The 57,671-nt window shown below is 69.8% G+C and carries 49 protein-coding genes and 1 riboswitch (1 of these 50 running past the window's edge); of the genes, 29 read left to right on the top strand and 20 right to left on the bottom strand.

The genetic code is table 11. The features are described from left to right. Together SSP08S_RS45375 and SSP08S_RS45370 are read left to right on the top strand one after the other, a co-directional pair. Positions 1–933, top strand: the 3' portion of a protein-coding gene (locus SSP08S_RS45375) for an acyltransferase family protein (protein WP_019074297.1). Its footprint begins 429 nt before the window's first position; 933 of the gene's 1,362 nt are visible here — the last part of the coding sequence; its start codon lies off the left edge, out of view; its stop codon occupies positions 931–933. 82 nt (positions 934–1,015) lie between these two features. Next, the gene (locus tag SSP08S_RS45370) at positions 1,016–1,720 is read left to right on the top strand and encodes a demethylmenaquinone methyltransferase (RefSeq protein ID WP_019074296.1); all 705 of its coding nucleotides are present in this window, start codon (positions 1,016–1,018) and stop codon (positions 1,718–1,720) included. A gap of 28 nt (positions 1,721–1,748) precedes the next feature. On the opposite strand, the gene SSP08S_RS45365 is transcribed toward SSP08S_RS45370, so the two are convergent. Then, positions 1,749–2,063, bottom strand: a complete 315-nt coding sequence (locus SSP08S_RS45365; RefSeq protein ID WP_019074295.1) for a PASTA domain-containing protein — start codon at positions 2,061–2,063, stop codon at positions 1,749–1,751. Between the two features lie 120 nt (positions 2,064–2,183). Further along, positions 2,184–2,717: a GNAT family N-acetyltransferase gene (locus SSP08S_RS45360; RefSeq protein ID WP_078532757.1), complete on the bottom strand. Its 534-nt coding sequence runs from the start codon at positions 2,715–2,717 to the stop codon at positions 2,184–2,186. Between the two features lie 70 nt (positions 2,718–2,787). Between SSP08S_RS45360 and SSP08S_RS45355 the strand changes: the two genes are divergently transcribed. Continuing rightward, a complete protein-coding gene (locus tag SSP08S_RS45355; protein ID WP_019074293.1) occupies positions 2,788–4,071 on the top strand; it encodes a geranylgeranyl reductase family protein in 1,284 nt (427 codons plus the stop codon). Here SSP08S_RS45355 and def read toward each other — a convergent pair whose 3' ends face one another. Next, positions 4,072–4,698 (bottom strand): peptide deformylase, encoded by a 627-nt coding sequence (def, locus tag SSP08S_RS45350; protein ID WP_019074292.1) that lies wholly within the window; start codon positions 4,696–4,698, stop codon positions 4,072–4,074. Positions 4,699–4,870: 172 nt separating this feature from the next. Then, positions 4,871–5,674, bottom strand: a complete 804-nt coding sequence (locus SSP08S_RS45345; RefSeq protein WP_019074291.1) for a C40 family peptidase — start codon at positions 5,672–5,674, stop codon at positions 4,871–4,873. Between the two features lie 745 nt (positions 5,675–6,419). Here SSP08S_RS45345 and SSP08S_RS45340 point away from each other — a divergent pair. Genes SSP08S_RS45340 through nuoN form a run of 14 tightly spaced genes read left to right on the top strand, consistent with a single transcriptional unit; the run spans position 6,420 to position 22,350 of the window. Continuing rightward, entirely contained in the window at positions 6,420–6,779 is a 360-nt protein-coding gene (locus SSP08S_RS45340; protein WP_007383963.1) for an NADH-quinone oxidoreductase subunit A, read from the top strand. 14 nt (positions 6,780–6,793) lie between these two features. Then, positions 6,794–7,348: a NuoB/complex I 20 kDa subunit family protein gene (locus SSP08S_RS45335; protein WP_007383964.1), complete on the top strand. Its 555-nt coding sequence runs from the start codon at positions 6,794–6,796 to the stop codon at positions 7,346–7,348. Then, positions 7,345–8,088, top strand: coding sequence for an NADH-quinone oxidoreductase subunit C (locus SSP08S_RS45330; protein ID WP_019074290.1), 744 nt, complete (start codon positions 7,345–7,347; stop codon positions 8,086–8,088). Before SSP08S_RS45335 ends, SSP08S_RS45330 begins: the two co-directional genes overlap by 4 nt. After that, positions 8,085–9,422 (top strand): NADH-quinone oxidoreductase subunit D, encoded by a 1,338-nt coding sequence (locus SSP08S_RS45325; protein ID WP_019074289.1) that lies wholly within the window; start codon positions 8,085–8,087, stop codon positions 9,420–9,422. The genes SSP08S_RS45330 and SSP08S_RS45325 overlap by 4 nt, the downstream gene beginning before the upstream one ends. Next, positions 9,419–10,267, top strand: coding sequence for an NADH-quinone oxidoreductase subunit NuoE (gene nuoE / locus SSP08S_RS45320; RefSeq protein WP_019074288.1), 849 nt, complete (start codon positions 9,419–9,421; stop codon positions 10,265–10,267). The genes SSP08S_RS45325 and nuoE overlap by 4 nt, the downstream gene beginning before the upstream one ends. Then, on the top strand, positions 10,267–11,613 hold the full coding sequence (gene nuoF / locus SSP08S_RS45315; RefSeq protein ID WP_019074287.1) for an NADH-quinone oxidoreductase subunit NuoF: 1,347 nt from the start codon (positions 10,267–10,269) through the stop codon (positions 11,611–11,613). Before nuoE ends, nuoF begins: the two co-directional genes overlap by 1 nt. Continuing rightward, a complete protein-coding gene (locus SSP08S_RS45310) occupies positions 11,610–14,114 on the top strand; it encodes an NADH-quinone oxidoreductase subunit G (RefSeq protein ID WP_019074286.1) in 2,505 nt (834 codons plus the stop codon). The genes nuoF and SSP08S_RS45310 overlap by 4 nt, the downstream gene beginning before the upstream one ends. Further along, positions 14,111–15,478 carry an NADH-quinone oxidoreductase subunit NuoH gene (gene nuoH, locus SSP08S_RS45305; protein ID WP_019074285.1) on the top strand — a complete coding sequence of 456 codons (1,368 nt, stop codon included), beginning with the start codon at positions 14,111–14,113 and terminating at the stop codon, positions 15,476–15,478. The genes SSP08S_RS45310 and nuoH overlap by 4 nt, the downstream gene beginning before the upstream one ends. Then, entirely contained in the window at positions 15,471–16,073 is a 603-nt protein-coding gene (gene nuoI / locus SSP08S_RS45300) for an NADH-quinone oxidoreductase subunit NuoI (RefSeq protein WP_019074284.1), read from the top strand. The genes nuoH and nuoI overlap by 8 nt, the downstream gene beginning before the upstream one ends. Next, positions 16,070–16,915 carry an NADH-quinone oxidoreductase subunit J gene (locus SSP08S_RS45295; protein ID WP_019074283.1) on the top strand — a complete coding sequence of 282 codons (846 nt, stop codon included), beginning with the start codon at positions 16,070–16,072 and terminating at the stop codon, positions 16,913–16,915. The genes nuoI and SSP08S_RS45295 overlap by 4 nt, the downstream gene beginning before the upstream one ends. Further along, a complete protein-coding gene (nuoK, locus tag SSP08S_RS45290) occupies positions 16,912–17,211 on the top strand; it encodes an NADH-quinone oxidoreductase subunit NuoK (RefSeq protein WP_019074282.1) in 300 nt (99 codons plus the stop codon). Before SSP08S_RS45295 ends, nuoK begins: the two co-directional genes overlap by 4 nt. Positions 17,212–17,225: 14 nt before the next feature. Further along, on the top strand, positions 17,226–19,121 hold the full coding sequence (nuoL, locus tag SSP08S_RS45285; protein WP_019074281.1) for an NADH-quinone oxidoreductase subunit L: 1,896 nt from the start codon (positions 17,226–17,228) through the stop codon (positions 19,119–19,121). Between the two features lie 5 nt (positions 19,122–19,126). Next, complete coding sequence (locus tag SSP08S_RS45280) at positions 19,127–20,698, top strand: NADH-quinone oxidoreductase subunit M (protein ID WP_019074280.1); 1,572 nt, start codon at positions 19,127–19,129, stop codon at positions 20,696–20,698. Then, positions 20,695–22,350 carry an NADH-quinone oxidoreductase subunit NuoN gene (nuoN, locus tag SSP08S_RS45275; protein WP_019074279.1) on the top strand — a complete coding sequence of 552 codons (1,656 nt, stop codon included), beginning with the start codon at positions 20,695–20,697 and terminating at the stop codon, positions 22,348–22,350. Before SSP08S_RS45280 ends, nuoN begins: the two co-directional genes overlap by 4 nt. A 71-nt stretch (positions 22,351–22,421) precedes the next feature. Here the strand turns inward: nuoN and SSP08S_RS45270 are convergent, their stop codons facing one another. Beyond that, positions 22,422–22,970 carry a hypothetical protein gene (locus tag SSP08S_RS45270; RefSeq protein WP_019074278.1) on the bottom strand — a complete coding sequence of 183 codons (549 nt, stop codon included), beginning with the start codon at positions 22,968–22,970 and terminating at the stop codon, positions 22,422–22,424. 253 nt (positions 22,971–23,223) lie between these two features. On the opposite strand from SSP08S_RS45270, the gene recQ reads away from it, so the two are divergent. After that, positions 23,224–25,251: a DNA helicase RecQ gene (gene recQ, locus SSP08S_RS45265; RefSeq protein ID WP_019074277.1), complete on the top strand. Its 2,028-nt coding sequence runs from the start codon at positions 23,224–23,226 to the stop codon at positions 25,249–25,251. A 24-nt stretch (positions 25,252–25,275) separates the two neighbouring features. On the opposite strand, the gene SSP08S_RS45260 is transcribed toward recQ, so the two are convergent. The 8 genes from SSP08S_RS45260 to fahA all read right to left on the bottom strand — a co-directional run bounded on the left by SSP08S_RS45260 (position 25,276) and on the right by fahA (position 35,728). Further along, entirely contained in the window at positions 25,276–28,320 is a 3,045-nt protein-coding gene (locus tag SSP08S_RS45260; protein ID WP_019074276.1) for a fumarate reductase/succinate dehydrogenase flavoprotein subunit, read from the bottom strand. An 11-nt stretch (positions 28,321–28,331) separates the two neighbouring features. Then, on the bottom strand, positions 28,332–29,045 hold the full coding sequence (locus tag SSP08S_RS57230; protein ID WP_043260270.1) for an ABC transporter ATP-binding protein: 714 nt from the start codon (positions 29,043–29,045) through the stop codon (positions 28,332–28,334). Between the two features lie 457 nt (positions 29,046–29,502). After that, positions 29,503–30,387, bottom strand: a complete 885-nt coding sequence (locus SSP08S_RS45250; protein WP_019074274.1) for an ABC transporter permease — start codon at positions 30,385–30,387, stop codon at positions 29,503–29,505. Beyond that, complete coding sequence (locus SSP08S_RS45245) at positions 30,384–31,730, bottom strand: ABC transporter substrate-binding protein (protein WP_019074273.1); 1,347 nt, start codon at positions 31,728–31,730, stop codon at positions 30,384–30,386. Before SSP08S_RS45245 ends, SSP08S_RS45250 begins: the two co-directional genes overlap by 4 nt. Before the next feature lie 15 nt (positions 31,731–31,745). Continuing rightward, positions 31,746–31,973, bottom strand: a complete 228-nt coding sequence (locus SSP08S_RS45240; protein ID WP_010986276.1) for a 4Fe-4S dicluster domain-containing protein — start codon at positions 31,971–31,973, stop codon at positions 31,746–31,748. A 36-nt stretch (positions 31,974–32,009) separates the two neighbouring features. Then, positions 32,010–32,798 carry a GntR family transcriptional regulator gene (locus SSP08S_RS45235; RefSeq protein ID WP_019074272.1) on the bottom strand — a complete coding sequence of 263 codons (789 nt, stop codon included), beginning with the start codon at positions 32,796–32,798 and terminating at the stop codon, positions 32,010–32,012. 208 nt (positions 32,799–33,006) lie between these two features. Continuing rightward, on the bottom strand, positions 33,007–33,945 hold the full coding sequence (locus SSP08S_RS45230) for a M56 family metallopeptidase (protein ID WP_019074271.1): 939 nt from the start codon (positions 33,943–33,945) through the stop codon (positions 33,007–33,009). 568 nt (positions 33,946–34,513) lie between these two features. Further along, entirely contained in the window at positions 34,514–35,728 is a 1,215-nt protein-coding gene (fahA, locus tag SSP08S_RS45225) for a fumarylacetoacetase (protein ID WP_019074270.1), read from the bottom strand. 197 nt (positions 35,729–35,925) lie between these two features. On the opposite strand from fahA, the gene SSP08S_RS45220 reads away from it, so the two are divergent. Continuing rightward, positions 35,926–37,197, top strand: a complete 1,272-nt coding sequence (locus SSP08S_RS45220) for a carboxylate--amine ligase (RefSeq protein WP_019074269.1) — start codon at positions 35,926–35,928, stop codon at positions 37,195–37,197. Positions 37,198–37,264: 67 nt separating this feature from the next. Further along, on the top strand, positions 37,265–38,467 hold the full coding sequence (locus SSP08S_RS45215) for an NAD(P)-binding domain-containing protein (protein ID WP_019074268.1): 1,203 nt from the start codon (positions 37,265–37,267) through the stop codon (positions 38,465–38,467). 111 nt (positions 38,468–38,578) lie between these two features. Here the strand turns inward: SSP08S_RS45215 and SSP08S_RS45210 are convergent, their stop codons facing one another. Continuing rightward, positions 38,579–39,721, bottom strand: a complete 1,143-nt coding sequence (locus tag SSP08S_RS45210; protein WP_019074267.1) for a glycoside hydrolase family 53 protein — start codon at positions 39,719–39,721, stop codon at positions 38,579–38,581. Positions 39,722–39,790: 69 nt separating this feature from the next. Further along, positions 39,791–41,791: a beta-galactosidase gene (locus SSP08S_RS45205; RefSeq protein WP_019074266.1), complete on the bottom strand. Its 2,001-nt coding sequence runs from the start codon at positions 41,789–41,791 to the stop codon at positions 39,791–39,793. Positions 41,792–41,980: 189 nt separating this feature from the next. On the opposite strand from SSP08S_RS45205, the gene SSP08S_RS45200 reads away from it, so the two are divergent. The 5 genes from SSP08S_RS45200 to SSP08S_RS45180 all read left to right on the top strand — a co-directional run bounded on the left by SSP08S_RS45200 (position 41,981) and on the right by SSP08S_RS45180 (position 47,160). Continuing rightward, on the top strand, positions 41,981–43,315 hold the full coding sequence (locus tag SSP08S_RS45200) for an ABC transporter substrate-binding protein (RefSeq protein ID WP_019074265.1): 1,335 nt from the start codon (positions 41,981–41,983) through the stop codon (positions 43,313–43,315). Further along, the gene (locus SSP08S_RS45195; RefSeq protein WP_019074264.1) at positions 43,312–44,301 is read left to right on the top strand and encodes a carbohydrate ABC transporter permease; all 990 of its coding nucleotides are present in this window, start codon (positions 43,312–43,314) and stop codon (positions 44,299–44,301) included. The genes SSP08S_RS45200 and SSP08S_RS45195 overlap by 4 nt, the downstream gene beginning before the upstream one ends. Continuing rightward, positions 44,298–45,164, top strand: a complete 867-nt coding sequence (locus tag SSP08S_RS45190; RefSeq protein ID WP_019074263.1) for a carbohydrate ABC transporter permease — start codon at positions 44,298–44,300, stop codon at positions 45,162–45,164. The genes SSP08S_RS45195 and SSP08S_RS45190 overlap by 4 nt, the downstream gene beginning before the upstream one ends. A 54-nt stretch (positions 45,165–45,218) precedes the next feature. Further along, the gene (locus SSP08S_RS45185; RefSeq protein ID WP_019074262.1) at positions 45,219–46,247 is read left to right on the top strand and encodes a LacI family DNA-binding transcriptional regulator; all 1,029 of its coding nucleotides are present in this window, start codon (positions 45,219–45,221) and stop codon (positions 46,245–46,247) included. Between the two features lie 106 nt (positions 46,248–46,353). Beyond that, a complete protein-coding gene (locus SSP08S_RS45180; RefSeq protein ID WP_019074261.1) occupies positions 46,354–47,160 on the top strand; it encodes a Cof-type HAD-IIB family hydrolase in 807 nt (268 codons plus the stop codon). 90 nt (positions 47,161–47,250) lie between these two features. Here the strand turns inward: SSP08S_RS45180 and SSP08S_RS45175 are convergent, their stop codons facing one another. The 3 genes from SSP08S_RS45175 to SSP08S_RS45165 all read right to left on the bottom strand — a co-directional run bounded on the left by SSP08S_RS45175 (position 47,251) and on the right by SSP08S_RS45165 (position 51,670). Then, on the bottom strand, positions 47,251–47,718 hold the full coding sequence (locus tag SSP08S_RS45175; RefSeq protein WP_019074260.1) for a transglycosylase SLT domain-containing protein: 468 nt from the start codon (positions 47,716–47,718) through the stop codon (positions 47,251–47,253). Positions 47,719–47,721: 3 nt separating this feature from the next. Then, positions 47,722–47,893: riboswitch (cyclic di-AMP (ydaO/yuaA leader) on the bottom strand. Positions 47,894–48,156: 263 nt separating this feature from the next. Further along, positions 48,157–50,151 carry a CocE/NonD family hydrolase gene (locus tag SSP08S_RS45170; protein ID WP_019074259.1) on the bottom strand — a complete coding sequence of 665 codons (1,995 nt, stop codon included), beginning with the start codon at positions 50,149–50,151 and terminating at the stop codon, positions 48,157–48,159. Between the two features lie 16 nt (positions 50,152–50,167). Further along, positions 50,168–51,670 (bottom strand): peptide MFS transporter, encoded by a 1,503-nt coding sequence (locus SSP08S_RS45165; RefSeq protein WP_019074258.1) that lies wholly within the window; start codon positions 51,668–51,670, stop codon positions 50,168–50,170. Between the two features lie 208 nt (positions 51,671–51,878). On the opposite strand from SSP08S_RS45165, the gene SSP08S_RS45160 reads away from it, so the two are divergent. After that, positions 51,879–52,889, top strand: coding sequence for a polyprenyl synthetase family protein (locus SSP08S_RS45160; RefSeq protein ID WP_019074257.1), 1,011 nt, complete (start codon positions 51,879–51,881; stop codon positions 52,887–52,889). Positions 52,890–52,895: 6 nt separating this feature from the next. On the opposite strand, the gene SSP08S_RS57225 is transcribed toward SSP08S_RS45160, so the two are convergent. Then, positions 52,896–53,423 carry a COG4315 family predicted lipoprotein gene (locus tag SSP08S_RS57225; protein WP_019074256.1) on the bottom strand — a complete coding sequence of 176 codons (528 nt, stop codon included), beginning with the start codon at positions 53,421–53,423 and terminating at the stop codon, positions 52,896–52,898. A gap of 354 nt (positions 53,424–53,777) precedes the next feature. Between SSP08S_RS57225 and SSP08S_RS45150 the strand changes: the two genes are divergently transcribed. Genes SSP08S_RS45150 through SSP08S_RS45140 form a run of 3 tightly spaced genes read left to right on the top strand, consistent with a single transcriptional unit; the run spans position 53,778 to position 56,914 of the window. Beyond that, a complete protein-coding gene (locus tag SSP08S_RS45150; RefSeq protein WP_026179384.1) occupies positions 53,778–55,004 on the top strand; it encodes a LolA family protein in 1,227 nt (408 codons plus the stop codon). Positions 55,005–55,041: 37 nt separating this feature from the next. Further along, entirely contained in the window at positions 55,042–56,055 is a 1,014-nt protein-coding gene (locus tag SSP08S_RS45145) for an ABC transporter ATP-binding protein (protein ID WP_019074254.1), read from the top strand. Further along, positions 56,042–56,914 carry an ABC transporter permease gene (locus SSP08S_RS45140; protein WP_019074253.1) on the top strand — a complete coding sequence of 291 codons (873 nt, stop codon included), beginning with the start codon at positions 56,042–56,044 and terminating at the stop codon, positions 56,912–56,914. The genes SSP08S_RS45145 and SSP08S_RS45140 overlap by 14 nt, the downstream gene beginning before the upstream one ends. Positions 56,915–56,924: 10 nt before the next feature. On the opposite strand, the gene SSP08S_RS45135 is transcribed toward SSP08S_RS45140, so the two are convergent. Then, positions 56,925–57,512, bottom strand: a complete 588-nt coding sequence (locus SSP08S_RS45135; RefSeq protein WP_019074252.1) for a flavodoxin family protein — start codon at positions 57,510–57,512, stop codon at positions 56,925–56,927. Between the last annotated feature and the right edge of the window lie 159 nt (positions 57,513–57,671).

Here is a 57,671-nt window from a genome sequence, read left to right as displayed (position 1 = left end):
ATGGGGATCATGTTCGGGCTGGCCGGGACGCTGATGGCGAAGTCGCTGGAGCGGCCCGCGTTCAAGGTGGTCAGGAGCCGGATGCGGAGGCTGCTGCCGCCGTTCTGGTTCTGGGGCTTCTTCGTGGTCGTGGCGATGATGATCCACGACTGGATGCCGGGCTGGCAGATCGTCTTCTGGGTGGTGCCGGTCGGGGATCCGCCGGGCAACGCCTGGGGTCTTCAGGCCTGGGAGATCCTCTGGTACCTGCGGACGTATCTGTGGTTCGTGCTGCTGTCTCCGGCGCTGCTGTGGATCTTCCGCAAGGCGCCGATCCCGGTGCTGCTGCTGACGCTGGTGCCGATCGTGGTCCTGAAGTTCGTGTGGTCGGGGCCGGACAACCGCTTCGGCAACGCCCTGTGGGACCTGTCGACGTACCTCTTCTGCTGGATCCTCGGCTTCGCCCACCGTGACGGTGTGCTCCAGAAGCTGAAGCCCTTCCTGGTGGTCACGCTGTCGGTCGCCGCGATCGTCTTCGGCGGCTGGTACGCGTTCACGCACCAGGCCGAGGCCGGCGGCACCTACGACCTGGACGAGAGCCCGCTCGCCCAGACCTACTGGTCCGCCGGTTACGTCATGCTGCTGATGTGGGCCAAGGCCTACTTCAACATCGACTTCGCCTGGCTGACCCGCTTCAAGCGGCTCGACCGGGTCGTCACGATCTTCAACTCCCGGGCCGTGACGATCTATCTCTGGCACGAGATCGCCCTCGTGCTGGCGGTGCCGCTGACCGACCAGTTCTGGAAGGTGCCCGCCTTCGAGAAGTGGCTGCCGCTGGGGAGCCAGTGGTTCATGTTCGGCATCGGCTGGATTCTCATCGCCGTCTTCATCGTGCTGTGCGGCTGGGTGGAGGACGTGGCGGCGAAGAAGAAACCGAGACTCCTGCCGTCGTGAAGTCTCGGGGCTTCCTTTTCATAAGGGGTTCTACGGGCCGGGCGCCTTCGGGGTGCCCGGCCCGTACTGCCACAATGGGCCCGTGACCCGCGCATCCCTGGACAAGCAGCCGCACGAAGTCGCCTCGATGTTCGACGACGTGGCGGAACGGTACGACCTCACCAACGACGTGCTGTCGCTCGGCCAGGACCGCCGATGGCGCAAGGAGGTCACCAAGGCGGTCGACGCCCGCCCCGCCCAGAAGATCCTGGACCTGGCCGCCGGTACGGCCACCTCCTCGCTGCCGTTCGCCCAGAGCGGCGCCTATGTCGTCCCCTGCGACTTCTCCCTCGGCATGCTCCAGGTCGGCAAGAAGCGCCACCCCTGGCTGCCGCTCACGGCCGGCGACGCCACGAAACTGCCGTTCAAGGACGACACGTTCGACGCCGTGACGATCTCCTTCGGGCTGCGCAATGTGCAGGACACGGACACCGCGCTGCGCGAGCTGTACCGGGTGACCAAGCCCGGTGGCCGGGTGGTGATCTGCGAGTTCTCGCATCCGACCTGGGCGCCGTTCCGCACGGTCTACACCGAGTACCTGATGCGCGCCCTGCCGCCGGTCGCCCGCGCGGTCTCCTCGAACCCGGACGCCTACGTCTACCTCGCCGAGTCCATCCGCGCCTGGCCCGACCAGCCCGCGCTGGCCGAGCGCCTGCGCAAGGCCGGCTGGTCGAAGGTCGCCCACCGCAACCTGAGCGGCGGGATCGTCGCCCTGCACCGCGGCTTCAAGGGCGCCACGGGCTGCTGACGGCGTGTGGGCTCCGCGGGCCGGTCGATCAGCTGATCACCGTCGCGAAGAACGCGTCGCCCGGCGGCTCGTCCAGCTCGCGCTGCATCCCGCCGCTCGGCGGCCGCGGGATCCGCGGCTCGCGCATACCGCCCCCGCCGTCCCCCTCACCGAAGTCGAACCACACGTAGACCATGGAGTCCCGCGGCACCTCGGCGTCGGGCTGCGGGTACTGCCGTACGACGTAGTCGACGACGGCGAGATGGAAGTCGGGCCGGTCCGGCGCGTTGATGAACAGGCCGCGGGCCTGGGCTGTCTCGCGCGCGTCCACGGCCATCAGGCCGACGAGCCGCGGTACGCGCACTTCAGGTGTTTTGGGCGTTAAGCGCACAGATGTCACCCCCAGCGGTACCGGAAGGGTAACCCCGGTCCGGTCCCGACCGGAAGCGTCAAGTGTCGTTCTGTAGCTGTTGGTTACTCCCAGTTACAGTACGAGCCGGTAGCAGTGTCCCTCCTCCGCGCGCGAGGGCGTGGTGAACACCTCGTCGAGCTTCATGCCGAGCCGCTTGGTCACCGCGATCGAACGGGTGTTGCGGGCCAGCACCATCGCCACCACGCTCGGCACCCCGGCCGCCCGCACCCGCTCCAGGGTCAGCTCGGCCGCCGCAGTGACGTACCCCTGGCCCCAGAACTCCCGCCCCAGCCGCCAGCCGATCTCGATCTCGCCCTTCGGCCCCCAGTCCTGCGGCCACGGCTGGGCGCCGGTGAAGCCGATGACGCGGTCCGAGTCGTCGAGCACGGTCCACAGGCAGAAACCGCGCTCGGCGTCGTGCCGGCGCTGGCGGGCGGTGAGCTCCTCGTAGACGGACAGTTCCGCCGGCCTGCCGCCGTGGAACTCCATGACGTCCGGGTGGTCGAAGACCCGGTGCCAGGCCACGGCGTCCTCGTCGGTGGGGACGCGCAGCCGTACTGCGGGGAGAGCTCGGTTCACGGGGCAGCCCTTCAGCCTGGTGATCAGTGGCGCTGAATAGACTGCCCATGTCCAGTGCCGGTCGGCACGCAGATTCCGAACTTGGGGAGATCCCGCCGTGACCGAGCCCCTCTCCGAAAACACCGCCGATGTGATCGTCGTCGGCGCGGGGCCAGCCGGCTCCGCCACCGCCTACCACCTCGCCAAGTCCGGACTCGACGTCCTCCTCCTGGAGAAGACCGAGTTCCCGCGCGAGAAGGTCTGCGGCGACGGCCTCACCCCGCGCGCCACCAAGCAGCTCGTGGCCATGGGCATCGACATCTCCGAGGAGGCCGGCTGGCTGCGCAACAAGGGCCTGCGCATCATCGGCGGTGGCGTCCGCCTTCAGCTGGACTGGCCGGAACTCGCCTCCTTCCCGGACTACGGCCTCGTCCGCAAGCGCGACGACTTCGACGAACAGCTCGCCCGCAACGCCCAGAAGGCGGGCGCCCGCCTCTACGAGCGCTGCAACGTCGGTGCCCCGATCATCGACGAGCGCACCGGCCACATCACCGGCGTCAACGCCAAGCTCGGCGAGGAGAAACGCGAAGTCACCTTCCACGCGCCCCTGGTGGTCGCCGCCGACGGCAACTCCACCCGCCTCTCCCTCGCGATGGGCCTGCACCGCCGCGAGGACCGCCCGATGGGTGTCGCGGTGCGGACCTACTTCGAGAGCCCCCGTCACAAGGACGACTACCTGGAGTCCTGGCTGGAACTGTGGGACCGCCGCGGCGCCGAGGACCGCCTCCTGCCCGGCTACGGCTGGATCTTCGGCATGGGCGACGGCACCTCGAACGTCGGCCTGGGTGTCCTCAACACCTCCGACTCCTTCAAGGAGTTGGACTGGCGCGAGGTCCTGAAGGCCTGGTGCGCGTCCATGCCCGAGGACTGGGGCTACACCCCCGAAAACATGACCGGCCCGATCCGCGGTGCCGCCCTCCCCATGGCCTTCAACCGCCAACCCCACTACACGAAGGGCCTGTTGCTGGTCGGCGACGCCGGCGGTCTGGTGAACCCCTTCAACGGCGAGGGCATCGCCTACGCCATGGAGTCCGGCCAGATCGCCGCCGACGTCATCGTCCAGGCCCACGCCCGCCCCACCCCCGCGAGCCGCGAACTGGCCCTGCGCCGCTACCCGCAGGTCCTCAAGGACACCTACGGCGGCTACTACACGCTGGGCCGCGCCTTCGTGAAGCTCATCGGCAACCCGAAGGTCATGAAGATCGCGGCCCAGCGCGGCCTGACGCACCCCCTGCTGATGAAGTTCACCCTGAAGATGCTGGCCAACCTCACCGACCCCACGGGCGGCGACGCGATGGACCGCATCATCAACGGGCTGAGCAAGGTGGCGCCGAAGGCGTGACTAGGGCGTCAGGGCTTTGATTTTGGCGGCCCGGCGGGCGAACACCTCGTCCCGCCGGTCCGCTACCTGCCGCAGCGCCTCCTTGCGGTCCCGCTTGGAGAGCCGGTCCAGATAGACCTGTCCGTCGACATGGTCGGTCTCATGGGCGAGGCAGCGCGCGAAGTAGCCTGTGCCCTCGATCACAAGCGCGTTGCCGTCCTTGTCGAGCCCGCGCACCACGGCCCGGTCCGGACGCGGTACGTCCATCACCGCGCCCGGCACCGACAGGCACCCCTCACCCTCGTCGAGCAGCCGGCGCCCGGCGGGGTCGAGCACGTCGAGCACCGGGTTGACGATGTGCCCGACATGTCGGACACCGTCGTCGTCGGGGCAGTCGTACACGAACAGGCGCAGATCCACGCCCACTTGATTGGCCGCGAGGCCGGCTCCGTCGGCGACGTACATGGTGAGGAACATGTCGTCGATGAGCGCGGCGAGGTCGGGCCCGAACTCGGTGACGTCCCGGCTCGGCCGGTGCAGGACCTCTTCGCCGACCTCGGTGACGCGGCGCACGTTGCCGCGCCCGGCCTCGGGTGCGGGGCGGGGGTAGGAGTCGACGGGACTTCCCTGGACGAAGACACGTGGCACGACTTGCTCTCCTCGGGTTTGGCGTCCGGCTGTCTGGTAAGCCGAACTTGAGAACCTTGGGAGAAGAGCCTTTCAGGAGGGCCGCGAACTCCGGTAGGGGGAGCGCCGGGTACGCCGAGGGGACCGCTGCCCCCGAGGCAACGGTCCCATGCTCACGGCGTCGTGCGCGGGCTCAGAGCACCCGCACCGCGCCGGTCGGCGGGTCGTAGGACAGCGGCCGCTCCACGATGCCGGTGGAGGGGTTCTGCGCACCGACGAACATGCCGTCGCCCACATACACCGCGACGTGGTACGCGCTGCCCGCGCTGCCCCAGTACAGGATGTCGCCGGCCTGAAGGTTGCTCAGGGACACCTGAGTACCGGCGGTCGACTGGTCCTGGGAGACGCGAGGCAGGCTGATGCCGACCTGCTTGAAGGCGGCACCGACGAGCCCGGAGCAGTCGTAGGCGCTGGGGCCGGTGGCACCCAGGACGTAGGACTTGCCGATCTGCGCCTTCACGAACGCCACGACAGCCGCGGCCGAACCCGTGGCCGTGGAAGAGCTCGTGGACGTGCTGCTGCCCGTGGAAGCGGCCAGGGTGGTCCGCTCGGTGCTGCGGGACGTGGCGCGCTCCGCAGCGGCCTTACGGGCGTCCTCCTGGGCCTTCTTCTTCGCCTCCGCCTTCTTCTTGGCGTCCGCCAGGTCCGCCTTCGCCTGCTTCGCGGCGTTTGCGGCAGCCGCGTCGCGCTCGGCGCGCAGCTGGTAGTTGGCCGCGGCCTGCTGGGTGGCTTCGGCGGACTGTGCGACCTGGGTGGACAGATCGGCCGTCAGGGTGGGCAGTTGCAGGGTCTGCGTCGTCTCGGCCGCGTTGGCCGAGGCCGCGCCCGCCGCCGCCATGCTGAGAACGCCACCGGCAACTCCGGCACGCACGGCGATGTTCGTCGTCGCGCTGCGGCGGGGTTTCCGGTGGCTGCGTATGTGAGCGGTGTGGGACATGAGACCAACCGGTATCAGGGGCTCCTCCATACCTTCAAGAAACGTGTGCTGCGCCACAATTGTTCAACGGGCACCACGAACTTCGGGTGCCTCGTTCCTTATTGACGCCGTAACGGACATTGCGGACCTGGGCGATCAGGCCGGTGATCACGGCCTTTCGTCGTTACGCCCGAATTGCCCGCCGCCTACCACCGGTTGGGACAGGTGGCCAAGCCCGGTTCTCATGCGCCTCTCATGAGTGTGGCGGAGGTCACGGAACGGTTACCGGAATGCTCGCGTCTCGCGTGGGTACCGCGAGCGGTCGACTTCGTGAATGTGTGCACGCGTCCACACCGTGCCGCGCGACTCCTTCCGACGTGTGAACGGGCTCCCACTATCAAGCCGTCGCGTCCAACTCCAATTTGCATGCAAGAGAAGTCTCTTGATATGGAGACGCCGCTCTCGGCCTGCGGTGACGAGCGCAAATGTCACGTCCGGTGATCGCGTGGGCGCTTCACGTGTGAAGATCGCCGCTCACTCGACGTGATGATCCTTCGCCGGGTGGTGGAGATCACAAAGCTTGTGTAATACCCCGTGTCGCAGATCACAGAGCGACGGGCATAAGATGCGGAGCGGTTGGGCTTGTGACCTGCTTCACATGTTCGCGATCTTCGCCGGGACGGGCGGGAGTTGCCGAGTGTGTGAGGTGGGTGTGAGTCCGACGCCATCGCCAGCAGTCAGTGCCGACTGAGAGGAGCGAGGAGCGGTGAACGCGTATGCGCCCATCCTCGTACTGGGAGCCCTCGGGGCAGGCTTTGCGATCTTCTCCGTGGTCATGGCCACGCTGATCGGTCCGAAGCGTTACAACCGGGCCAAGCTCGAAGCGTACGAGTGCGGCATCGAGCCGACCCCCACGCCGGCCGGCGGCGGGCGCTTCCCCATCAAGTACTACCTGACGGCGATGCTCTTCATCGTCTTCGACATCGAGATCGTCTTCCTCTACCCCTGGGCCGTCACCTTCGACGCCCTGGGTGTTTTCGGGCTCGTGGAGATGCTGCTCTTCGTGCTCACCGTCTTCGTCGCGTACGCGTACGTATGGCGGCGCGGCGGCCTGGAATGGGACTGAGGGGCCTTTAACTCATGGGACTCGAAGAAAAGCTGCCGAGCGGCTTCCTGCTCACCACCGTCGAGCAGGCCGCGGGCTGGGTGCGCAAGGCGTCCGTCTTCCCCGCCACGTTCGGACTCGCCTGCTGCGCCATCGAGATGATGACGACCGGCGCCGGACGGTACGACCTGGCGCGCTTCGGCATGGAGGTCTTCCGCGGCTCACCCCGCCAGGCGGACCTGATGATCGTCGCGGGCCGGGTCAGCCAGAAGATGGCGCCGGTGCTGCGGCAGGTCTACGACCAGATGCCGAACCCCAAGTGGGTGATCTCCATGGGGGTCTGCGCCTCGTCGGGCGGCATGTTCAACAACTACGCGATCGTGCAGGGCGTCGACCACATCGTCCCGGTCGACATCTATCTCCCGGGCTGCCCGCCACGGCCCGAGATGCTGATGGACGCGATCCTCAAGCTCCACCAGAAGATCCAGTCCTCCAAGCTCGGCGTGAACGCCGAGGAGGCGGCCCGCGAGGCGGAGGAGGCGGCGCTCAAGGCACTGCCCACCATCGAGATGAAGGGCCTGCTGCGGTGAGTGACGCGAACGGCACCAACGGAGCCAACCCGGAGAAGGATCTGAGTGGCTCCAACCTCCCCGGTCAGCGCGGCGACGGAGGTGAGGAGATCCGCGTCCAGCGCGGCATGTTCGGTGCCAACAACGGCGGCGACACCTCGGGTTACGGCGGCCTGGTCCGCTCGATCCGCCTCCCGGGAGCGTCCGGCCGGCCCTACGGCGGCTGGTTCGACGAGGTCGCCGACGAACTGGAGGGCGCCCTGGAGGAACAGGGCCTGCTGCCCGACAACGCGATCGACAGGACGATCGTCGACCGCGGCGAACTCACCTTCCACATCGAACGCGAGCACCTGGTCCGCGTCGCCCAGACCCTGCGCGACGACCCGGCCCTGCGCTTCGAACTCTGCACCGGCGTCAGCGCGGTCCACTACCCGCACGACAAGGGCCGCGAGCTGCACGCCGTCTACCACCTGCGCTCGATCACCCACAACCGGCTGATCCGCCTCGAAGTCAGCGCCCCGGACAGCGATCCGCACATCCCGTCGCTGGTCTCCGTCTATCCGACCAACGACTGGCATGAGCGCGAGACCTATGACTTCTTCGGCATCGTCTTCGACGGTCACCCGGCGCTGACGCGGATCATGATGCCGGACGACTGGCCGGGCCACCCGCAGCGCAAGGACTACCCCCTCGGCGGCATCGCCGTCGAGTACAAGGGCGCCCAGATCCCGGCTCCGGACCAGCGGAGGTCGTACTCGTGAGCACGCAGTCAGCATCCGCTTCGGCCGCTTCGGCGCGCGAGACCACCGAGGGCACCGTATATACGGTCACCGGTGGCGACTGGGACGAGGTCGTCCAGTCCGCGGCCCGGGCCGACGACGAGCGCATCGTCGTCAACATGGGGCCCCAGCACCCCTCCACGCACGGTGTGCTCCGCCTCATCCTGGAGATCGACGGCGAGACGGTCACCGAGGCCCGCTGCGGCATCGGCTACCTGCACACCGGTATCGAGAAGAACCTCGAGTACCGCACGTGGACGCAGGGCACCACGTTCGTGACGCGCATGGACTATCTGACGTCCTTCTTCAACGAGACCGCCTACTGTCTCGCCGTCGAGAAACTCCTCGGCGTCGAGGACCAGATCACCGAGCGGGCGAAGATCATCCGGGTGCTCCTGATGGAGCTGAACCGGTTGTCCTCCCACCTGGTGTGCATCGCCACCGGCGGTATGGAACTCGGCGCCACCACGATCATGATCTACGGATTCCGTGATCGTGAAATGATTCTCGACATCTACGAGCTCATCACGGGCCTGCGGATGAACCACGCGTACATCCGCCCCGGCGGACTCGCCCAGGACCTGCCGCCCGGCGCGGTGGACCAGGTCCGCGAGTTCGTGAAGAAGATGAAGAAGAACCTCCCCGAGTACGACAAGCTCGCCACCGGGAACCCCATCTTCAAGGCCCGTATGCAGGACGTCGGCTACCTCGACCTGGCCGGCTGCATGGCCCTCGGCGCCACAGGGCCGATCCTGCGCTCCACCGGTCTGCCGCACGACCTGCGCAAGGCGCAGCCGTACTGCGACTACGAGACCTACGACTTCGACATCCCGACCGCCGACACCTGCGACTCCTACGGCCGCTTCCTCATCCGCCTGGAGGAGATGCGCCAGTCGCTGCGGATCATCGAGCAGTGCCTGGACCGGCTGCAGCCCGGGCCGGTCATGGTCGCCGACAAGAAGATCGCCTGGCCCGCCCAACTCGCGCTGGGACCGGACGGGTTGGGCAACTCGCTCGACCACATCAAGAAGATCATGGGTACCTCCATGGAGGCCCTGATCCACCACTTCAAGCTGGTGACCGAGGGCTTCCGCGTCCCGCCGGGACAGGCGTACGCGGCGGTCGAGTCGCCCAAGGGCGAACTCGGGGTGCACGCCGTCTCCGACGGAGGCACCCGCCCCTACCGGGTCCACTTCAGGGACCCGTCCTTCACCAACCTTCAGGCCATGGCGGCGATGTGCGAGGGCGGCCAGGTCGCCGACGTCATCGTCGCCGTCGCGTCCATCGACCCCGTGATGGGAGGCGTCGACCGGTGACCACCAGTTCTTCGGAGCAGGGCGTCAGCCTGGGCATGCCCCAACTGCCCGCGCCCGCTTACCCGGACGACGTCCGGGCCCGGCTGGAGGCCGACGGGCGGGAGATCATCGCCCGCTACCCGGACTCCCGCTCGGCCCTCCTGCCGTTGCTGCATCTCGTGCAGGCGGAGGAAGGCCATGTCACGCGCACGGGGCAGCAGTTCTGCGCGGACCTGCTGGAGCTGACCACGGCCGAGGTCGCCGCCGTCGCGACCTTCTACACGATGTACCGGCGCCGGCCGAGCGGCGACTACCAGGTCGGGGTCTGCACCAACACGCTGTGTGCGGTGATGGGCGGCGACGCCATCTTCGAGTCCCTGCAGGAGCACCTGGGCGTCGGCAACGGTGAGACCACCGACGACGGCAAGGTCACCCTGGAGCACATCGAGTGCAACGCGGCCTGCGACTTCGCGCCGGTGGTGATGGTCAACTGGGAGTTCTTCGACAACCAGACCCCCGCCAGCGCCCGGCGTCTCGTCGACGACCTGCGCACGGGCGCACCCGTGGAGCCCACGCGCGGGGCGCCGATGTGCACCTTCAAGGAGACCGCGCGGATCCTCGCCGGCTTCCCCGACGAGCGGCCCGGGGCCGTCGGGGCGAGCGGCGGTGCGGGACCCGCGTCGTTGGTGGGCCTCCGCCTGGCCAGGGGAGAGACCGCACCCGCGCGCGTGGTCCATCCGCGCGGCTCCGGAGCGCCGCAGGACCAGTCGCCGGCCGAGCACCTCAGTTCGCACGATGCGCCGCAGGACACGTCGGCCTCCGACCCCGCCCACCCGGCGGGGCCTGTAGCCGAGGAGGGGGAGTGATGACCTTGGCACCCGAACTGAAAGACCACAGCCCCGAGAAGCTGCTCGCACCCGTGCTGTCGGCCTTCTGGGACGAGGACGAGTCCTGGACTCTGGACACGTACCGAAGGCACGAGGGATACGAGGGGCTCCGCAAGGCGCTCGCGATGTCGCCGGACGACCTCATCGCCTATGTGAAGGACTCCGGTCTGCGCGGTCGCGGTGGCGCCGGCTTCCCGACCGGAATGAAATGGCAATTCATTCCCCAAGGGGATGGAAAACCACACTATCTAGTTGTCAACGCCGACGAGTCGGAGCCCGGAACCTGTAAGGACATCCCGCTCCTCTTCGCGAACCCGCACAGCCTCATCGAGGGCATTGTCATCGCGTGTTACGCCATCAGGTCTTCGCATGCCTTCATCTATCTGCGTGGTGAAGTCGTCCCCGTATTGCGGCGGTTGCACGAGGCCGTGCGTGAGGCCTACGCGGCGGGTTACCTCGGCGAGAACATCCTGGGCAGTGGCCTGGACCTGCAGCTCACCGTGCACGCGGGCGCCGGCGCGTACATCTGCGGTGAGGAGACCGCACTGCTCGACTCGCTCGAAGGCCGCCGTGGTCAACCGCGGCTCCGTCCCCCTTTCCCCGCCGTCGCGGGCCTCTATGCGTGCCCGACTGTCGTGAATAACGTTGAGTCGATCGCGTCAGTTCCCGCGATTCTGCAAAAAGGCAAGGAATGGTTCAGGTCGATGGGCAGCGAGAAGTCTCCGGGCTTCACGCTCTACTCGCTCAGCGGCCATGTCACCAGCCCCGGTCAGTACGAGGCGCCGCTCGGCATCACACTCCGCCAACTGCTCGACATGAGCGGCGGGATGCGCGCCGGGCACCGCCTCAAGTTCTGGACGCCGGGCGGGTCCTCCACGCCGATGTTCACCGACGAGCACCTCGACGTCCCTCTTGATTACGAAGGAGTGGGTGCCGCGGGTTCCATGCTCGGCACAAAAGCTCTGCAGTGCTTCGACGAGACGACCTGCGTCGTGCGTGCCGTCACCCGCTGGACCGAGTTCTACGCCCACGAGTCCTGCGGCAAGTGCACACCGTGCCGCGAAGGGACGTACTGGCTCGTGCAGTTGCTGCGCGACATCGAGGCCGGCAAGGGCGCGATGTCCGACCTCGACAAGCTGAACGACATCGCCGACAACATCAACGGCAAGTCCTTCTGCGCCCTCGGCGACGGCGCCGCCTCGCCGATCTTCTCCTCGCTCAAGTACTTCCGCGAGGAGTACGAGCAGCACATCACGGGCCGGGGCTGCCCCTTCGACCCGGCCAAGTCCACGGCCTGGGCCGACCGCACGGAGGTGAACGCATGACGGTGACCACGAGCGCTCCCTCCGGTGGAGGGGAGGCGGCGGTCCCGCCGGAAGATCTCGTCTCGCTGACGATCGACGGCGCCGAGATCAGTGTGCCCAAGGGCACCCTGGTCATCCGCGCCGCCGAGCAACTCGGCATCGAGATCCCCCGGTTCTGCGACCACCCTCTCCTCGATCCGGCCGGCGCCTGCCGTCAGTGCATCGTCGAGGTCGAGGGCCAGCGCAAACCGATGGCGTCCTGCACGATCACGTGCACGGACGGCATGGTCGTCAAGACCCAGCTCAGCTCGCCCGTGGCCGAGAAGGCCCAGCACGGTGTGATGGAACTGCTCCTCATCAACCACCCGCTGGACTGCCCGGTCTGCGACAAGGGCGGCGAGTGCCCCCTGCAGAACCAGGCGATGTCGCACGGCCAGGCGGACTCCCGCTTCGAAGGCAGGAAGCGGACCTACGAGAAGCCCGTCCCGATCTCCACCCAGGTGCTGCTGGACCGCGAGCGGTGCGTGCTGTGCGCGCGCTGCACCCGGTTCTCCAACCAGATCGCGGGCGACCCGATGATCGAGCTGCTGGAGCGCGGCGCGCTGCAACAGGTCGGCACCGGTGAGGGCGACCCCTTCGAGTCGTACTTCTCCGGGAACACCATCCAGATCTGCCCGGTGGGCGCTCTGACCTCGGCGGCGTACCGATTCCGCTCCCGCCCCTTCGACCTGGTCTCCACACCCTCCGTGTGCGAGCACTGCTCCGGGGGCTGCGCGACCCGCACCGACCACCGTCGCGGCAAGGTCATGCGGCGCCTGGCGGCCGTGGACCCCGAGGTCAACGAGGAGTGGATCTGCGACAAGGGGCGCTTCGCCTTCCGGTACGCGCAGCAGCGCGACCGGCTGGAGACGCCGCTGATCCGCAACCCCGAGGGCGAACTCGTCCCCGCCTCCTGGCCGGAGGCGCTGCAGATCGCCGCCCAGGGACTGCTCGCCTCGCGGGGCCGCACCGGTGTCCTGACCGGCGGCCGGCTCACCATCGAGGACGCCTACGCGTACAGCAAGTTCGCGCGCGTGGCGCTCGACACGAACGACATCGACTTCCGCGCGCGCGTGCACAGCAGCGAGGAGGCCGACTTCCTGGCCGCCCGGGTCGCGGGCCGCGGCCGGGACCTCGACGGCAACGGCGTCACGTACACCTCCCTGGAGAAGGCGCCCGCCGTCCTGCTGGTCGGGTTCGAGTCCGAGGAGGAGGCGCCCGGCGTCTTCCTGCGGCTGCGCAAGGCCTCGCGCACACATGGGCAGCGGGTGTTCTCGCTGGCCACGTTCGCCACGCGCGGGCTGGAGAAGGCGGGCGGCACGCTGCTGCCGGCCGCTCCCGGCACCGAGACCGAGTGGCTGGACGCGCTCGCGAGCGGGGTCGGCCTGGAGGACGACGGAGCCCGCGCCTCCGAGGCGCTGCGCACCGAGGGCGCGGTCATCGTCGTAGGAGAGCGGCTGGCCGCCGTCGCCGGGGGCCTCACCGCCGCCGTACGGGCCGCGTCCGCGACCGGTGCCCGGCTGGTGTGGATTCCACGCCGGGCCGGGGAGCGCGGCGCGATCGAGGCGGGGGCGCTGCCGTCGCTGCTGCCGGGCGGACGCCCGGCGACCGATCCACGCGCGCGTGAGGAGGTCGCCGCCGCCTGGGGTGTCGCCGAACTCCCGCACCGCTACGGCCGCGACGCCGGCCAGATCGTCGAGGCCGCCGCCGGCGGTGAACTGCGGGCGCTGCTCGTCGCCGGTGTGGAGCCGGGCGACCTGCCCGATCCGGCACGCACGCGTGCGGCACTCGACGAGGTCGGCTTCGTGGTCTCGCTCGAACTGCGGCCCAGCGAGATCACCGAACACGCGGATGTCGTTCTCCCGGTCGCGGCGGTCGCCGAGAAGGCGGGCGCCTTCCTCAACTGGGAGGGCAGGGTGCGCTTCTTCGACGCCGCGCTCAAGCCCGACCAGATGACCCGCACCCTCGCCCCCACCGACGCGCGCGTCCTGCACATGCTGGCCGACGCCATGGACGTCCACCTGGGACTGCCCGATCTGCGCACCACGCGCGCGGAGTTGGACCGGCTCGGTGCCTGGGACGGACCGCGGGCCACCGAACCGCTGGAGACCGCGGGCGTACTGCCCCGGCCCGCCGCCGGGGAGGCCGTGCTCGCCGGGCACCGGCTGCTGCTCGACCAGGGTGCCCTCCAGGAGGGCGACGAAGCCCTCGCCGGCACCCGGCACGCCGCCCACGCGCGCGTGTCGGCCGCAACCGCCGCCGAGGCGGGCGTCAAGGACGGCGACACCCTCGCCGTGACCGGCGCCTCCGGAACCGTCGAACTCCCGCTGCTGATCACGGAGATGCCCGACCGCGTGGTCTGGCTCCCGCTGAACTCCACCGGCGGGGGCGTCGCCTCCGACACCGGGGCGCTGCCCGGCGCACTCGTCCGCATCGGCCCGGCCACGCTCGCGGGCGAGGCCCCCAAGGAGGTGGAGGCATGAGCAATCTGTACCTCGCCGCGGAAGACCTCTCGATGTTCGGCCGCGACCCCTGGTGGCTGGTCGTCGTCAAGGCGGTGTTCTGCTTCGCCTTCCTGATGATCACCGTGCTGTTCTCGATCGTCTGGGAACGCAAGGTCGTCGCCTGGATGCAGCTGCGCATCGGCCCCAACCGGCACGGCCCCTGGGGCATGCTCCAGTCGCTCGCCGACGGCGTGAAGCTGATGCTCAAGGAAGACCTCATCGTCAAGCGCGCCGACAAGGTGATCTACATCCTCGCGCCGGTCGTCGCGGCCATCCCGGCCTTCATGGCGATCGCGGTCATCCCCTTCGGGCCGGCCGACAACGAGGTGTCGATCTTCGGCCACCGCACCACGATGCAGCTCACCGACCTGCCGATCGCGATGCTCTACATCCTCGCGGTCGCCTCGGTCGGCATCTACGGCATCGTCCTGGCGGGCTGGAGCTCCGGCTCCACCTACCCGCTCCTGGGCGGCCTGCGCTCCTGCGCGCAGATGATCTCCTACGAGATCGCCATGGGCGCCGCGTTCGCCTCGGTGTTCCTCTACTCCGGGTCGATGTCCACGTCGACGATCGTTGAACAACAGCACGACCGCTGGTACATCATCCTGCTGCCGGTCTCCTTCATCATCTACGTCATCACGATGGTCGGCGAGACCAACCGCGCCCCCTTCGACATGCCGGAGTCCGAGGGCGACCTGGTCGGCGGCTTCAACACCGAGTACTCGTCCATCAAGTTCGCGCTCTTCATGCTCGCCGAGTACGTGAACATGGTGACGGTCTCCGCGGTGTCGACCACGCTCTTCCTGGGCGGCTGGCGGGCCCCGTGGCCGATCAGCTCCTTCTGGGAGGGCGCGAACCACGGCTGGTGGCCGATGCTCTGGTTCGTCGTCAAGGTCCAGCTGCTGCTGTTCTTCTTCATCTGGCTCCGCGGCACCCTCCCGCGCGTGCGGTACGACCAGTTGATGAAGCTCGGCTGGAAGGTCCTCATCCCGGTCTCCGTGGTCTGGCTGATGCTCGTCGCGACCGTACGGACCCTCAGGAACCAGAACTACGACTTCGCCGACATCACCCTCTACATCGTCGGCGGTGTGCTCGCTCTGCTCCTGCTGTCCTTCATCGCGGACATGTTCCGCCAGAAGGCCAAGGAGGACGCGCAACTGGCCGAGGAACCCGCCGGGTTCGACGCGATGGCGGGCGGATTCCCCGTACCGCCGCTGCCGGGACAGGAGTTGCCGCCGGTGCCTCGGCGCCCCTCGCGACGCGAGCGGGAGCTGATTGTCAGTGGTGGCTCGGATACTGGCAGTGACGGATCTCTGGATGGAAAGGAGGCGTCCGATGGCTGAGGAGCCCAAGGAGACCACACCCGGTTTCCAGAACCCCGTGGCCGGCTTCGGCGTGACCTTCAAGGCCATGTTCAAGAAGCGGCTGACCGAGCAGTACCCGGAGCAGCAGAAGACCACAGCCCCCCGGTTCCACGGACGGCACCAGCTCAACCGCCATCCGGACGGCCTGGAGAAGTGTGTCGGCTGCGAGCTGTGCGCCTGGGCCTGCCCCGCCGACGCCATCTACGTGGAGGGCGCCGACAACACCGACGAGGAGCGCTACTCGCCGGGCGAGCGGTACGGCCGCGTCTACCAGATCAACTACGCCCGCTGCATCCTGTGCGGCCTGTGCATCGAGGCGTGCCCCACGCGCGCGTTGACGATGACCAACGAGTTCGAACTGGCGGACAGCAGCCGCGCCAACCTCATCTACACCAAGGAACAGCTGCTGGCCGGCCTCGAGGACACCATGGTCGACAGCCCGCACGCCATCTACCCGGGGATGACCGAACAGGACTACTACCGGGGCCTGGTGACGGAGGCCGCACCCGGCACGGTGCCCCAAGTGGCCGTCTCCAAGGGCGAGAAGCCCGAGGAGGAGGGGGTGGAAGCATGAGCCCCCAGCTCGCCGCCGCCTACTCCACCTCCACCGGCGAGGCCTTCCAGTTCTGGGTCCTCGGCACGGTCGCGGTGATCGGCGCCCTGTCCACCATCCTCATGAAGAGGGCCGTGCACAGCGCCCTCTCCCTCGCCGGGACCATGATCATCCTGGCGGTGTTCTACCTCGCCAACGGCGCCTACTTCCTGGGCGTCGTCCAGATCGTCGTCTACACCGGCGCGATCATGATGCTGTTCCTCTTCGTGGTGATGCTGGTCGGCGTCACGGCCGCCGACTCCCTGACGGAGACCATCAAGGGCCAGCGCTGGCTGGCCCTTCTCTGCGGGCTCGGCTTCGGCATCCTGCTGGTCGCGGGCATCGGCAACGCATCCCTCAGCCAGTTCGACGGCCTGAGCACGGCCAACGCGAACGGCAATGTGCAGGGCCTGGCCGCCCTCATCTTCACCAAGTACGTGTTCGCCTTCGAAATCACCGGCGCCCTGCTGATCACGGCCGCCGTCGGCGCCATGGTGCTCACCCACCGCGAGCGCACCGAGCGGCCCAAGACCCAGCGCGAGCTGTCCGAGCAGCGCGTCCGCGAGGGCAAGCACGTCCCGCCGCTCCCGGCCCCCGGCGTCTACGCCCGGCACAACGCGGTGGACGTCCAGGGCCTGCTGCCCGACGGCACCCCGTCCGAGCTCACGGTCAGCAAGACGCTCCGCGACCGCGGTCAGATCCGTGACGTGTCCAGCGAGGCGCTCAACGATCTGCGGGCCCTGGAGCAGCGCGCCGAGGAGCGTCTGGAGCGGACCGCGATCGAACCGGCGAACCTCAAGCGGACCGAGGAGGCGTCGAAGTGAACCCCGTCAACTACCTCTATCTCTCCGCCCTGTTGTTCACGATCGGCGCCACCGGCGTACTGATCAGGCGCAACGCGATCGTCGTCTTCATGTGCGTCGAGCTGATGCTCAACGCCTGCAACCTCGCGTTCGTCACCTTCTCCCGGATGCACGGCAACCTCGACGGTCAGGTCATCGCCTTCTTCACGATGGTCGTCGCCGCCGCGGAGGTCGTGGTCGGGCTCGCGATCATCGTGTCGCTGTTCCGTTCCCGCCACTCGGCCTCGGTCGACGACGCCAGCCTGATGAAGCTCTGAGGGGTCGCTGAATCGTGGAGAACCTGATTGCGCTGCTGGTAGCGGCGCCTCTGCTCGGAGCGGTCGTACTGCTGTGCGGCGGCCGGCGGCTCGATGCCGTCGGCCACTGGATCGGCACGCTCCTGTCGTCCGCCTCCTTCGTGATCGGTGTCGTCCTCTTCACCGACCTGCTGGGGAAGAACGCCGAGCACCGGACGCTCATGCAGCACCTGTGGACCTGGGTCCCCGTCGAGGGCTTCCAGGCGGACGTCACCTTCCGCCTCGACCAGTTGTCGATGACCTTCGTCCTGCTGATCACCGGTGTCGGCTCGCTCATCCACCTGTACTCGGTCGGGTACATGGAGCACGACGAGCGCCGCCGCCGCTTCTTCGGCTATCTGAACCTGTTCCTCGCGGCGATGCTGATCCTCGTCCTCGCCGACAACTACCTGCTGCTGTACGTCGGTTGGGAAGGCGTCGGGCTCGCCTCCTACCTGCTGATCGGCTTCTGGCAGCACAAGCCCAGCGCGGCCACCGCCGCGAAGAAGGCCTTCCTGGTCAACCGGGTCGGCGACATGGGCCTGTCCATCGCCATCATGCTGATGTTCACGACGTTCGGGACCTTCGCCTTCGGGCCGGTCCTCAGCCACGTCGGCGACGCCTCCGAGGGCAAGCTCACCGGCATCGCCCTGATGCTGCTGCTCGCCGCCTGCGGCAAGTCCGCCCAGGTGCCGCTGCAGTCCTGGCTCGGCGACGCGATGGAGGGCCCGACCCCGGTCTCGGCCCTCATCCACGCGGCGACCATGGTGACCGCCGGCGTGTACCTGATCGTCCGCTCCGGAGCGATCTTCAACGCGGCACCGGACGCGCAGTTGGTGGTCACCGTCGTCGGTGCCGTCACGCTCCTCTTCGGTGCGATCGTCGGTTGCGCGAAGGACGACATCAAGAAGGCCCTCGCCGGCTCGACGATGTCGCAGATCGGCTACATGGTGCTCGCCGCCGGACTCGGCCCCATCGGCTACGTCTTCGCGATCATGCACCTGGTGACGCACGGCTTCTTCAAGGCCGGGCTCTTCCTCGGCGCCGGTTCGGTCATGCACGGCATGAACGACGAGGTCGACATGAGGAAGTACGGCGGCCTCAGGAAGTACATGCCGGTCACCTTCATCACCTTCGGCCTCGGCTACCTCGCCATCATCGGCTTCCCGGGCCTGTCCGGCTTCTTCTCCAAGGACAAGATCATCGAGGCGGCCTTCGCCAAGGGCGGCACCGAGGGCTGGATCCTCGGCGGCGCGGCCCTGCTGGGCGCGGCCATCACGGCGTTCTACATGACGCGCGTGATGCTGATGACCTTCTTCGGGGAGAAGCGCTGGCAGCCCGACGAGAACGGCCACGAGCCGCACCCGCACGAGTCCCCGAGGACGATGACGATCCCGATGATCGTGCTGGCCTTCGGATCGGTCTTCGCCGGCGGCATCTTCGGCATCGGCGACCGCTTCCTGCACTGGCTGGAGCCCGTCACCGGCCACGAGGAGGGCAACTCCCCGGTCAGCGCCCTCACGGTCACCCTGGCCACCATGGTGGTGCTCGTCATCGGCGTCGCGATCGCCTGGGCGCAGTACGGGCGCCGTCCGGTCCCGGCCGTCGCCCCGCGCGGTTCACTGCTCACCCGGGCCGCCCGCCGCGACCTCCTCCAGGACGACTTCAACCACGTCGTCCTGGTGCGCGGCGGCGAGCACCTCACCCGCTCCCTGGTCTACGTCGACCACACCCTGGTCGACGGTGTCGTCAACGGCACGGCGGCCTCCATGGGCGGCCTCTCCGGAAGGCTGCGCAAGCTGCAGAACGGCTACGCGCGGTCGTACGCGGTCTCGATGTTCGGCGGTGCGGCCATCCTCGTCGCCGCGACCCTGCTGATGAGGGCGGTCTGATACCGATGTCCTTTCCCCTCCTGACAGCGACGGCGGCGCTCCCGGCCCTCGGGGCGGTGGCCACGGCCGCCGTCCCGGCCGCCCGGCGCACCGCCGCGAAATGGCTGGCGCTGTTCGTCTCGCTGGCGACGCTCGCGCTGGGCATCGTCGTCCTGGTGCGCTTCGACCCGGGCGGCGACCGCTACCAACTCACCGAGTCCCACCCCTGGATCGCCGACTTCGGAGTCCGCTACGAGCTGGGCGTCGACGGCATCGCGGTCGCGCTCATCGCGCTCACCGCCCTGCTGATCCCGTTCGTGATCCTGGCCGGCTGGCACGACGCCGACCCCCTGGAGACCGGCAGCAAGCGCTGGCGGCCCACCCAGGGCTTCTTCGCCCTCATCCTTGCGGTGGAGGCGATGGTGATCATCTCCTTCGAGGCCACCGACGTCTTCCTCTTCTACATCTTCTTCGAAGCCATGCTGATCCCGATGTACTTCCTCATCGGCGGCTTCGGGGACCGGGCCCACGAGCACGGCGACGAGGCGGCGGCCACCCAACGGTCGTACGCGGCCGTCAAGTTCCTGCTCTACAACCTGGTCGGCGGACTCATCATGCTGGCGGCCGTGATCGGCCTCTACGTAGTGGCCGGGAACTTCTCGCTCGCGGAGATCGCGCAGGCGCGGGCCAACGGCACGCTGCACATGGCGACCAACACCGAACGCTGGCTGTTCCTGGGCTTCTTCTTCGCCTTCGCGGTGAAGGCGCCCCTGTGGCCGCTGCACACCTGGCTGCCCAACGCCATGCAGGAGTCCACCGCCCCGGTGGCCGTGCTCATCACGGCGGTCGTCGACAAGGTGGGCACCTTCGCGATGCTCCGCTTCTGCCTCCAGCTCTTCCCGGAGGCCAGCAAGTGGGCGACGCCCGTCATCCTCGTGCTCGCCCTGATCAGCATCATCTACGGGGCGCTGCTCGCGGTCGGCCAGCGGGACATCAAGCGGCTGGTGGCGTACGCGTCGATCTCGCACTTCGGGTTCATCATCCTGGGCATCTTCGCGATGACCAGTCAGGGCCAGTCCGGCGCGACGCTCTACATGGTCAACCACGGCATTTCCACGGCCGCGTTGATGCTGGTCGCCGGCTTCCTGATCTCGCGGCGCGGCTCGCGCCTGATCGCCGACTACGGAGGGGTGCAGAAGGTGGCCCCAGTGCTCGCCGGCACCTTCCTGATCGGCAGCCTCGCGACCCTGTCGCTGCCGGGACTCGCGCCCTTCGTGAGTGAGTTCCTGGTCCTGGTCGGCACGTTCACGCGCTACCCGGCCATCGGGATCATCGCCACCTTCGGCATCGTCCTCGCCGCGCTCTACACCCTCGTCCTCTACCAGCGGACGATGACCGGCCCGGTGAAGCCCGAGGTCGCCGCGATGCCGGACCTGCGACCGCGTGAACTCCTGGTCGTCGCCCCGCTGATCGTGCTGCTGATCTTCCTGGGCGTCTACCCGAAGCCGGTCACGGACATCGTGAACCCGTCGGTCAAGCAGACCCTGTCCGACGTACACAAGAAGGATCCCAAGCCCTCGGTGGAGGCGGCCAAGTGAGCGCAACAGCCGTCCACAGCCTGTGGACAACGGCGGCGGGCGCGGACCCGATCTCGAAGATCCCCACGCCGAAGATCGAGTACGGGCAGTTGTCGCCCACCTTGATCATCCTCGGCGCGGCGCTCATCGGGGTACTGGTCGAGGCGTTCGTCCCGCGCAAGTCCCGTTACTACGCCCAGGTGTTCGTGTCCGTCGTGGCGCTCTGCGCCGCCTTCGCGGCGGTCGTGGCGCTCGCGGCGGACGGATACGGCACCACCAAGGCGCACATCGCGGCGATGGGCGCGATCGCGGTCGACGGACCCTCCCTGTTCCTCCAGGGCGTGATCCTGCTCTCCGGCCTCGTCGGCCTGTTCACCTTCGCCGAGCGGCGCCTCGACCCCGAGGCACACGGCAACCGGGTCGACTCCTTCGCCGCGCAGGGCGCGTCCGTGCCCGGCAGCGACAGCGAGAAGGCCGCCGTCAAGGCCGGGTTCACCACCACGGAGGTGTTCCCGCTCCTGCTCTTCGCGGTCTCCGGAATGCTGGTCTTCCCGTCCGCCAACGACCTGTTGACCCTGTTCGTGGCCCTGGAAGTCTTCTCCCTCCCGCTCTACCTCCTGTGCGCCCTGGCCCGCCGCAAGCGGCTCCTGTCGCAGGAAGCGGCGGTCAAGTACTTCCTCCTCGGCGCCTTCGCCTCCGCGTTCACCCTCTTCGGCATCGCGCTGCTCTACGGCTACGCGGGCTCGATGTCGTACGCCACGATCGCGCAGGTCGTCGACGGCTCCATCACCAACATCAACCCCGCCCTCGCGGACACCATGGGCAACGACGCGCTGCTGCTCATCGGCGGCGCGATGATCGTCATGGGGCTGCTGTTCAAGGTGGGCGCGGTGCCGTTCCACATGTGGACGCCCGACGTCTACCAGGGCGCGCCGACCCCGGTCACCGGCTTCATGGCCGCCGCGACCAAGGTGGCCGCCTTCGGAGCGCTGCTCCGGCTCCTCTACGTCGTGCTGCCGGGCCTGCGCTGGGACTGGCGGCCCGTCATGTGGGGCGTCGCGATCATCACGATGCTGGGCGGCGCGATCGTCGCGATCACCCAGACCGACATCAAACGGCTCCTGGCGTACTCGTCGATCGCGCACGCGGGCTTCATCCTCGCCGGCGTCATCGCGACCACCCGGGACGGCGTCTCGTCCGTGCTCTTCTACCTGGGCGCGTACTCGTTCGTGACGATCGGTGCCTTCGCGGTCGTCACCCTCGTACGGGACGCGGGCGGCGAGGCGACCCACCTGTCGAAGTGGGCGGGGCTCGGGCGGAGGTCGCCGCTGGTCGCGGCGGTGTTCGCCGTATTCCTGCTGTCCTTCGCGGGCATTCCGCTGACGGCCGGCTTCGCCGGGAAGTTCGCCGTGTTCAAGGCGGCGGCGGCCGGCGGCGCGGCCCCGCTGGTCGTGGTCGGTGTGCTCTCCTCCGCCATCGCGGCGTTCTTCTACATCCGAGTGATCGTGCTCATGTTCTTCAGCGAGCCGAGGCCCGACGGCCCCACCGTCGCGGTCCCGTCCCCGCTCACCATGGCGACGATCGGGGTGGCCGTGGCGGCCACGCTCGTCCTCGGTGTGGCCCCGCAGTACTTCCTGGACCTGGCGAACCAGGCGGGGGTCTTCGTCCGCTGAGTCCGCTGATTGCGGGCAGAAGGCCCCGGTTCCCCTCGTGGGGGCCGGGGCCTTCGTGCATGTGCGGTCGGTCAGGCCTTCGGGCAGACGACCTCGGGGTTCCAGGGGGCGAACAGGCCCTTGGAGTTGGGTTCGTAGATCCAGGCGTGGAGCGTGAAGTAGCCCGGGAGCTGGTCCTTCTGGAAGGTCTGCCCGAACAGCGTCGGCGCCGCCTGCCCCGAGTCCTTCACCACCCACTCGACCGCGACCAGCCGGCGCCCCTCGACGAAGTCGGACCCGTCCGCGTACAGCAGAGCCGCCGGTTTCGCCGGATCGAGTGAACCGATGTTCGCCGGGTTGACGTAGTGGTAGCCCATGCCGCCCTCGGCCGGGTCGGAGACACAGGTGTCGGTGCGTGCGTAGCCGCCGCCCGCGGCGAACGCCTCGTACCCGTACTTCGAGGTGGCCTGGTACGTCTTGCTCAGCGTGGTCCACACGGACGGGTCGGGGTCGGACGCGGCATGGGCCGGGGCGGCCGTCAGCGCGAAGGCCGCGGCCGTCGCCACCGCTACGGCGGTCTTGACGGCGCCACGCAGGGGCCGGGAGGACGGGGGCCGAGGGGACAGCGGCCGAGGGAACATGGTGGGGCTCCTTGGACTTCGGGAGGCGTCCGCGCACGGCGCGCCGTCCGTTCGGTGGCGTGGCGGACCTCCCCCGGCCCGCCCGAGCAGCATGTTCCGGCCCCACCGGTCGCGCCATGTGACGGGAGCCATTCGACTGACCACACCCGGTCACCGCCGCCGGCCTGTGGATAACTCCGACGCTGTCAGCGCGGAGCCCTATCGTGGACGCAGTGGTCGAGGGACGACGTACGGGGGACGAGCGATGCACGGGATGGGCGGGACGGTTGTGACGACCGAAGTACGGACGCCGACGGCACACGGCGAGAGCGAGGCACTGGCCACGCTCCACCGCGTCTTCGGCTACGACAGCTTCCGCGGCGCGCAGGAAGAGGTCATCGAGCATGTGGTGGCCGGCGGCGACGCCGTGGTGCTCATGCCGACCGGCGGCGGCAAGTCGCTGTGCTACCAGATTCCGTCCCTGGTCAGACCCGGTACGGGCGTTGTCGTCTCCCCACTCATCGCGCTGATGCAGGACCAGGTGGACGCGCTGCGGGCGCTGGGTGTGCGCGCAGGGTTCATGAACTCGACGCAGGACTTCGACGAGCGGCGTGTGGTCGAGGCCGAGTTCCTCGCCGGCGAGCTGGACCTCATCTATCTCGCGCCGGAGCGGCTGCGGCTCGACTCCACCCTGGACCTGCTCTCGCGCGGCAAGATCTCGGTGTTTGCGATCGACGAGGCGCACTGTGTGTCCTCGTGGGGCCACGACTTCCGACCGGACTATCTCTCCCTCTCGCTCCTGGGCGAGCGCTGGCCGGACGTCCCGAGGATCGCCCTCACGGCGACGGCCACGGACGCCACGCACAAGGAGATCACCCAGCGGCTGAAGATGCCGGACGCCCGGCACTTCGTGGCCAGCTTCGACCGGCCCAACATCCAGTACCGGATCGTCCCGAAGGCCGACCCCAAGAAGCAGTTGCTGAGCTTCCTGCGCGAGGAGCACGCGGGCGACGCGGGCATCGTGTACTGCCTCTCGCGCAAGTCCGTCGAGGCGACCGCCGAGTTCCTGTCCCGCAACGGCATCGAGGCGGTGCCGTACCACGCGGGCCTCGACTCGGGCACCCGCGCGGCACACCAGTCCCGGTTCCTGCGCGAGGACGGGCTGATCGTCGTCGCGACCATCGCCTTCGGCATGGGCATCGACAAGCCGGACGTACGGTTCGTCGCCCACCTCGACCTGCCCAAGTCCGTCGAGGGCTACTACCAGGAGACGGGCCGCGCCGGGCGCGACGGAATGCCCTCCACGGCCTGGATGGCGTACGGCCTGAACGACGTCATACAGCAACGGAAGATGATCCAGTCCAGCGAGGGCGACGAGGCGTTCCGCCGCCGCGCCGCCGCCCACCTGGAGGCCATGCTCGCGCTCTGCGAGACCGCACAGTGCCGGCGCGGCCAACTGCTCGCCTACTTCGGGCAGGACCCGGACACGGCGGCCTGCGGCAACTGCGACACCTGCCTCACCCCGCCGGAGACCTGGGACGGCACGGTCGCCGCGCAGAAGGTGCTGTCGACGGTGGTGCGGCTGCAGCGGGAGCGGGGCCAGAAGTTCGGCGCGGTGCAGATCGTCGACATCCTCATGGGGCGCCGCACGGCCAAGGTGATCCAGTTCGACCACGACCAGCTCTCCGTGTTCGGCATCGGCGAGGACCTGGCCGAGGGCGAATGGCGGGGCGTCGTACGGCAGTTGCTGGCACAGGGGCTGCTCGCGGTCGAGGGGGAGTACGGCACGCTGGTGCTCACCGAGGCGAGCGGCACCGTGCTGCGGCGCGAGCGGGAGGTGCCGCTGCGCAAGGAGCCGAAGAAGCCGGCGGCCTCGCGGTCGTCGTCCTCCGGTCGGGGTGAGCGCAAGGCGAAGGCCGCGGCGGTGGAGTTGCCCGAGTCGTTGCAGCCCGCCTTCGAGGCACTGCGCGCCTGGCGTGCGGAGCAGGCCCGGGAGCAGGGGGTTCCGGCGTACGTCATCTTCCATGACGCCACGCTTCGGGAGATCGCGACGGTGTGGCCCACCTCGGTGGGGCAGTTGGGGGAGATCAGCGGGGTCGGCGAGAAGAAGCTGGCGACGTACGGGGAGGGTGTGATCGGGGTGCTGGCGGAGTTGGGCGGGGCGCCGGCTGTGACTCCGGCCGCGGCGCAGGTGCCGGTGCAGGCGGCACCCGCGACGGGTCGGGCGGCGAAGGATGTGGACCCCGGCGCGGACTACTGGCCCGAGATGGACGCGGAGCCGGAGCCCGAGGACTGGATATAAGGGGCTGGCCTGTAGGGGAGGCCCCTACAGCGCGCGGGTCGCGTACGCCCTGACGTCCGCGTCCGAGTCGGTGGTCGCCGTGGCGAGGGCCGCGCGGGCGTCGGTGGTGCGGTGCCGGGTCAGGGCGAGGACGGCCGCCTTGCGTACGTCGGCGTTCGGGTCGGCCAGGGTCTTGGCCAGGGCCGGGACCGAGGTGTCGGGGGCGGCGGCGGACAGCGCGGTCGCGGCACCGGCCCGGACCTGCCAGGCGGGGTCGGCCAGGGCGGCGACGGCACGGGTCGCGAGGGGGGCCGGGCAACCGGTGGTGCCCAGGGCGCCGTAGGCGGCGGCGCGGACCAGGGGGTCGGGGTCGTCGGTGAGGGTGGCGAGGGCGCCGAGGGCCGCGTTGTCCTGGCCGTGCGGTGCGGCGGGGTTCGCGGGTGCGGTCCCGGGGGCGCGGTCGGTTGACGTGCCGGCGAGGGGTGCGCCGGTCCCGCCGGTGACGGAACCTGTTCCCGCTTCGGAACCTGTTCCCGCCTCGGAACCCGCTCCCGCCTCGGAACCCGTTCCCGGCCCGGAACCCGTTCCCGGCCCGGAGGCCACCAGCCCGGTGTCGCCCAACCGCCCCGCCGCCACCGTCCCCAGCGCCTTGGTGAAGGTGACGCGGACCTCGCGGGACGGGTCCGACGGTGCTGCCTGGGCGAGCTCGGCGGTGGCGTCGACCGAGACCAGGGCGCGGACGGCCTCGATGCGGACGGTGGTGTCGGGGTCGGTCAGGGAGCGGGCGAACAGTTCCGCGTCGCCGAGGTGCAGCGCGCGCAGTACGTCGAGGGCGGCGGCGCGGACCACGGGGTCGGGCTCGGTCAGAGCGGCGGCGAGGCCGTCGCGGAGGGCGGGGGAAGGGGGCAGTGTCTCGACGAGTTCGCGCAGGGAGGCCGCGGCGGCCGTGCGGACTTCGGCGGCGGGGTCGCGGAGGGCTTCGGCGAGGGCGGGGCCAGTGCCGGGCGGGAGGGTCTCCGTCAGGACGGTGATCGCCTCGCGGCGGACGGACGGGGCCGAGTCGGTCAAGTAGGGGAGCAGGGCGTCGAGTTCGGGCTCTTCCTCGGCGAGGGCGACGAGTTCGAGGAGACGGGAGGAGGACTGGCCGGGAGCGGGAGCGGGAGCGGGAGCGGGAGCCGGAGCCGGAGCCGAAACGGTGGCGTGGGCTGCTGGAGCCGTACCGGGGGCGGGAGTTGTGGTCGTGGGGATGTCCGCGGCGCGCTCCTCGGGCAGCTCCGTCGGGGACACCAGCGGGGCCGTGTCGCGGGAGCCCGCCGTGGCCACGTTCTCGGGATGTACCTCGCCGAGTCGGCGGGAGGGGCCGCCGGTCGGGGTGAAGTCCTCGATCGGGACCAGGTAGGGGGCCACGGGTCGGGCCGTGAACTCCATCGCACCGGAGGGGGACTTGTGCAGGTCGAGGTGGTGGAACCAGGAGACGTCGTCGCGAGCGGGATGGTCGAGGCGGTCGTGGTAGAGGCCCCAGCGGGACTCCGTGCGGGCCAGGGAGGCGCGGGCCGCCATCTCCGCGCAGTCGCGGATGAAGGAGACCTCGGCGCAGCGCATCAGTTCGTGCGGGGTGCGGGCGCCCATCTCGGCGATGTCCGCGCGCATCCGCTCGAACGCCTCCAGGGCGAGGGACAGCCGGGCGCCGGACTTCGGCGGGGCCACGTAGTCGTTCACGAAGCGGCGCAGCTTGTACTCGACCTGGGGCTGCGGCGGGCCGTCCGGGTTGCGCAGCGGGCGGTAGATCAGCTCGTGCGCGTCACGGAGCTGGGACAGCGGCAACTCGCCCTCGTACGCGGTGTATTGGGCCGCGTCCGCGCCCGCGAGGTCGCCGAAGACGAATGCGCCGATCATGTAGTTGTGCGGGACGCAGGCGAGGTCACCGGCGGCGTAGAGGCGGGGGACGGTCGTACGGGCGTGGTCGTCGACCCGTACGCCCGAGGCCGAATGGCCGCCGCAGAGGCCGATCTCGGAGATGTGCATCTCGACGTCGTGGGTGCGGTAGTCGTGGCCGCGGCCTTCGTGGAAGGTGCCTCGGGTGGGCCGCTCCGTCGAGTGGAGGATCGACTCCAGGGCGGAGATCGACTCCTCCGGGAGGTGGCTCAGCTTCAGGTACACGGGTCCGCGGTCGGACGCCACCTCCGCCGCGAACTCGGCCATCATCTGGCCGGACCAGTAGTCGGAGTCGACGAAGCGTTCGCCGTGCCGGTTGACCTGGTAGCCGCCGAAGGGGTTGGCGACGTAGGCGCAGGCCGGGCCGTTGTAGTCCTTGATCAGCGGGTTGATCTGGAAGCACTCGATGCCGGTGAGTTCGGCGCCCGCGTGGTACGCCATCGCGTAGCCATCGCCCGCGTTCGTGGGGTTCTCGTACGTGCCGTACAGGTAGCCGGAGGCGGGCAGGCCCAGCCGCCCGCAGGCGCCCGTCGCGAGGATCACGGCGCCCGCGCGGACGGAAACGAAGCCGCCGGTACGGGTGTTGAAGCCCGCCGCGCCCACCGCGCGCCCGTCGGCGGTGAGTACGCGTACCGGCATCACCCGGTTCTCGATGCGGATCCGCTCCCGCATCTCGCGCCGCCGCAGTTGCCGGTACAGGACCTTCTTGACGTCCTTGCCCTCCGGCATCGGCAGCACGTAGGAGCCGGAGCGGTGGACCTGGCGGACCGCGTACTCGCCGTGCTCGTCCTTCTCGAACTTCACACCGTACGACTCGAGGCGCTGCACCATCGCGAAGCCGCGGGTGGCGGTCTGGCGGACGGTGGACTGGTCGACGATGCCGTCGTTGGCGCGGGTGATCTCGGCGACGTAGTCGTCGGGCTCGGCGCGGCCGGGGATGACCGCGTTGTTGACGCCGTCCATGCCCATGGCGAGCGCGCCGGAGTGGCGGACGTGCGCCTTCTCCAGGAGGAGGACGTTCGCGCCGTGCTCGGCGGCGGTCAGGGCCGCCATCGTGCCGGCCGTGCCGCCGCCGATGACCAGGACGTCGCAGGTCAGCTCTTCGGCCTCGGCGAGCGAGGGGATCTCCGGGGGCGTGTGCACGGAGGTGGTCACCAGGGGGCCTTTCAGGAACCGAGCGAGGTCAGGACGTCGCGACGCAGCGCCGCGCGCGCGGGATCGTCGTGCGCGGCACGGTCCCGTGGACGCGGCACCTCGCGTACGGCGACGAGCCGGCCGGCGCCGAGGAGGGCGACGCGGTCGCCGAGGTACAGGGCCTCGTCCACGTCGTGGGTGACGAAGACGACCGTCGCGCCCGTGCCGCGCAACACCTCGACCAGCAGGTCCTGCATGCCGGCGCGGGTCTGGGCGTCGAGGGCGCCGAAGGGTTCGTCCATGAGGACGGCGCGCGGGGTTCCGGCGAGGGCGCGGGCCAGTTGGGCGCGCTGGCGTTGTCCGCCGGAGACGCGGTGGGGCAACTGCCGTGTCTGCGCGGCGAGTCCGACCCGGTCGAGCCAGGCCTCGGCCTGGGTCCTGCGCTCGGCGCGCGGCAACTTCTTGATGGCCAGCGGGAGTTCGACGTTGGCGCGCAGGCTGCGCCAGGGCAGGAGGGCGTCGTCCTGGAAGATGAGGGCGCGGTCGGCGCCGGGGCCGGTCAGCGGGCGCCGGTCCTGGGTGACCTCACCGGACAGCGGGTGCAGTAGGCCGGCGAGCGTACGGAGCAGCGTCGACTTGCCGCAGCCCGAGGGGCCGACGACGGTGAGGATCTCGCCGGGGGAGACGTCGAGGTCGACGCCGTCCAGGACGGGGGCGCCGGGGCGGCCGAGGGCGGCGTCGCGCAGCGCGAGTGCAGCGCCGGTACGGGAGTTGACCCGGGGGCCGGGCTGCGGGGCGGTCGGGGTGTCGGTTCCGGGGGTGGTCCGGGCGCCGGTCGGGTTGTGGGTCCCGGGCGTGGTTCGGGCATCGGTCGGGTCGTCGGTCCCCGGGGCGGTCCGGGCATTGAGTCCCACATCGGCGCCCAACTCGCCCCGGGAGACGGCCCTTGCCTCGCCCCCGGAGTCGGAGGTCACCTCGCCCCCGGAGTCGGAGGTCACCTCGGGTTCGGAGACGGTCCTCACCTCGCCCCCGGAGTCGGAGGTCACCTCGCCCCCGGAGCCGGCGGTCACCTCGGGTTCGGAGCCGGCGGCCACCTCGGGTTCGGAGCCGGCGGTCACCTCGGGTTCGGAGCCGGCGGTCACCTCGGGTTCGGAGTCGGCACTCGCCCTGGGCCCGCGGTCCGTCCCGGAAAGGGATCGGACCTCAGACGAGCTGTTCATGGGGCACGCCCTCCTGGGGTGTGGGGTTCGCCGGTACGGCAGGTGCGGCGCCGCTCGTCCGGCGCGGGGCGCGGCCCACCGGGACGTACGACGTGCGGGGCAGCCAGTGGGTGAGGCGGCGGCCGAGGAGTTCCACGGCCGTGGACGTGAGCCAGCCGAGGAGGCCGATGGTGACCATGCCGACGAAGACGCCCGGGTAGTCGACGACCGTGTAGTCCTGCCAGGTGCGGTAACCGACGCCGTACTGGCCGGAGATCATCTCGGCGGAGATCACGCAGATCCACGAGACGCCGATGCCGACCGACAGGCCGCCGAAGATGCCGGGCAGCGCGCCCGGCAGGACCACCGAGAGCAGGACCCGCCACCGGCCGCCGCCCATCGTGCGAACCGCCTCCTCCCACACGGGAGTCAGCGCGCGGACGGCGTGGCGGGTGGAGACCAGGACGGGGAAGAAGGCGGCCGTGCAGGTGATGAAGACGATGCCCTGTTCGTTGGAGGGGAAGAGGAGGATCGCGACGGGGACCAGGGCGATCGCGGGGATCGGGCGCAGGACCTCGACGAGCGGGCCGAGCAGGTCCTCGGCGAGCCGGGAGCGGGCCACGAGCACGCCCGCCGCGACGCCCAGGACGGCCGCGAGGGCGAAGCCGCTGAGGATGCGGGTGAGGCTGTCGGTGAGGTCGGTCCAGTAGTCGTCGCCGGTGACCCGGTCGGCGAAGGCACGGGCCACGTCGGCGACCGTGGGGAACTGCGAGAAGCGCAGCCACAGGTCGACGTTGAGGCTGGTCAGCAACTGCCAGACACCGAGGGCGGCGGCCAGCGAGCCGAGCCGGAGCGCGTAGCGGCCCGCCCGCCGTGGATACCGGGTCACGACGCCTGCTCCAGGGCTTCGGCGTACGTCACGACGCGCGCACCCCCGTGCGCGGTGACGTAGGCCTGCGCGGTCGCCGGGGTCACGAACGGCAGCAACTCCGCGCCGTCGCTCACCCACACCGCCTTGTCGGCGAACCACAGCGTGCCGGTGGTGGCGTCGGGGACGTAGGCGGCACGGATGCCGGTGCGGTGCGCCGAGACGTAACTCAGCAGCTGAGAAGGGGACTTGAAGCTGAGGGTCTTCTCGGAGCCCTTGGGCCACACCTCGCTCGCGGCGGTCGGTGGCTTCGCGGCGAGTTGCGTGGCGTAGGCCGTCGCGCCCAAGGCCTGCTTCACGTACTGGTCGTCCACGAAGGAGTCGACGTCGACGTCTCCGACGAGCTTCGCCGACTTCAGGACCGAGACGTCCTGCTTGAGGGCGGAGACCAGTTGGGGCTTGAGGGCCGGGTCGAAGGTGGCGATGCCGTGGGCGCCGTTGTAGAGGTACACGACCTCGGCGGGCAGGCCGGTGGCCTTGGCGACCTTCTCGGCGGCGGTCACCGGGTGGGCGGTGAGGTAGTCGGTCGCACGGGCCTGGGCCTTGAGGAACGCGTCGAGTACGGAGGGGTGTTGCTTCGCGAAGTTCTCGCGGGCGGTGACGCCGTGGAAGGTGGGGAGGTCGAGTTGGGCACCGTCGTAGAGGGCTTTCGCGCGGCCCTGGTAGGCGAGCAGGCCGGGCCAGGCGACGAACTGGGAGAGCGCGTCCGCGCTGCCCGCCGTGAGGGCCGAAGCGCCCACCGCGGGCTGCTGGTTGAGCTTCTCGATGCCCTTGTCGGGGTCGATGCCGGCGCGTTGCAGGGCGCGGACGAGGGTGCCGTCGGCGGCGGAGCCGACGCTCGTGGAGACCTTCTTGCCCTTGAGGTCCTGGAGGGAGGTGAGCTTCGAACTCGGCGCGGTGACAATGGTGTTGAGGCCGCCGCGCAGGTTGTAGCCGGTGACCGAGACGAGCCGGGTGGGTTGGCCGAGCTGTTTGCCGCGGGCCGCGTTGATGAGGAGCGGGAAGTCGCCCATCGAGCCGATGTCGATCTTCCCGGCGGTCATCTGCGCGGTGATGGGGGCGCCGGTCGCGTAGTCCTGCCAGGCGACCTTGTAGGTGTGGCCGTCGTGCAGGGCGTTCAGCTGCTGTTCGAAGTAGCCGAGGGAGCGCAGGAGGGTGCCGGCGGTGACGGTGTTGATGGTCTTGGACTGGTAGCCGACGGTGACCGTGATCGTCGAGGCGCTACCGGCCTCCGCGCTGCCGCCGCAGCCGGACAGGGTCAGCAGCAGGGCGACCGCGGTCAGGGCAACTGCCGTGCGTTTCATGGGGGTTCGGGCCTCTCACCGGAGCAGATAGGGCATGTTGACCGTGACGGCTCCGGTGGGACAGCGGGCCGCGCACGGGCCGCAGTACCAGCACTCGTCGACGTGCATGTAGGCCTTGCCGTTGCTCTCGTCGATGGCCAGGGAGTCCAGCGGGCACATGTCGACGCACAGGGTGCAGCCGTCGATGCACTTCGACTCGTCGATGGTCACGGGCACGTCGGCCCGCTGGGGCGCCAAGGGCATGGCTGTCTCCAGGGAGGTACAGGCAGGAGGTCGAGTTCAGAGGGAGCGGTGCAGCAGGCCGCTCATGGTGATGCGGTCGCCGCGGAAGCGGATGAACTCCAGGTCGACCGGGCGGCCGTCGGCGAGGTGGGTGAGGCGTTCCAGCATCAGGACGGCCGCGCCGCGCGGGGCTTCGAGTACGGCGGCGGAGTGCGCGTCCGCGTTGACGGCCTCCAGAGTGATCTCGGCGTGGCCGAGGCCTTGTCCGGTGACGGACTCCAGGAGGCGGAAGACGTCGGTGTTCTCCAGGTCGGCGTCGAGCAGCGTGGTGCCGATGTCGAGCGGGAGGTAGGTGAGGTCGAGGGAGAGGGGGATGCCGTTCAGGCGGCGCAGGCGTTCGATGTAGAGGACGTCGGTGCCGGGCTGGACGCGGAGTCGTTCGGCGACCGGGGCCGGTGCCGGGGCGGGGCCCATGGTGCGGACCTCGTTGGTGACTTGGCCGTGTTCGCGCAGGGTCTCCGCGAGGCCCATCAGCCGGTCGAGGCCGTGCGGGTACTTCCGCGCGACGACGACCGTGCCCACGCCGGGCAGCCGGTCGACGAGCCCTTCCGCGCGGAGCAGGTCCAGGGCCTGGCGGACCGTGTTGCGGGAGGCGCCGTACTCCGTGGCGAGGATGCTCTCGTGCGGGAGCGTGCCGTCCGGGAAGCCGTCGGCCAGCAGCTCGTGGCGCAGCAGATCGGCGAGCTGCCGGGCCTGGTCGGCACGCAGCCGACGCCGCGCGCGGTGGGCGGCGACGGTGGTCGCGCCCTGTCCGGCGTGGTCGCGGATGCGGTCCGTGGGTGGCATGTTTCGAACCATAGCGAGCCGGTAGGGAACAGAGTGTTGCGGGAGTGTTGCGCCACCGGGGCCTCCGGCGGCGGGGCGGCTGAGCTGGGCGGATGGTGACAGATGGGGGACATCTGCCACGTTCGCCGGCTCATGGTCGCCGGCCGGGGCGATCAGCTCACGGTCGTCGGCCCACGGTCGCCGACGCAGTGCCCGCGCCTCCGCGCCCTCACCCCAGCGCCGTCAGCCCCGGCGCGAACACGATCAAGAGCGGCAGCAGCGGGACCAGTGTCGCCACCGTCGTCGTCAGGGCTCGGCGGCGGCGGCCCAGGCGGGGGCGGGGGTCCAGGAGGCGGTCGACTCGTTCGCCGAGGAGGCGGTGGCTGGAGGCGCAGGAGAGGACGCCGCGGTGGTTGTTGAGTTCGATCAGGGCCAGTGCGGTGGTGAGGTGGCCGCATTGGCGGGACGCCGTGTCGTCCGCGGCGAGTTCCACCAGGCGGTGGGTCTGGTCGCAGAAGTGGGCGAACAGCGGGACGCGCGGGAAACCGGAGGCCAGCGCGGTCGACAGGTGCAGCAGCCAGTCGTGGTGGGCGCGGGCGTGGCCGCGTTCGTGGGTGAGGACCGCGTCGAGCTGGTGGCCGGTGAGGCGGTGCAGGGCGCCCGTGGTGACGACCAGTTGGGGTGGATGGCCCGGCATCCACCAGGCGTCCGGGTACTCGTCCTCCAGGACGAGGAGCGGGCCGCGCGCCGGGGGCAGCCCGGCGGGCAGGTCGGGGGCGCGCTCCCGCAGATGCGCGCGGGCCTGACCGCGCCGGCGCCGGGCCTCGGCGAGTTCGCGGGCCAGCATCGCTGTCGTCCAGGCGGCGCCGCAGGCGAGGGACAGCGTGAGGGCGACCGCCCAGACCGGGGCGGCGGAGAGGTCGTAGGCCGCGGTGACGGCGGGCGGGGCCGGGGCGAAGACATGGTCGCGGACGGTGTGGAAGACGGCCGCCGCGCCGAGCACGAGGGCGCCCAGACAGCACAGCAGGACCGTGGCGACCAGGCACTGCCACACCCACAGGCCGACCACGGGTTCCCGCTCGGGCCACCCGGCCCGGGTCAGCGCGCGCGGAACCGGCACGGCGGCCGAGAGGGCGACGACGCTCAGCAGGAGCAGGCAGACGGTCATGCCACGGGCTCCGGATCCTGGTCAACGGCACAGACAGGGGGACGAGTGGGAGGCGCGGGTGCGGCTGTACCCGAGGGCGGGCGCACGAGGTGTGGGCCGCCCGCCGTCAGTATGACTGTCCGGGCGGCCGGAGTCAGGTGTACGACGAGCACCGGACGCACCCGCGACCACCCCAACTCCGGCCCCCGAGCCGCCTCACGCCTCCGCGCGACCCGCCTGAGCCCCGGCCCGCGAGCCGCCTCACGCCTCGCCCGCGACCCGCCCGAGCCCCGGCCCGCGAGCCGCCCGAGCCCCGGCCCGCGAGCCGCCTCACGCCTCCCCGCAACCCGCCCGATTCTCGGCCCGCGCCCCACCCGCGACCCGCATCACCCTCTGCCCGCGAGCCGCCTCACGCCTCCCCGCAACCCGTCCGAGCCTCGGCCCGCGCCCCACCCGCAACCCGCATCACCCTCTGCCCACGACCCGCATCACCCTCTGCCCGCGAGCCGCCTCGCGCCTCGCCCGCCACCGGCCCGAACCCCGGCCCGCGACCCGCGACCCGCCTCACCCCTCCCGCCCACAACTCACCTCAGCCCCGCCCCACGATCCGCCCGGTGACCTCGCCGAGACCCACGTGCGTGCCGTCCGCGCCCGGGGCCCACGCCGACAGGGTCACGACGTCGCCGTCCTCCAGGAACGTCCGCTTGCCGTCCGGGAGTTCGAGGGCGTCGCGCCCGTTCCAGGTCAGCTCCAGGAGTGAACCGCGCTCGCGTTCGGCCGGCCCGCTGACCGTGCCGGAGCCGTAGAGGTCGCCGGTGCGCAGGGAGGCGCCGTTGACCGTCATCTGGGCGAGCTGCTGGGCGGCGGTCCAGTACATGGTGGAGAACGGCGGCTCGGAGACGACGTGACCGTTGATCGCGACCGAGATGCGGAGGTCGTAGCCCCCGGGCTCCTCCGCCGAGTCGTCCAGATAGGGGAGGAGGGTGTGGGTGCGCGCCGGTGGTACCACCCGCGCGTCCTCCAGCGCGTCCAGCGGGGTGATCCACGCCGACACCGACGTGGCGAAGGACTTGCCGAGGAACGGGCCGAGGGGGACGTACTCCCAGGCCTGGATGTCGCGCGCGGACCAGTCGTTGAGGAGGCACAGGCCGAAGACGTGCTCGCGGAAGTCGGCGAGCGCGACCGGCTCGCCCATCCGCGACGGCGTGCCGACCACGAAGCCGACCTCCGCCTCGATGTCCAGGCGGATCGACGGGCCGAAGACGGGCGCGGGGTCGGACGGGGACTTGCGCTGCCCGGACGGTCGTACGACGTCCGTGTCCGAGACCACGATCGTGCCCGAGCGGCCGTGGTAACCGATGGGCAGATGCTTCCAGTTGGGGGTCAGGGAGTCGGGCGCGTCGGGGCGGAAGATGCGGCCGACGTTCCGGGCGTGGTTCTCGGAGGCGTAGAAGTCGACGTAGTCCGCGACCTCGAAGGGGAGGTGCAGGGTCACCGCGGAGAGCGGGTGGAGGAAGGGGGCGATCGTCTCCTGGTGGGACGGCACCGTCACCCACGCGGTCAGCGCGCGCCGGACGTCCGACCAGGCCGTACGGCCCGCGGCGAGCAGCGGGCCGAGGGTGGGGTGCGCGAGCAGGGAGACGTACGGCGAGCCGAGCGCGGCGGCGGCGGCGCCCGCGTCGAGCACCTGGTCGCCGTAGCGGACGCCGACGGTCCGTTCGTCCGAGCCGAGGGGCGAGAAGACGCCGTAGGGAAGGTTGTGCGGGCCGAAGGGATCGCCCTCGGGAAGATCGAAGGGGGGCATGGGGTGCTGCCTCACTCTCGTGCGTACTCGCATGTGGCCGCGCCACACGTTACGGGTGAGTTGCAGGGACCGGCAGTGTCTAAAGAGTTCGCAATGTCCGAATAGGCCTTGTCGGAGGAGGCAATTCCGGCTTAGCGTCCTTTGGGGGACACGGACGGGGTGGGTCCGGTCCGTAGGGGGGACACGTGGGGGGACCCGTGGCCAAACGCACCAGCAGCGTGCCTTTCGAGGCCGACCGCGAAGTGCCGGGCCTGATCGTGAAGTTCGGCTCCTATCCGCTGCATCACGGCGGGGTGGGCGCGATCCGCAGTCTCGGGCGTCTCGGCGTGCCGATGTATGCAATCACGGAGGACCGATACACGCCGGCCGCGGCATCCCGTTATCTGGAACGCGCGTTCGTCTGGCCGACGACCGGCACCGAGGAACCCGAACGACTCGTCGAGGGACTGCTGCGCATCGGGCGCCGCATCGGCCGTCCCACCGTCCTCATCCCCACCGACGAGGAGGCCGCCGTCCTGATCGCCGAACATCAGGACGAACTCACCGACCGATTCCTGTTACCGCGCGTGGATCCGAAACTGCCGCGCCACCTCGCCAGCAAACAGGGGCTGCACGAACTCTGCGTGGAACACGGCATTCCCAGCCCCGCCGCCGCCTTTCCGCAGTCCTACGACGACATCGTCGACTTCGCGGAGAAGGCCCGCTTCCCGATCGTGGCCAAGAACCGGGAGGCGTTCGTACGACGCTCCCGGCCCGCGGTCAACGGCACGACGAGGATCTCCACCCGCGAGGGACTGCTCGCGCTCGCCCGTGACTGGGGCGAGCACCCCGGCGTGATCCTCCAGGAGTACCTGCCGAGGGAGGACGCCGAGGACTGGATCGTGCACGCCTACTTCGACCAGGACTCCACCCCGCTCGCCATGTTCACCGGCGTCAAGGTGCGCTCCTGGCCGCCGCACGCGGGCATGACGGCAAATGCATACGTCGTGGACAATCCGGAACTCGCGGATCTCGCCGCGCGTTTCATCAAACAGATCGGCTTCACCGGAATCATCGACCTCGACCTGCGCTTCGACCGGCGCGACGGTCAGTACAAACTGCTCGACTTCAACCCCCGCATGGGCGCCCAGTTCCGGCTCTTCGAGAACGAGTCGGGAGTGGACGTCGTCCGCGCCATGCACCTCGACCTGACCGGCCGCCCCGTCCCGGAGGGGGAACAGCGCGCCGGCCACCGGTACATCGTGGAGAACATCGACCTGCCCGCCCTCCTCGCCTACCGCCGCAGCGGCTATACGACGCCGCACGCGCCGGTGAAGGCGAGCGGGACCGAGCTGGCCTGGCTCGCGGGTGACGACCTGCGGCCGTTCTTCACGATGCTCGCTCGCTTCGTGCGGCCGGGCGCGAAGCATCTGTATCAGCTGTGGCGCACCAACCGGCGCGGCAGCGGCACCAGTAGCGGCCACCAGTAGTCGGTAAGGAACAGGTGGCGGCAGCTCCAGCACGAAGTGGCGAAATGACGTCCTGGGGAGGGACTTCGTGATTCAACCGGTAGCAATCATCGGCGCCGGCCCGTTCGGCCTGTCCACCGCCGCGCATCTTCGGGCGCGCGGCATTCCGGTCCGTGTCTTCGGCGAGCCCATGGTCAGCTGGCGCGACCACATGCCGGCCGGAATGCTCCTGAAGTCGACTCCGGCCGCCTCCAACTTCGACGCCCCGCAGCCCGGCCACAACCTCGTCGACTACTGCGACGCGGCCGGCATCCCCCGCCTGGTCACCGACGAGGACATCATCCCCATCGAGACCTTCATCGGCTACGGCGAGTGGTTCCAGCAGAAGCTGGTGCCCGAGCTGGAGCGGGTACGGGTCGTGTCGGTGGACCGGAACAAGGGCGGCGGCTTCGAACTCAAGCTGGACTCTGGGGAGTTGTTCACGGCCCGCGCGGTCGTGGTGGCGACCGGTCTCTACGGCCTGGCCCACCTCCCGCCCGAGCTGGCGGCAGCGGCGGCCGACGGCCCCGCACCCACCGGTCCCGTCTCGCACAGCTCCCAGCACCACGACCTGAGCGGGTTCAAGGGCAAGGAACTGATCGTCGTCGGCGCCGGACAGTCCGCGCTGGAGACGGCGGTCCTCGCGGCGGAGGCGGGCGCGCAGGTCCGGATCGTCTCGCGCGGGCGCGGCCGGGTCGCGTTCGGCGCGGCGCCGTGGGACCAGCCGAAGCTGCGCCCGGAGTCCCCCTTCGGACGCGCCTGGTCCCTGTGGGCGCTGAGCTACTACCCGCAGCCGTACCGCTATCTCCCCGAGGGGACCCGCCACTACCTGGTGCGCCGGGTGCTCGGCCCGCTCGGCGCGTGGTGGCTGCGCGAGCGGTTCGAGGGGAAGGTGCAGGTCAGCGAGGTCGACCGGATCGTACGGGCGGACGCGGAGGCGGGCAGCCCGGTCCTGACGGTCGGCACGCACGGCGGCGGCACCGAGCAGCTCGCCGCCGACCACGTCATCTCGGCGACGGGCTACCGGGTCGACATCGCGGCGATGGACTTCCTGGGCCACGAGCTGCGCACCCAGCTCGCGGTGAGCCGGGGTACGCCGAAGCTCGGTGCCGGGTATGTGTCGTCCGTGCCGGGGGTGTACTTCACAGGGCTGCCGGCCGCGTCCTCCTACGGGCCGGTGATGCGGTTCGTGTGCGGGACGGAGTTCGCGTCGCCGCGGCTGGCGAAGCATCTGGCGGCGGCACACGGGTAGTTGACGGGCGGTCGGACGAGGGTCGGCTGCGCCGTCTGCCAGGGGGTTGTGGAAGTGTGAAGGTTCGAGGGAAAGCGACACACTTTTTTTGGGAGGGGTGGGGAGGGGGCGCTACGACCGGTAGCGGCCCAGCGTCTTCAGCCCCGGCAGTGCCTTGTCGTCGAAGTCGAACAGGGCGAGGTTCTCCCACGCGTTGCCGGACGCCGGGTCGGTCGGGTCCCAGCCGTCGCCCTTGCGGTAGGTCCAGACGCCCTCCCAGTAGCAGTAGCCGAGGCCCTTGCCGCCGGGGACGTCCACCATCAGGTCGGCCACCGTGCGCAGCCACGCCGCCTGGCCGGCCGGGGTCGCAGGGTAGCCCTCCGTGAGCTGTGAGGGGTCGTACATGATGTCGTTCGTCGCGTCCTCGCTCTCCAGCGTGAACGGGTACGCGGTCTCGGCGATCAGCACCGGCTTGTCGTAACGGGCGGCCAGGTCGGCCAAGTTGGCCGCCGCTGCCGCCGGGGCGCCGTGCCAGAACGGGTAGTACGACTGGGCGATGATGTCGAAGTCGACCCCGTCGGCCACCACGTTGTCGTACCACCAGCGGGACGTGCCGTTGTCGCCGCCCGAGGCGATGTGGAGCATCGTGCGGATGCGGGGGGTTGTGTCGTGGGCGGCGTTCAGGCCCGCCTTCAGGAAGGTCGTCAGGTTGCCCCAACCCCCGGCGTCGTCACCCCAGTTCTTGCCGGTGGGCCAGAGCAGACCGCCGTTGATCTCGTTGCCGATCTGGACCAGGTCGGCCGGGGTGCCCTGACGGCGCAACGCGCCCAGCACGTCGGCGGTGTGGTCGTAGACCGCCCTGGTCAGGCCCGCCACGTCCAGGTCCGCCCAGGCCGCCGGCTTGGTCTGGTGGGACGGGTCGGCCCAGGTGTCGGAGTAGTGGAAGTCGACCCAGATGCCGATCCCGGCCCGGCGCAGCCGCTTGGCCAGCGGGAGGATGTGCCTCTTGTTGTTGTAGCCGTCGGCCGGGTTCACCCAGACCTTGAGGCGGGCGTGGGTCACCCCGGCATCCGCGAGGATGCGGATCGGGTCGTCCCGGCGGCCGTCCGCCCGGCGGTACACCGCACCGAAGGCCTCGTCCTTGGGGAGCGACGAGATGTCCATCCCCCGGATCTCCAGCCGGCGCCGGTCGGCGGCCACCGCCGGCGCCGCGGCCAGCAACGGTACCGAGAGTGCCGCCGCACCCGCCGCCGTAAGAACACTGCGTCTGCGCATCACAAGACTTCCCTTCACCAAGTAACCAGAGAAACAAGCGAGTTGAGCCGAAGAAGCAAACAGTCGAGGTCAGCGCGGGTCGCGGAAGACCTCCACCCCGCCCGCCGGTACCGCCGCCCGGCTTCCGTCCGGCAGCACCACCTTCACCTCGCTCCCGGTGTGGTTCACCGCGAAGCGGAAGGTCCCCGACTCGCCCTCCCGTACGACGAGTTCGACATCGCGCGGCAGATCGACCGGCGTGATGCCCGCGTCCGCGAGGGCGAGGTCCACCACGGTGGCCAGGTCGGCACCGGTCAGCCGCGTCGCCAGATACCAGGCCGTCCCCGACCCCACCGCGTGCCGCGTCAGCGCCGCCCCGCCCGCCGTACGACCGTCCGCGAAGACCGCGACCGTCTCGCAGCCCGCACCCGGGAGCACGACCTCCGACCAGAGATCCGCGGTGTACGACGAACCGTCCGCACCCCGCACCGACACCGTCTCGCCCGGCAGCAACGGGTCGAACTCCTCGACGGTCAGGCCGAGTACGTCCCGCAGCGCCCCCGGATACGCGCCCGGATGCAGCGTGTCGTTCTCGTCGACGATCCCGGAGAAGAAGGAGACCAGCAGCGTCCCGCCCCGCGCCACGTACCGCTCCAGATCCGCGCCCACCCCGACCGGAGCGGAGTACAACTGCGGTACCACCAGCAGCGGATACCGCTCCGGGTCCAGGTCCCCCAACCCCGTCGGCGGCAGGAAGTCCACCGTCAAGTGCCGGTCGTAGAGCGCCTCGTAGAAGGAATCCAACCGCTCCCGCGCGTCCAGGTCCTGGCTCGGCCGCCACTCCAGGCTCTGTGCCCACCAGGAGTCCCACGACCACACCATCGCCACGTCGCCGCGCGTCCGGGTGCCGCGCAGATCGGCGAGGCCCGCGACGCGTCGGCCGAGGTCCGTCACCTCGCGCCAACCCCGGTTGTCCGTACCGGAGTTCGCCAGCATCGCCGTATGGAACTTCTCCGCGCCCGACTGCGACTGCCGCCACTGGAAGAACATCGCGCCCTCGGAGCCGCGCGCCACATGCCCGAGTGAGTTGCGGGCCATCTCACCGGGGCGCTTCGCCGGGTTGTACGGCTGCCAGTTGACCCCGGACGTCGCGTGTTCCAGGAGCAGCCACGGGCCGCCGCCCGCCACCGAGCGGGTCAAGTCGGCTGCCAGCGCCAGGTTCACGTGCGTGCGGCGGCCGTCGGTCATCAGGTAGTGGTCGTTGGTGACGAGGTCGACCTCCTTCGCCCAGGCCCAGTAGTCGACGGTCTGGCCCTGGCTCGGCGCGACCATGAAGTTGGTGGTGACGGGCACGCCGGGGGAGAGGCGGTGCAGGATGTCCCGCTCGGCGACGAAGTTGGCGCGGGCCTGCGCGTCGGCGAACCGGTGGTAGTCGAGCTGCTGGGTGGGATTGCATACGGACGGGGTCGCGCGCGGCGGGGTGATCTCCTCCCAGTCGCCGTACTGCTGGCCCCAAAAAGCCGTTCCCCAGGCGTGGTTGAGGGCGTCGAGAGTGTCGTAGCGCTCCCGCAGCCACCCCCGGAAAGCCGCCGCGCAGACATCGCAGTAGCAGGCGAGGACGGGGGCGCCGTACTCGTTGTGGACGTGCCACAGGACCACGGCCGGGTGGCTGCCGTAGCGCTCGGCCAGCGCTCGCGTGATCGTCGTCGCCGCCGCGCGGTACTCGGGGTTGGAGTGGCAGATCGCGCCGCGCGAGCCGAAGGCGAGGCGCACGCCCTCCCGTGTCACCGGCAGCGCGTCGGGGTGCGCGCGGTAGAACCACGCCGGCGGTACGACCGTGGGCGTGCCGAGGTTCACCGCGATGCCCGCCCCGTGCAGCAGGCCGATCACCGTGTCCAGCCACTCCCAGTCGTACGCGCCGGGTCGCGGCTCCAGCCGGGCCCAGGAGAAGACGCCGAGGGAGACCGCCGTGACACCGGCCTCCCGCATCAGCCGTACGTCCTCCTCCCAGACCTCCCGCGGCCACTGCTCGGGGTTGTAGTCACCTCCGAAGGCGAGCGGCAGACGGTCGTGCGGGGCGGGGGACGGCATGGGTTCACTCCCGGGGGTCGGAGGGGAAAACTCGACTGTTTCTGTGATCGTGCACATGGATGGTTGCGGCGTCCACCCGTCAGCAACAAGTAGGTAACCCCAGGCGACACCCATTGACAAGGGTCCGAAACAATTCTCTACTGTGCACGGTCACAGAGCCGTGGACAGGCTCGCACTCAGTCAGGGGAGATGAAGATGTCGATCCACCGCCACCAGTTCAGCAGGCGCAGCATCCTTGCCGGGGCAGCAGCTGTCGGCCTCACCGGCACCCTCGCCGCCTGCGGCGGTTCCGACGACGACTCCGGCAAGAGCAGCGGGCCCGTCAAGCTGACCTACTGGTCCTGGGCGCCGAACATGGACAAGGTCGCCGCGATCTGGAACAAGAAGAACCCGGACATCACGGTCACCGTCTCCAAGCAGGCCGCCGGCAAGGACATCGTCTCCAAGCTGATCACCGCGAAGAAGGCGGGCAACGCCCCCGACCTGATCCAGGTCGAGTACCAGTCGCTGCCGACGCTGGTCTCGAACGACGTCCTCGCCGACATCTCCAAGTACGCGAAGTCCGCCAAGTCCGAGTTCGCCGAGGGACTTTGGGGCATGGTCACGCTCGGCACCGACGCCGTGTACGCGATACCGCAGGACTCCGGCCCGCTGATGTTCTTCTACCGCGAGGACCTGTTCAAGCAGCACAACCTGACCGTCCCCACCACGTGGGACGACTTCGCCAAGACCGCCCGCGCCGCCAAGAAGGCACTTCCGAACGCCTACTTGACGACGTTCTCGTCCAACGATCCCGGTCTGTTCGCCGGGTTGGCGCAGCAGGCCGGTGCCAAGTGGTGGACCGTGGGCGACGGCGGCAAGTGGACCGTGGGCATCGACGACGCGGCCACCAAGAAGGTCGCGGAGTTCTGGGGCGGTCTCGTCCAGGAGGGCGTGATCGAGAACCAGCCGATGTACACGCCGGCTTGGAACAACGCGCTGAACAAGGGCACCAACATCGCCTGGGTCTCGGCAGTGTGGGCGCCCGGTGTGCTGGTCAGCTCGGCCCCCGACACCAAGGGCAAGTGGCGCATGGCGCCGCTGCCGCAGTGGAGCGCGGGCGAGAGCGTCACCGGCAGCTGGGGCGGCTCCTCCACCGGCGTCTCCACCGACACCAAGCACGCCGAGGCCGCGGCCAAGTTCGCGGCCTGGCTGAACACCGACCCGGAGGCGCTGGCCGCCCTGGTCAAGGAGGTCGCCATCTACCCGGCGGCCACCAAGGGCCAGTCCGGCTCCGTGCTCACCCCGCCCGCGTTCTTCCCGAACCAGACCGACTTCTACGACACCGCCGCGAAGATCGCCGCGACCACGGCCGCCTCCGCCTGGGGCCCGAACGTCCAGGTCGCCTACGACACCTTCAGCGACGCCTTCGGCAAGGCCACCAAGGCGAAGAAGGCCGCGCAGTTCGACACCGCGCTCGCCACCATGCAGTCGGCGACCTTCACCGACATGAAGAAGCAGGGCTTCAAGGTGACCGAGGCATGACCGCCACTCCGCTCAAGGGCTCCGGCCGCACGACGGCCGGGCCCTTGGCGGACGGCACCGCCACCACCGTCCGCCCCCGCCGCATCCGCCGCCGTGGCCGCAGCGCGCCGTACTGGTTCCTGGTACCGGCCGTGCTCCTGTTCGCCGCCTTCACCGTCGTACCGATCGGGTACGCGGTGTGGCTCAGCCTCCACAAGGTCCAGGTCAAGGGCATCGGCCTCGGCAAGGGCGCCCGTCAGCAGGTGTGGAACGGCATCGGCAACTACACCGCCGTCTTCGAGGACTCCGAGTTCGGCCACAGCGTCCTGCGCGCCTTCGGCTACGGCCTGATCGTCATCCCCACGATGCTCGGTCTCGCCCTGGTCTTCGCGCTGATGCTGGACACCCCGCGGGCGCGCAGCGCCAAGTTCGCCCGCCTCGCGATCTTCCTGCCGTACGCCGTCCCGGGCATCATCGCCGCCCTGATGTGGGGCTTCCTGTACCTGCCGACGGTCAGCCCCTTCTACTACCTGCTGCGCGAGTTCCACCTCCCGCAGCCGGACCTGTTCGACGGGGGCAACCTGTACCTGTCCTTCGCGAACATCGCGGTGTGGGGCGGCACCGGCTTCAACATGATCGTGATCTACACGGCCCTGCGCTCGATCCCGCAGGAGATCTACGAGGCCGCCCGCATCGACGGCGCGTCCGACCTGAAGATCGCCCTGCGCATCAAGATCCCGATCGTGATGCCCTCGCTCGTGCTCACGTTCTTCTTCTCGGTCATCGCCACGCTCCAGGTCTTCACCGAGCCGATGGCGCTTAAGCCGCTGACCAACGGCCTCTCCAGTTCCTGGAGTCCGCTGATGGCCATCTACGACGCCGCCTTCCTCAGGTCGGACATCTACGGCGCCTCCGCCACCGCCGTGGTGCTGGCCCTGGCGACCTTCGCGCTCTCCTTCACGCTGCTGCGCGTCTCCGACCGCTACACCCGGGAGGACCGGGCATGACCCCCCTCACCCTCACCGCCGCCGACACCAAGCCCAGGCGCACCGCGTGGGTGCCGACCCTGGTGCTGATCCTCGGCTCCCTGTACTGCCTGATCCCCGTGGCCTGGGTGGTCATCGCGGCCAGCAAGGGCCACGGCGAACTCTTCTCGACCTTCACCTTCGCCCCCGGCACCGGATTCCTCGACAACCTCAAGGAGCTGAGCTCCTACCGGGACGGCATCTACTGGGAGTGGATGGTCAACTCCCTCTTCTACGCGGGCGGCGGCGCCCTGCTCTCCGCCGCGGTCTCGGCCGCCGGCGGCTACGCGCTGGGCCGATTCGCCTTCCGTGGCCGGGAGTTCGTGTTCAAGCTGATGCTGGCCGGCGTCCTCGTCCCGAGCATCGTGCTGACGGTCCCGCAGTACCTGCTCCTGTCGAAGCTCGGCCTGGCCGACTCGTACTGGTCGATGCTCCTGCCATCGATCCTCTCCCCGTACGGCGTCTACCTCGTCCGCATCTACGCGGCCGCCTCCGTGCCCGCCGAACTCCTCGAAGCGGCCCGCATGGACGGCGCGAGCGAGTGGCGGATCTTCTCGCGGATCGCGGTGCCGATGATGATGCCGGGCCTCATCACGGTGTTCCTGTTCCAGTTCGTCGGCATCTGGAACAACTTCCTGCTGCCGTACGTGATGCTCGCGGACGACACCAAGTTCCCGCTCACGCTGGGCCTTTACACCCTGCTCAACCAGGGCGCCTCCCAACCCGCCCTCTACACCCTGGTCATCATGGGCTGCTTCCTCGCGATCCTGCCGCTGATCGCGCTCTTCCTGGTGATCCAGCGCTTCTGGTCCCTGGACCTGCTGAGCGGCTCGGTCAAGGCGTGAGAAGTATGTAGCGAGTACCTCCCCCCACCGCACTGAACCGGCAGAACGAGGACCATGACCACCAGTCCGAACGGACGCCGCAAACCGCCCACCATCCATGACGTGGCCCGGGAGGCAGGCGTCTCCCGGGGGACCGTCTCCCGTTTCCTCAACGGCGGCCACTACGTCTCACCGGCCGCCCGCACCGCCGTGGAGACGGCGATCAGGAAGACGGGCTACGTCGTCAACCGGCACGCCCGCTCCCTGAGCACCGGACGGTCGGACTCGGTGGCGTTCCTCCTCACCGAGCCGCAGGAGAAGTTCTTCGAGGACCCCAACTTCAATGTCCTGCTGCGGGGTTGCACCGAACACCTGGCCCGCCACGACATCCCCCTGCTCCTGATGCTGGCGTCCTCCAAGGACGACCGCCGTCGCCTCACCCGCTACATCACCTCGGGCCACGTGGACGGCGTGCTGCTCGTCTCCAACCACAGCGGCGACCCGGTCGCGGCCGAACTCCGCGACGCGGGCATCCCGTTGGTGGCCTGCGGCAAACCGCTGGGCCCCGCCTCCAAGTACAGCTACGTGGCCGCGGCCGACCGCGACGGCGCCCAGGAAATGGTCCGCCACCTGATCTCCCGCGGCAGACGCCGCATCGCCATGGTCACCGGCCCCCTCGACGCACCGGGCGGCCCCGATCGCCTGGCCGGCTACCGGGACGTCCTGGCGGAGGCGGGCCTCCCACAGGACCCGGCGCTGGTGGTGGAGGGCGACTACCGCCGCACGGGCGGCGAGGAAGCGGCCCGCAAACTCCTGACGCAGGCCCCCGACATAGACGCGGTGTTCGTGGCCTCCGACCTCATGGCGCTCGGAGTCGTCAACACCCTCCAGCAATCCGGCCGTTCGGTCCCGGATGACATCGCTGTCGGAGGCTTCGACGACTCGGCGGCGGCCACGGCGATCACCCCGGCCCTCACGACGATGCGCCAGCCCTACGACCGCATCAGCGCCGAAATGGTCCGCATGCTGCTCGCGCAGATCGCCGGCGAGGACACTGCGGGCGTGATCCTGCCCACCGAACTGGTGATCCGGGAGTCGGCATAACCGCCGTAACTGTCAAACCAACCGGAACTCGGGTCAACGTATGTGAAGGCAGCAGCCGTCCGGTTCGTGTCGAGTCGGTGGGGCGTTCCATCCGTATTCTCTGATCATGGCCGCACCCCTCGCATATGCACTGATCGCCACCGACCTGGACGGAACGCTGCTGCGCGGCGACGACACGCTCTCCGACCGGTCCCGCATCGCACTGGCGAGGGCGTCGGCGGCCGGCGCCCGGCACCTGGTCGTCACCGGCAGGCCCGCCCCGAGAGTGCGACCGCTCCTCGAGGACCTGGGCAGCAGGGGGCTCGCGGTGTGCGGACAGGGCGCGCAGTTGTACGACGCCGGCGCGGACTGTCTGCTCTGGTCGGTCACCCTGGACCGTGAGCTGGCGGAGACCGCGCTCGGCAAGATCGAGGCGGAAGTGGGCCAGGTCTACGCGGCGGTCGACCAGGACGGAGTGGACGGCCTCACGCTGATCGAACCCGGCTACCTGATGCCGCACCCCACGCTCCCCGCGGTGCGGGTGGGCAGGCGCGACGACCTCTGGTCCGAACCAATCAGCAAGGTGTTGCTCCGTCACCCGGCCCTGGAGGACGACGAGTTGGCGTCCACGGCGCGCTCGGTGGTCGGTTCCCTGGCCTCGGTCACCATGTCGGGCCCCGGCACCGTCGAACTCCAGCCACTCGGCATCACCAAGGCGACGGGCCTCGCCCTCGCCGCCCGCCACTTGGGCCTCACCCCGTCCGACACCATCGCCTTCGGCGACATGCCGAACGACATCCCGATGTTCGACTGGGCGGCACACGGAGTGGCAATGGCCAACGCCCACCCCGAACTCAAGGCAGTGGCGGACGAGGTGACGTCATCGAACGAGGACGACGGCATCGCGCTGGTCCTGGAAAGACTCCTCGACTGAAGCGTCTTTTAGGGGCGCGGGGAACTGCGCGACCAGCCACGACGGCGCGAAAGCCGAACAAACAACCCGTCGTGGCTGATCCAACAGTTTCTAGTAAGCCCCGTAAACGTTGTCGATGGACCCATACACGGCCGCCGCGTAATTGCAGGCGGCGGTGATGTTCGCAACCGGGTCGTACGGGTCGAACGAAGTCCCGGCAACGTGATACGCGTTGAACGTCGGGTCGATGACCTGGAGAAGCCCCTTCGACGGCGTACCCGCCGCCGCGTTGGAGTCCCAGTTGTTGATCGCGTACGGGTTGCCGGAGGACTCACGGATCACGTTGCGGTAGATCCCGTTGTACGTACCGGGAATCCCCTTCTGCGCCATGATCGCGAGCGACTCACGGATCCACCCGTCAAGGGTGTTGGGGTACCCGGCGAGCGTGGTCGACGAGGTCGTGGCGGCCGAGGCGGTGGTCGCGCCCACGACGGGCAGGGCGAGGATCGCGACACCGGTACCGGCGACAACGACACGGCGGACGAGGCGGGCGCGGCGGGACTGAGCGGATGCAGGCATGACGAGGTTCCTCTCCGTCGCCTGCGAGGTGAGCTGTCGGGTTCGGGCTGGGAGGTGCCCGGCCACGCCCTCACGGACGTGACTTAACCCCAAGCCGTTCCGGTCGTGGTGACCGGTCCGGCGACTTACCTGGGTCCCCCGCTCCTGCCGTGCGAGAAGTTCGTGACTGGGATGCCGGGCGGCGGCAGGATTCGGCGTTCCGCTCGACAGGCCCGGAAACTATGCGAGAGCACATGTCCGGAACAAGTGGCGGAATCACACCTAACACCTATTGACCTTGGTCTGAGGCGTATGGGGCACTTGATCCTTTGCGTAAGCCAAGGTTCAACTGTCAATAACCGCAAGGGGAAACGTAAAAACACAGGACCACAGGTCACCCACAGAAACGCGTGACCCAACTCACGGCAGGATGAAGAATGGCAAATCGGGCATTCATCCTCAACTGGCAGTTCTCGGAATCCTTTTCTCCCAAGTGCGGTGAAAGATCACTTCGCCGCCCTCGGTGCAGATCACCTCATTCGAGGTAATAAAGTCCGTTTCGTCGCAAGTGATCTCGGACCGCGTCCGCACGGTGGTGTCCCATCCCGGCTCGGGCCGATGCAGCCGGATCGTCCAATCGGACCGCGTACGTGCGGACAACGGATCCGACTCGTCGATCGTGTACGTCTCCAACGCGTCCTCGGTGAACTCGAGCCCGTCCGGATACACACGCGTGCCGCCGTACCGGGGGTCCACCTCCAGCCGCCACTCACCCTTCGCCACATCCCGCACGACCAGCCGCTCGGGCCGCGGCTCGTCCAGCGTGGCGGGGTAGTTGACCCCGATCGGCGCGGCCTCTTCTGGCTCGTCGAAGCGAATGTCGTAGGTCAACTCCCGCTCCCGCACCGGAAGTTCCATCGCACACCCCTCCGGATCCAGCGTGAACCCCGCCCCCGACTCCGGCTGCGGCCAGATCCAGGGCCAGTACGCCGACGACACCGCGAGCCGGATCCGATGGCCGGGCGGAAACGCATGCCCGATGCCGTTCAACTCGAAGGTCACGTCCTCCGTGGTCCCCGGAGTCCACGGCACCGCCCGGTCCCGCCCGTGCCGAGCCGACAGGTTCAGCACACCCCGGGTGACCAGGGTCGACGACCCGTCCGGCGCGACATCGCACAGCCGCGCGATCACCTGCCCGCGCGGCACACCGCAGGTCAGCCGCAGCCGCACTCGCGGCCGCCCCAGCACCCACGTCTCGGCCGGCACCTCGAACTCGAAGCACGCCGACCGCGCGTCCTCGTCCCGCTGGTCCGGCGGCAGATCGGCGTCGTTCCCGAACGGGAAGAAACGGCCCGCGTCCACCCCGGTGTGCATGGGGGAGCGCACCAGCACGGGCGCGCCCCGGAGCCCGTACGTCGTCGTCTTCACATTGGGCGAGGGCCACGAGGGCTCGCCGACCCAACGGCCCGGCAGGGTGTCGTAGACCGTGGCGGGAGGGTGCGAGTCGCTGACGTAGGCGCGGAGCAGTGGGTCTCCCATGACCCCCGTGTCGACGCCCTTCAGCCAGTGGTCCCACCAGCGCAGGGTCTCCTGGAGGAAGCCGATCGCGGGTCCTGGCGGCAGCCCCCGGTCGGGGTACTGGTGGGACCAGGGCCCGATCAAGCCGCGCACGCGTTCCGGCGGGAGGTGTTCGACGAGCCGCAGGACCGTGTCGCGGTACGGGTCGTGCCAGCCGCCCACCGCCAGGACGGCGGCGCCGATCGCGCCGTAGTCCTCGCAGACGCTGCCGTGCTTCCAGTAGTCGTCGCGGAGCTGGTGGGCGAGCCAGGTGTGGATGAACGGGTCGATCCGTTCCAGGCGCTTGAGCCACATGTCGCGCCAGACCAGGCCCGTGTACTCGGGGTCCGGCGGGCGGGCGACGAAGGCGAGCATGGTGGCGGCCCAGGCGTGCAGGTCGACGGCTAGGGCCGAACCGCCCATGTAGTGCACGTCGTTGTCGTAGCGGTCGTCGGTCGAGCAGACGGTGACGATCGCCTTCAGCGGCTCCGGGGCGAGGGCGGCGATCTGGAGCGAGTTGAAGCCGCCCCAGGAGATGCCGAACATGCCCACCTTGCCGGTGCACCAGGGCTGTGCGGCAAGCCAGTTGACGACCTCGACGCCGTCCGCCAGCTCCTGCGCGTCGTACTCGTCGCCGGGCGCGCCCTCGCTGTTGCCGTGGCCGCGTACGTCGACGCGGACGGAGGCGTAGCCGTGGCCCGCGTACCAGGGGTGGCGCTGGGCGTCGCGGGGCGCCGTCCAGTCGGTCAGCCGGTACGGGAGGTATTCGAGGAGCGCCGGCACGGGTTCGTCCGTCAGCGGGCGCCACACGCGCGCGTAGAGGCGTGTTCCGTCGGGCATCGGGATGCGGATGTCCTCGTGGGCCGTCTCGTGGGGGAAGGACGTACGGATGCGCATGAGGGGACCCCTGGGTTCAGTGGACCGGGTGCATGGTGCGGCGCAGCCAGGGCGCGGCGGCCATCACCGCGAGGCCCGCGGCCACCGCGATCGCGCCGTTGACGCCGAAGTAGGCCGGCTTGGAGACGTCGTCGTAGAGCTTCACCGTCTGGGCCTGGATGCCGTTCGCGAGGGCGAGGGACAGGAACCAGAGGGACATGGTCTGGCTGGAGAACGCGGCCGGGGCGAGTTTCGTGGTGGCCGACATGCCGGAGGTCTCCAGGAGGATGTCGCCGAGGCCGAGCAGGAAGTACGAGCCGACGATCCACCAGGCCGACATGCGGTAGGCGTCGCCGCTGTGCCCGCTCGTCGGCAGCACCATCAGCAGGAAGGAGAGGCCACCCAGTACGACCCCGATCGCGATCTTGTTGGAGGCGTGCGGCTGGTTGCGGCCCATGCGGACCCAGAGCGCGGCGACCACGGGCGCGAGCCCGACCTCGAAGGCGCCGAGCGCGCTCGCGTACCAGCTCGCGGGGAAGTCGAAGCCCAGGATGGTCGTCTCGGCGTTCGACGCGGCCAGCAGCATCATCGTCGAATAGGCCTGGAAGAGAATGAAGTTGAAGACCGTGGAGGCCAGGAAGAGCACGATGTACGGGCGCAGCCGGCCGCGTTCCTCGGGGGTCACGCGCGGGCTCATGAACATCACCGCGAAGTACACGACGGGCGCGACGACCGAGACGACGGTGAGCAGGTCGACGAAGCGGCCCATGGTCAGCCAGCCGGCGAGGGCGAGGCCGGTCGCGAGCACGGCGGCCACCAGGATCCCTACGACGATCAGCCGCACCGCGCGGCGCAGCGCGTCCGGTGCGAGTGCGAACTCGGCGGTGTTCTTGCGGCCCGCGAGGTGACGCCGTCCGGCGACGTACTGGACCAGTCCGAAGGTCATGCCGACCGCGGCGGCCGAGAAGCCCCAGTGCCAGCCCTTGTGGTCGCCGAGCCAGCCGGTGATCAGCGGGCCCGCGAAGGCGCCGATGTTGATCGCCATGTAGTAGAGCGCGAAACCGGCGTCCCGGCGCTCGTCGTCGGTGCGGTAGAGCTTGCCGACCATGGTGGCCACGTTGGGCTTGAGCAGGCCGGTGCCGGCGCTGATGAGGCCGAGGCCGACCCAGGTCATCGTGCCCGTGGGGACCGCCATCGCGTAGTGCCCGCAGGCGATGAGGATCCCGCCCCACAGGACCGCGCGGTACGAACCGAGGATGCGGTCGGCGAGCCAGCCGCCCGCGACCGAGACGAGATAGACCAGCGTTCCGTAGGCTGCGGATACGGATGCGGCCGTTCCGGACGACATGCCCACGCCGCCGTGCGCGACGGTATCCGCGAAGTAGAGGACGAGGATGGCGTGCATGCCCAGGAACGAGAAACGCTCCCAGACCTCCAGACCGGAGAGCGTGAGCAGCCCCTTGGGCTGCCCGAAGAAGGCGTGGTCGTCCCCGGAGGGCGGCTGGTCGGCGGGTTCGGCTTCAAGTGCGGTGCGGGACACGATCCACTGCTTCCACCCAAGTCGATAAATATCCGTTCTTATCAGGTGATCAAAAACATACCGGTCATGATCCGATACCGCCTGGGGTGGACGGGGTGGGCGGCATGGGTGATCGAAAGCCGACCGGATACGCTGACTTGAGTGATGGCAGCGACCTATCGACAATCCGTGTGACCGCCCAGGGACACCAGCAGACAGGAGACCCCTCGTGACCGTCGTCGGGCCGTTCGGGCTGAGCGTGCGGGACCAGGCTCTGGAAGCCGATGTCCAGGCCGGAATGGCGGCAGTCGAGGAGGGTCTGCTCGAAGCCACCAAGAGCGAGGTGCCCTTCATCACGGAGGCCGCCCAGCATCTCGTGCGCGCGGGCGGGAAGCGGTTCAGGCCGCTCCTCGTGATGCTCGCCGCGCAGTTCGGCGATCCCTACGCGCCGGGGGTCGTCCCCTCGGCGGTCGTCGTCGAGCTGACCCATCTCGCCACGCTCTACCACGACGACGTGATGGACGAGGCGGCCGTGCGCCGGGGCGTGGAGAGCGCCAACACCCGCTGGGGCAACTCGGTCGCGGTCCTCACCGGCGACTTCCTCTTCGCGCGCGCGTCGCACACCCTGGCCGACCTCGGGCCCGAGGCGGTGCGCGTGCAGGCCGAGGCGTTCGAACGCCTGGTCACCGGCCAGATCCTGGAGACCGCGGGACCCTCGGACGGGCGCGACCCGGTCGAGCACTACCTCGACGTGCTCGGCGGCAAGACCGGCTCCCTGGTCGCGGTCGCCTGCCGGTTCGGCGCGATGATGGCCGGCTGCGAAGACACGGTCGTGGACGTCCTCACCCAGTACGGCGAGCGACTCGGCGTCGCCTTCCAGCTCGCCGACGACGTCCTGGACATCGCCTCCGACGGCCACGAGTCCGGCAAGACCCCCGGCACGGACCTGCGCGAGGGCATCCCCACCCTGCCGGTGCTACGGCTCCGGGAGCGCGCGGACCGCCTGGGCCTGGCCGAGGACATCGCCCTGTGCGAACTCCTCGACTCCGACCTCACGGACGACGACCGCCTCGCCGAGGCCATCTCCTCGCTCCGCGACCACCCGGCGCTTGACCAGGCCCGCCGCGACACCGTCCGCTACGCGGAGGACGCCCGCGCGGCCCTCGCCCCGCTCCCCGAGTGCGACGCCAAGGTCGCCCTCCTGGAGATGTGCGACGCGGTGGTGCACCGCGCGGGCTGAGCCCGTTCAGTAGCCGCTCCCTCCCGTGCTGCCGGAGGAGGTGGTGGCCGTGGCCCTCGCTCCGGTGGGCGTCACCGCCCACCAGGTGCCGTCCACGCCCTGGCCGTAGGCCTCCTTGGGCTCGTCGTCCTTGGCGTACCGGTAGAGGGGCCAGCCGGCCAGCGTGAGCTGTGAGGTCCCGTCGGAGCGCTTGACCGTCGAGACGAGCTTCTTGTCGATGCCCTTGACCGTGACGGAGCCCTTGACCGTCGCGGCGGGCCAGACCACGGCACAGGTGCCGTAGCAGCTGACCTTCGTCGGGTGGACCGAGTCGGCGTCGAAGCGGTAGAGGACGTACCCCTTGCCGTCGGTCACGACGGTGCCCACCTTGCCGACCTTCGCGGTCATGAGGGTCGTCGACGTGGTGACCGCGGCCGGAGCGCCGGCCGAGCCGCCGCTTCCACTGCCGCCGCTGCTTCCGCATCCGGCGAGCGCGAGTGCGAGGATCGCGGCGCCCGTGGCCGCGTATCCGGTGAGGTGCTGGGTGGCGTGCATGGCGACCCCTTCGGTCGATGCGGTGTGCTGCCACCCATATGTACGGATTCAGGACAGTTTCTACTCGATGCCGGTCAACTGCCCTGTGCGGGCGTCGTCTTCCCCCTAGGGGTTTCGAGGAGGCGCCGCCTCCGTGTGTCATACCCCAGGCGTACGCGGAGTTGGCTCCCGGGTCTGACGCTTATCCCTCGCGGATTTGGTCAGATGGAGAACACGGAAATCACCACTCCTCACCGATTCGGGTGAGAATGGCGGCACAGGGTGATGGGGGCACCTCCCGGTTCGAGCGAAGTCGAGAACTGGGGGAGAGTGCAGGACGCGAAGGCCGCCGCCGACGACGGAGGTAAGGCAGACATGGCACCGTACGAAACCGACGACAGCACGGACACCGGAGAGGCCGACGAGCTCCGGTCCGGGCGGCGCAGGGCGGCGCGGTACATCGTCCCGGTCACCGTGGTGGGGGTGGCGGCGGCGACCATCGGACTGGTCCCGGCGCTCGCCGACTCCGGCGACCCGAATCTCCCGAAGATCACCGCACAGCAGCTCCTCGACAAGGTCGCCAAGTCGGACGTCCAGCAGCTGTCCGGCACGGTGAAGATCAGCACGGACCTGGGCCTGCCCGACCTCGGCGGCCTGGAGAGCAGCATGCTGTCCGGCGCCACCAAGTCCGGCGACGGCTCCTCCGCCGACCCCACCGCCAAGCTCACCGAGCTGGCCACCGGCAGCCACACCCTGCGCGTCGCGGCCGACGGCCCCGACAAGCAGAAGGTCTCCCTCCTGGAGAACGCGGCGGAGTACAGCCTCATCCACAACGGCAAGGACGTCTGGGGCTACGACAGCCAGTCGAACGAGGTCTTCCACGCCACGACCTCCGCCGACACGTCCAAGAGCGACGAGACCCGGGCCACGCCCAAGGGCCTCACCGACGAGGCGCTGAAGTCGGTCGACGACACCACCTCGGTCACGGTCGACGGCACCGAGCACGTCGCGGGCCGCGACGCCTACAAGCTGCTGATCAAGCCCAAACAGTCCGGCACGACGGTCGGCACGATCAGCGTCGCGGTGGACGCGAAGACCGGCCTGCCGCTCAAGTTCACACTCACCCCGGCGAGCGGCGGCGCGGCCGTCGTCGACGTCGGCTTCACCCAGCTCAGCCTCGCCGAGCCGGCCGCCTCGACCTTCGACTTCAAGGTGCCCAAGGGCGCGAAGGTCACCACGGAGGACAGCGCGGAGAAGGCCGTCCCGGCCCCGAAGCACTCCACCGGGTCGGGCACGCCCGGCAAGTCCGAGAAGGACCTCAACAAGGGCCAGGACGACCCGACGGTCCTCGGCAAGGGCTGGAACTCCATCGCCGTCTTCGAGACCGGCGGCCAGGGCATCCCGACCGGCGGCTCCTCGTCCGGCGGCGGCGACCTCGGCGGTTTCCTCAGCTCGCTCGGCGACCAGGTCAAGGGCTCCTTCGGCTCGGGCACGGTCTACTCGACCCGGCTGATCAACGCCCTGGTCACCGACGACGGCAAGGTCTACGTCGGCGCGGTCACCAAGAGCGCGCTGGTGAAGGCGGCCGACGCCGCGAAGTAGGCAAGTACCCTGTGGAGCACGCGAATTGAGGGAGCCGATGGACGAACCGTCCGCCACCGAGCCGGAGTCCGAGCAGGGTTCCGGTCCGGAAGGGGAGTCGGGACAGGTGATCACGGGTGACGGCGGCATCATCGCCACCCGCGGCCTCACCAAGCGCTTCCGCGGCGGACAGCTCGCCGTGGACGGTCTCGACCTGACCGTCCCGGCGGGCAGCGTCTTCGGCTTCCTCGGCCCGAACGGCTCCGGCAAGACCACCACCATCCGCATGCTGATGGGCCTGATCGAACCCACCTCCGGCACGGCCCGCGTCCTCGGCCGCCCCATGCCGAGATCCGTCCGCACGGTCCTGCCGCAGGTCGGCGCCCTGATCGAGGGCCCGGCCCTGTACGGCTTCCTCTCCGGCCGCGACAACCTCCTGCGCTACGACGCGGCCGACCCGACCGCCGACCCGCGCACCCGGCGGACCCGCGTCGCCGCCGCCCTCGACCGGGTCGGCCTGACCGCGGCCTCCGGCAAGAAGGCCAAGGCCTACTCCCTGGGCATGAAGCAGCGCCTCGGCCTCGCCTCCGCACTGCTCCAGCCCCGCAAGCTGCTCGTCCTGGACGAGCCGACCAACGGCCTCGACCCGCAGGGCATGCGCGAAATCCGTTCCCTGATCCGGGAGTTGGCGTCCGACGGCACGACGGTCTTCCTCTCCTCCCACCTCCTGGACGAGATCGAGCAGGTCTGCACCCACGCGGCCGTGATGGCCCAGGGCAGACTGATCACCCAGGGCTCGGTGACCGAGCTGGCCGCGGGCACGAGGGGACGGCTGTTCGTGACGACCCCCGACACCGGCGACGCGGCCCGCGTACTGAAGGAACAGGGACTGGCCGACGTGGTCGTGGCCGAGGAACGGGTGACGGCGGAGCCACCGGACCGTGAACTGGCCGAGGTGAACAAGGCGTTGGTGACCGCCGGGGTCCGCGTCCGCGGCTTCGGCGTCGAACGGGCCTCCCTGGAGGACGCGTTCGTGGCGCTCACGGGGGAGGGCTTCGATGTCGCAGGCTGAAGTGCTGCGCAGAGTCAGCCCGTTGTGGACCTTCGGACTGCTGCGCAGCGAGCTGGTCACCACGTTCCGCCGCTGGCGCACCCTCGCCCTCCTCGGCGTCCTGGCCGCCGTGCCGATCCTCGTCGGCATCGCGGTCAAACTGGAGACGCAGGACGGGGCGGGGCCCGGACGTGGAGACGGCGGCGGAGGGCCCGCCTTCATCGCGCAGATCACCAACAACGGCCTGTTCCTGGTGTTCACCGCCCTGGCGGCGACCCTCCCGTTCTTCCTCCCCATGGCCATCGGGGTCGTCGCGGGCGACGCGATCGCCGGCGAGGCCAGCAGCGGCACCCTGCGCTACCTCCTCGTCGCCCCGGCGGGCCGCACCCGACTGCTGCTCACCAAGTACGCGACGGTGATGACCTTCTGCCTGGTGGCGACCATGGTCGTGGCGCTCTCGGCGCTGACGGTCGGGGCGCTCCTGTTCCCCCTGGGCGACCTGACGACGATCTCCGGCACCCAGATCAGCTTCGCGGACGGCCTCGGCCGGGCCCTGCTGATCGCGCTGGTGGTCGCCGCCTCCCTCATCGGCGTGGCGGCCCTGGGGCTCTTCGTCTCGACGATGACGAGCAGCGGCATCGCGGCCATGGCGACGACCGTGGGCCTGCTGATCACCGTCCAGATCCTCGACCAGATCCCCCAACTGCACGCGCTCCAGCCGTACTTCTTCTCCCACTACTGGCTGTCCTTCGCCGACCTCATGCGCGACCCGGTCTACTGGGACGACCTGGTGAAGAACCTCGGCCTGCAGGTGCTGTACGCGGCGGTCTTCGGCTCGGCGGCCTGGGCGAGGTTCACGGCGAAGGACATCACGGCGTAGGGGCGCTCGGTCAGCCTTCGGTCTCGTGCGGGAAGCGCGCGAGGGCCGCGTCCCGCGCGAAGAACGTCTTCGCCCGGCCCAGCGCCCGCTCGTCCTTCAGTACGTCACCCCGGTCGCTGCCGTTGCCCAGCAGGACCCCGCCGAAGCGCATCCTCATGTACGCGGCCGAGTTGTTGAGCGTGCCGACCAGCGGATCGGCGACCGCCTCTTCCTCCTCGGCGAGGACGGAGACGCCCCAGAGGGTGCGGCCGGCCATCGTCGCCCTGAAGTCGGCGCCGGGGACCCGCAGCCAGCCCGACCAGTAGTCCAGGTAGCGCTTGGTGAGGCCGGACAGGGAGTACCAGTAGACCGGCGAGGCGATCACGACGTCCGTCGCGGCGAGGGTCGCGTCGAGGAGCCGCGTGGCGTTGTCGTCGGTAGGCGACTGTACGGGGCCGTCGTGCCGGAGGTCGACGAAGTCGGGGAGCGGGAGCTCGGCGAGGCGTATCCACTCCTGCTCGACGTCCGGGGGCAGCTGCTCGGCGGCCCGGCGGGCGAGCAGCTCGGTGTTGCCGTCGGCGCGGGCGCTGCCCAGGACGAACAGGAAACGGCGGGTCATGGGTCCCCCAGGGATAGTCGGCGTGCGAGCTTTATAGCCGTCTGCATTATATGCGCGCGCAATTAATTGTCCATCGTGGTGCGCGCGGCGAGACCCGGGACGTCGGCGAGGGCGCCGATCGGCACCCGTGAGCCGGACCAGTGCCTCGGTCTCGCCGGG

It is taken from the genome of Streptomyces hokutonensis, assembly GCF_000376565.1.
Classification (GTDB): Bacteria; Actinomycetota; Actinomycetes; order Streptomycetales; family Streptomycetaceae; genus Streptomyces; species Streptomyces hokutonensis.
This window is presented reverse-complemented; position numbering and strand designations above follow the sequence as displayed.

Bases quoted from the DNA above. Each gene is read 5' to 3' on its own strand.
- SSP08S_RS45295 (WP_019074283.1), top strand. From the start codon at position 16,070: ATGAGCCCCCAGCTCGCCGCCGCCTACTCCACCTCCACCGGCGAGGCC.
- SSP08S_RS45150 (WP_026179384.1), top strand. From the start codon at position 53,778: ATGGCACCGTACGAAACCGACGACAGCACGGACACCGGAGAGGCCGAC.
- SSP08S_RS45135 (WP_019074252.1), bottom strand. From the start codon at position 57,512: ATGACCCGCCGTTTCCTGTTCGTCCTGGGCAGCGCCCGCGCCGACGGC.
- SSP08S_RS45210 (WP_019074267.1), bottom strand. From the start codon at position 39,721: ATGCGCAGACGCAGTGTTCTTACGGCGGCGGGTGCGGCGGCACTCTCG.
- SSP08S_RS45235 (WP_019074272.1), bottom strand. From the start codon at position 32,798: ATGCCACCCACGGACCGCATCCGCGACCACGCCGGACAGGGCGCGACC.
- SSP08S_RS45175 (WP_019074260.1), bottom strand. From the start codon at position 47,718: ATGCCTGCATCCGCTCAGTCCCGCCGCGCCCGCCTCGTCCGCCGTGTC.
- nuoH (WP_019074285.1), top strand. From the start codon at position 14,111: ATGAGCAATCTGTACCTCGCCGCGGAAGACCTCTCGATGTTCGGCCGC.
- SSP08S_RS45200 (WP_019074265.1), top strand. From the start codon at position 41,981: ATGAAGATGTCGATCCACCGCCACCAGTTCAGCAGGCGCAGCATCCTT.
- SSP08S_RS45205 (WP_019074266.1), bottom strand. From the start codon at position 41,791: ATGCCGTCCCCCGCCCCGCACGACCGTCTGCCGCTCGCCTTCGGAGGT.
- SSP08S_RS45345 (WP_019074291.1), bottom strand. From the start codon at position 5,674: ATGTCCCACACCGCTCACATACGCAGCCACCGGAAACCCCGCCGCAGC.
- SSP08S_RS45245 (WP_019074273.1), bottom strand. From the start codon at position 31,730: ATGAAACGCACGGCAGTTGCCCTGACCGCGGTCGCCCTGCTGCTGACC.
- fahA (WP_019074270.1), bottom strand. From the start codon at position 35,728: ATGCCCCCCTTCGATCTTCCCGAGGGCGATCCCTTCGGCCCGCACAAC.
- SSP08S_RS45185 (WP_019074262.1), top strand. From the start codon at position 45,219: ATGACCACCAGTCCGAACGGACGCCGCAAACCGCCCACCATCCATGAC.
- SSP08S_RS45190 (WP_019074263.1), top strand. From the start codon at position 44,298: ATGACCCCCCTCACCCTCACCGCCGCCGACACCAAGCCCAGGCGCACC.
- SSP08S_RS45195 (WP_019074264.1), top strand. From the start codon at position 43,312: ATGACCGCCACTCCGCTCAAGGGCTCCGGCCGCACGACGGCCGGGCCC.
- SSP08S_RS45180 (WP_019074261.1), top strand. From the start codon at position 46,354: ATGGCCGCACCCCTCGCATATGCACTGATCGCCACCGACCTGGACGGA.
- recQ (WP_019074277.1), top strand. From the start codon at position 23,224: ATGGGCGGGACGGTTGTGACGACCGAAGTACGGACGCCGACGGCACAC.
- SSP08S_RS45170 (WP_019074259.1), bottom strand. From the start codon at position 50,151: ATGCGCATCCGTACGTCCTTCCCCCACGAGACGGCCCACGAGGACATC.
- nuoF (WP_019074287.1), top strand. From the start codon at position 10,267: ATGACCTTGGCACCCGAACTGAAAGACCACAGCCCCGAGAAGCTGCTC.
- nuoI (WP_019074284.1), top strand. From the start codon at position 15,471: ATGGCTGAGGAGCCCAAGGAGACCACACCCGGTTTCCAGAACCCCGTG.
- SSP08S_RS57225 (WP_019074256.1), bottom strand. From the start codon at position 53,423: ATGCACGCCACCCAGCACCTCACCGGATACGCGGCCACGGGCGCCGCG.
- SSP08S_RS45140 (WP_019074253.1), top strand. From the start codon at position 56,042: ATGTCGCAGGCTGAAGTGCTGCGCAGAGTCAGCCCGTTGTGGACCTTC.
- SSP08S_RS45145 (WP_019074254.1), top strand. From the start codon at position 55,042: ATGGACGAACCGTCCGCCACCGAGCCGGAGTCCGAGCAGGGTTCCGGT.
- SSP08S_RS45280 (WP_019074280.1), top strand. From the start codon at position 19,127: ATGTCCTTTCCCCTCCTGACAGCGACGGCGGCGCTCCCGGCCCTCGGG.
- SSP08S_RS45335 (WP_007383964.1), top strand. From the start codon at position 6,794: ATGGGACTCGAAGAAAAGCTGCCGAGCGGCTTCCTGCTCACCACCGTC.
- SSP08S_RS45270 (WP_019074278.1), bottom strand. From the start codon at position 22,970: ATGTTCCCTCGGCCGCTGTCCCCTCGGCCCCCGTCCTCCCGGCCCCTG.
- SSP08S_RS45310 (WP_019074286.1), top strand. From the start codon at position 11,610: ATGACGGTGACCACGAGCGCTCCCTCCGGTGGAGGGGAGGCGGCGGTC.
- SSP08S_RS45230 (WP_019074271.1), bottom strand. From the start codon at position 33,945: ATGACCGTCTGCCTGCTCCTGCTGAGCGTCGTCGCCCTCTCGGCCGCC.
- SSP08S_RS45240 (WP_010986276.1), bottom strand. From the start codon at position 31,973: ATGCCCTTGGCGCCCCAGCGGGCCGACGTGCCCGTGACCATCGACGAG.